Annotated in this window: 49 protein-coding genes (2 of these 49 cut by a window edge); 26 read left to right on the top strand and 23 right to left on the bottom strand. The window is 70.9% G+C overall.

What is annotated here, in order from left to right; all coding sequences use genetic code 11:
* The 3 genes from DY262_RS16160 to DY262_RS16150 form a co-directional block, all read right to left on the bottom strand.
* A protein-coding gene (locus tag DY262_RS16160; RefSeq protein ID WP_116960121.1) for an aminopeptidase P N-terminal domain-containing protein crosses the window boundary here: on the bottom strand, positions 1-1,229 show its 5' portion. The gene continues 169 nt to the left of window position 1, outside the view; only the first 1,229 of its 1,398 coding nucleotides appear in the window; the start codon lies at positions 1,227-1,229; the stop codon falls past the left edge of the window.
* Positions 1,230-1,300: 71 nt separating this feature from the next.
* Complete coding sequence (locus DY262_RS16155; protein WP_116960120.1) at positions 1,301-2,089, bottom strand: nucleotidyltransferase family protein; 789 nt, start codon at positions 2,087-2,089, stop codon at positions 1,301-1,303.
* A 42-nt stretch (positions 2,090-2,131) separates the two neighbouring features.
* Positions 2,132-3,142: a sodium:calcium antiporter gene (locus DY262_RS16150; RefSeq protein WP_116960119.1), complete on the bottom strand. Its 1,011-nt coding sequence runs from the start codon at positions 3,140-3,142 to the stop codon at positions 2,132-2,134.
* Between the two features lie 169 nt (positions 3,143-3,311).
* Between DY262_RS16150 and tkt the strand changes: the two genes are divergently transcribed.
* Both tkt and gap read left to right on the top strand, forming a co-directional pair.
* Complete coding sequence (gene tkt, locus DY262_RS16145; protein WP_181936536.1) at positions 3,312-5,360, top strand: transketolase; 2,049 nt, start codon at positions 3,312-3,314, stop codon at positions 5,358-5,360.
* Between the two features lie 42 nt (positions 5,361-5,402).
* A complete protein-coding gene (gap, locus tag DY262_RS16140) occupies positions 5,403-6,401 on the top strand; it encodes a type I glyceraldehyde-3-phosphate dehydrogenase (protein ID WP_116960117.1) in 999 nt (332 codons plus the stop codon).
* 63 nt (positions 6,402-6,464) lie between these two features.
* On the opposite strand, the gene DY262_RS16135 is transcribed toward gap, so the two are convergent.
* Positions 6,465-6,803: an SMR family transporter gene (locus DY262_RS16135; protein ID WP_116960151.1), complete on the bottom strand. Its 339-nt coding sequence runs from the start codon at positions 6,801-6,803 to the stop codon at positions 6,465-6,467.
* Between the two features lie 147 nt (positions 6,804-6,950).
* Between DY262_RS16135 and DY262_RS16130 the strand changes: the two genes are divergently transcribed.
* The 3 genes from DY262_RS16130 to DY262_RS16120 all read left to right on the top strand — a co-directional run bounded on the left by DY262_RS16130 (position 6,951) and on the right by DY262_RS16120 (position 10,466).
* A complete protein-coding gene (locus DY262_RS16130) occupies positions 6,951-7,565 on the top strand; it encodes a TetR/AcrR family transcriptional regulator (RefSeq protein WP_245981049.1) in 615 nt (204 codons plus the stop codon).
* Positions 7,562-8,467, top strand: a complete 906-nt coding sequence (locus DY262_RS16125; protein WP_116960115.1) for an alpha/beta hydrolase family protein — start codon at positions 7,562-7,564, stop codon at positions 8,465-8,467. Before DY262_RS16130 ends, DY262_RS16125 begins: the two co-directional genes overlap by 4 nt.
* Positions 8,468-8,561: 94 nt before the next feature.
* Positions 8,562-10,466, top strand: coding sequence for a S8 family peptidase (locus DY262_RS16120; RefSeq protein WP_147326251.1), 1,905 nt, complete (start codon positions 8,562-8,564; stop codon positions 10,464-10,466).
* 34 nt (positions 10,467-10,500) lie between these two features.
* On the opposite strand, the gene DY262_RS16115 is transcribed toward DY262_RS16120, so the two are convergent.
* Genes DY262_RS16115 through DY262_RS16105 form a run of 3 tightly spaced genes read right to left on the bottom strand, consistent with a single transcriptional unit; the run spans position 10,501 to position 12,612 of the window.
* Entirely contained in the window at positions 10,501-11,289 is a 789-nt protein-coding gene (locus DY262_RS16115; protein WP_116960113.1) for an SPOR domain-containing protein, read from the bottom strand.
* Entirely contained in the window at positions 11,283-12,080 is a 798-nt protein-coding gene (locus tag DY262_RS16110; protein WP_116960112.1) for a biotin--[acetyl-CoA-carboxylase] ligase, read from the bottom strand. The genes DY262_RS16115 and DY262_RS16110 overlap by 7 nt, the downstream gene beginning before the upstream one ends.
* Before the next feature lie 4 nt (positions 12,081-12,084).
* Positions 12,085-12,612 carry an SET domain-containing protein gene (locus tag DY262_RS16105; RefSeq protein WP_181936535.1) on the bottom strand — a complete coding sequence of 176 codons (528 nt, stop codon included), beginning with the start codon at positions 12,610-12,612 and terminating at the stop codon, positions 12,085-12,087.
* 111 nt (positions 12,613-12,723) lie between these two features.
* Here DY262_RS16105 and DY262_RS16100 point away from each other — a divergent pair, with 111 nt between their 5' ends.
* Positions 12,724-15,681 carry a DNA topoisomerase III gene (locus DY262_RS16100; RefSeq protein WP_116960111.1) on the top strand — a complete coding sequence of 986 codons (2,958 nt, stop codon included), beginning with the start codon at positions 12,724-12,726 and terminating at the stop codon, positions 15,679-15,681.
* A gap of 31 nt (positions 15,682-15,712) precedes the next feature.
* Positions 15,713-16,357 (top strand): glutathione S-transferase family protein, encoded by a 645-nt coding sequence (locus DY262_RS16095; RefSeq protein WP_116960110.1) that lies wholly within the window; start codon positions 15,713-15,715, stop codon positions 16,355-16,357.
* 21 nt (positions 16,358-16,378) lie between these two features.
* Here the strand turns inward: DY262_RS16095 and DY262_RS16090 are convergent, their stop codons facing one another.
* The 3 genes from DY262_RS16090 to DY262_RS16080 form a co-directional block, all read right to left on the bottom strand.
* On the bottom strand, positions 16,379-17,752 hold the full coding sequence (locus DY262_RS16090; protein ID WP_416187026.1) for a sensor histidine kinase: 1,374 nt from the start codon (positions 17,750-17,752) through the stop codon (positions 16,379-16,381).
* Between the two features lie 110 nt (positions 17,753-17,862).
* Entirely contained in the window at positions 17,863-18,531 is a 669-nt protein-coding gene (locus DY262_RS16085) for a response regulator (protein ID WP_116960108.1), read from the bottom strand.
* Between the two features lie 59 nt (positions 18,532-18,590).
* Positions 18,591-19,064, bottom strand: coding sequence for a helix-turn-helix domain-containing protein (locus tag DY262_RS16080; protein WP_083293229.1), 474 nt, complete (start codon positions 19,062-19,064; stop codon positions 18,591-18,593).
* Between the two features lie 139 nt (positions 19,065-19,203).
* Between DY262_RS16080 and recA the strand changes: the two genes are divergently transcribed.
* Both recA and recX read left to right on the top strand, forming a co-directional pair.
* Complete coding sequence (recA, locus tag DY262_RS16075) at positions 19,204-20,328, top strand: recombinase RecA (protein WP_116960107.1); 1,125 nt, start codon at positions 19,204-19,206, stop codon at positions 20,326-20,328.
* Between the two features lie 5 nt (positions 20,329-20,333).
* Complete coding sequence (recX, locus tag DY262_RS16070; RefSeq protein ID WP_116960106.1) at positions 20,334-20,792, top strand: recombination regulator RecX; 459 nt, start codon at positions 20,334-20,336, stop codon at positions 20,790-20,792.
* 54 nt (positions 20,793-20,846) lie between these two features.
* On the opposite strand, the gene argC is transcribed toward recX, so the two are convergent.
* Positions 20,847-21,773: an N-acetyl-gamma-glutamyl-phosphate reductase gene (argC, locus tag DY262_RS16065; RefSeq protein ID WP_116960105.1), complete on the bottom strand. Its 927-nt coding sequence runs from the start codon at positions 21,771-21,773 to the stop codon at positions 20,847-20,849.
* Between the two features lie 168 nt (positions 21,774-21,941).
* Here argC and sucC point away from each other — a divergent pair, with 168 nt between their 5' ends.
* The 7 genes from sucC (at position 21,942) to DY262_RS16030 (ending at position 29,194) form a co-directional block, all read left to right on the top strand.
* Positions 21,942-23,105, top strand: coding sequence for an ADP-forming succinate--CoA ligase subunit beta (gene sucC, locus DY262_RS16060; RefSeq protein WP_116960104.1), 1,164 nt, complete (start codon positions 21,942-21,944; stop codon positions 23,103-23,105).
* A 14-nt stretch (positions 23,106-23,119) separates the two neighbouring features.
* Positions 23,120-24,013: a succinate--CoA ligase subunit alpha gene (gene sucD, locus DY262_RS16055; protein WP_116960103.1), complete on the top strand. Its 894-nt coding sequence runs from the start codon at positions 23,120-23,122 to the stop codon at positions 24,011-24,013.
* A 228-nt stretch (positions 24,014-24,241) separates the two neighbouring features.
* A complete protein-coding gene (locus DY262_RS16050) occupies positions 24,242-25,027 on the top strand; it encodes a Stp1/IreP family PP2C-type Ser/Thr phosphatase (RefSeq protein WP_070399746.1) in 786 nt (261 codons plus the stop codon).
* A 50-nt stretch (positions 25,028-25,077) separates the two neighbouring features.
* Positions 25,078-25,704, top strand: coding sequence for an FHA domain-containing protein (locus DY262_RS16045; RefSeq protein WP_116960102.1), 627 nt, complete (start codon positions 25,078-25,080; stop codon positions 25,702-25,704).
* 137 nt (positions 25,705-25,841) lie between these two features.
* On the top strand, positions 25,842-26,633 hold the full coding sequence (locus DY262_RS16040; protein ID WP_116960101.1) for an MBL fold metallo-hydrolase: 792 nt from the start codon (positions 25,842-25,844) through the stop codon (positions 26,631-26,633).
* 188 nt (positions 26,634-26,821) lie between these two features.
* Positions 26,822-27,316 carry a pilin gene (locus DY262_RS16035; RefSeq protein ID WP_116960100.1) on the top strand — a complete coding sequence of 165 codons (495 nt, stop codon included), beginning with the start codon at positions 26,822-26,824 and terminating at the stop codon, positions 27,314-27,316.
* A gap of 57 nt (positions 27,317-27,373) precedes the next feature.
* Positions 27,374-29,194, top strand: coding sequence for a PglL family O-oligosaccharyltransferase (locus tag DY262_RS16030; RefSeq protein WP_147326250.1), 1,821 nt, complete (start codon positions 27,374-27,376; stop codon positions 29,192-29,194).
* Between the two features lie 24 nt (positions 29,195-29,218).
* Here the strand turns inward: DY262_RS16030 and moaC are convergent, their stop codons facing one another.
* Positions 29,219-29,746: a cyclic pyranopterin monophosphate synthase MoaC gene (gene moaC / locus DY262_RS16025; RefSeq protein WP_281272929.1), complete on the bottom strand. Its 528-nt coding sequence runs from the start codon at positions 29,744-29,746 to the stop codon at positions 29,219-29,221.
* 85 nt (positions 29,747-29,831) lie between these two features.
* Between moaC and DY262_RS16020 the strand changes: the two genes are divergently transcribed.
* A complete protein-coding gene (locus tag DY262_RS16020; protein ID WP_116960098.1) occupies positions 29,832-31,433 on the top strand; it encodes a M48 family metalloprotease in 1,602 nt (533 codons plus the stop codon).
* A 28-nt stretch (positions 31,434-31,461) separates the two neighbouring features.
* Here DY262_RS16020 and DY262_RS16015 read toward each other — a convergent pair whose 3' ends face one another.
* Together DY262_RS16015 and DY262_RS16010 are read right to left on the bottom strand one after the other, a co-directional pair.
* Entirely contained in the window at positions 31,462-31,812 is a 351-nt protein-coding gene (locus tag DY262_RS16015) for a phage holin family protein (RefSeq protein WP_070399749.1), read from the bottom strand.
* 7 nt (positions 31,813-31,819) lie between these two features.
* Complete coding sequence (locus DY262_RS16010; protein ID WP_116960097.1) at positions 31,820-32,530, bottom strand: TerC family protein; 711 nt, start codon at positions 32,528-32,530, stop codon at positions 31,820-31,822.
* A gap of 342 nt (positions 32,531-32,872) precedes the next feature.
* Here DY262_RS16010 and DY262_RS16005 point away from each other — a divergent pair, with 342 nt between their 5' ends.
* Both DY262_RS16005 and DY262_RS16000 read left to right on the top strand, forming a co-directional pair.
* Positions 32,873-33,553 (top strand): TerC family protein, encoded by a 681-nt coding sequence (locus DY262_RS16005; protein ID WP_116960096.1) that lies wholly within the window; start codon positions 32,873-32,875, stop codon positions 33,551-33,553.
* 66 nt (positions 33,554-33,619) lie between these two features.
* Entirely contained in the window at positions 33,620-34,033 is a 414-nt protein-coding gene (locus tag DY262_RS16000) for a DUF3717 domain-containing protein (protein WP_116960148.1), read from the top strand.
* Between the two features lie 36 nt (positions 34,034-34,069).
* Here the strand turns inward: DY262_RS16000 and purB are convergent, their stop codons facing one another.
* On the bottom strand, positions 34,070-35,485 hold the full coding sequence (purB, locus tag DY262_RS15995; protein WP_116960095.1) for an adenylosuccinate lyase: 1,416 nt from the start codon (positions 35,483-35,485) through the stop codon (positions 34,070-34,072).
* A 111-nt stretch (positions 35,486-35,596) separates the two neighbouring features.
* Here purB and DY262_RS15990 point away from each other — a divergent pair, with 111 nt between their 5' ends.
* On the top strand, positions 35,597-36,211 hold the full coding sequence (locus tag DY262_RS15990) for a glutathione S-transferase C-terminal domain-containing protein (protein ID WP_070399754.1): 615 nt from the start codon (positions 35,597-35,599) through the stop codon (positions 36,209-36,211).
* A gap of 13 nt (positions 36,212-36,224) precedes the next feature.
* On the opposite strand, the gene DY262_RS15985 is transcribed toward DY262_RS15990, so the two are convergent.
* Positions 36,225-37,574, bottom strand: a complete 1,350-nt coding sequence (locus tag DY262_RS15985) for an NAD(P)/FAD-dependent oxidoreductase (RefSeq protein ID WP_116960094.1) — start codon at positions 37,572-37,574, stop codon at positions 36,225-36,227.
* Between the two features lie 356 nt (positions 37,575-37,930).
* Here DY262_RS15985 and DY262_RS15980 point away from each other — a divergent pair, with 356 nt between their 5' ends.
* Entirely contained in the window at positions 37,931-38,770 is an 840-nt protein-coding gene (locus DY262_RS15980) for a ferritin family protein (RefSeq protein ID WP_116960147.1), read from the top strand.
* Positions 38,771-38,777: 7 nt separating this feature from the next.
* Here DY262_RS15980 and DY262_RS15975 read toward each other — a convergent pair whose 3' ends face one another.
* Both DY262_RS15975 and glnE read right to left on the bottom strand, forming a co-directional pair.
* Positions 38,778-39,377, bottom strand: coding sequence for a rhomboid family intramembrane serine protease (locus DY262_RS15975; RefSeq protein ID WP_116960093.1), 600 nt, complete (start codon positions 39,375-39,377; stop codon positions 38,778-38,780).
* Between the two features lie 7 nt (positions 39,378-39,384).
* Positions 39,385-42,180 (bottom strand): bifunctional [glutamate--ammonia ligase]-adenylyl-L-tyrosine phosphorylase/[glutamate--ammonia-ligase] adenylyltransferase, encoded by a 2,796-nt coding sequence (glnE, locus tag DY262_RS15970; protein WP_425459301.1) that lies wholly within the window; start codon positions 42,178-42,180, stop codon positions 39,385-39,387.
* A gap of 14 nt (positions 42,181-42,194) precedes the next feature.
* Here glnE and DY262_RS15965 point away from each other — a divergent pair, with 14 nt between their 5' ends.
* From DY262_RS15965 to DY262_RS15950, 4 genes are all read left to right on the top strand, one after another.
* Entirely contained in the window at positions 42,195-46,337 is a 4,143-nt protein-coding gene (locus tag DY262_RS15965) for a YhdP family protein (RefSeq protein ID WP_147326249.1), read from the top strand.
* 61 nt (positions 46,338-46,398) lie between these two features.
* Complete coding sequence (locus tag DY262_RS15960) at positions 46,399-47,208, top strand: carbon-nitrogen hydrolase family protein (RefSeq protein ID WP_116960090.1); 810 nt, start codon at positions 46,399-46,401, stop codon at positions 47,206-47,208.
* A gap of 16 nt (positions 47,209-47,224) precedes the next feature.
* On the top strand, positions 47,225-49,285 hold the full coding sequence (locus DY262_RS15955; protein ID WP_116960089.1) for a two-component system sensor histidine kinase NtrB: 2,061 nt from the start codon (positions 47,225-47,227) through the stop codon (positions 49,283-49,285).
* A 34-nt stretch (positions 49,286-49,319) separates the two neighbouring features.
* A complete protein-coding gene (locus DY262_RS15950) occupies positions 49,320-49,949 on the top strand; it encodes a response regulator transcription factor (RefSeq protein WP_116960088.1) in 630 nt (209 codons plus the stop codon).
* Positions 49,950-49,973: 24 nt separating this feature from the next.
* Here the strand turns inward: DY262_RS15950 and DY262_RS22225 are convergent, their stop codons facing one another.
* Positions 49,974-50,186, bottom strand: coding sequence for a hypothetical protein (locus DY262_RS22225; protein ID WP_416186981.1), 213 nt, complete (start codon positions 50,184-50,186; stop codon positions 49,974-49,976).
* Here DY262_RS22225 and mltA point away from each other — a divergent pair.
* Positions 50,149-51,294 (top strand): murein transglycosylase A, encoded by a 1,146-nt coding sequence (gene mltA, locus DY262_RS15945; protein ID WP_425459300.1) that lies wholly within the window; start codon positions 50,149-50,151, stop codon positions 51,292-51,294. The two genes, DY262_RS22225 and mltA, sit on opposite strands and share 38 nt — an antisense overlap.
* Here the strand turns inward: mltA and DY262_RS15940 are convergent.
* The 4 genes in view from DY262_RS15940 to DY262_RS15925 are tightly spaced (at most 34 nt apart) and all read right to left on the bottom strand, a layout consistent with a single transcriptional unit that may run on beyond the window.
* Entirely contained in the window at positions 51,291-51,815 is a 525-nt protein-coding gene (locus DY262_RS15940; RefSeq protein ID WP_116960087.1) for a J domain-containing protein, read from the bottom strand. The two genes, mltA and DY262_RS15940, sit on opposite strands and share 4 nt — an antisense overlap.
* A 10-nt stretch (positions 51,816-51,825) precedes the next feature.
* Positions 51,826-54,225 (bottom strand): GumC family protein, encoded by a 2,400-nt coding sequence (locus DY262_RS15935; RefSeq protein ID WP_116960086.1) that lies wholly within the window; start codon positions 54,223-54,225, stop codon positions 51,826-51,828.
* Positions 54,226-54,238: 13 nt separating this feature from the next.
* Positions 54,239-55,009: a polysaccharide biosynthesis/export family protein gene (locus DY262_RS15930; RefSeq protein ID WP_116960085.1), complete on the bottom strand. Its 771-nt coding sequence runs from the start codon at positions 55,007-55,009 to the stop codon at positions 54,239-54,241.
* 34 nt (positions 55,010-55,043) lie between these two features.
* Positions 55,044-55,380 carry the 3' end of a glycosyltransferase WbuB gene (locus DY262_RS15925; RefSeq protein ID WP_116960084.1) on the bottom strand. The gene runs 926 nt beyond the window's last position, so only the last 337 of its 1,263 coding nucleotides appear in the window; its start codon lies off the right edge, out of view; the stop codon is at positions 55,044-55,046.

The raw sequence follows: 55,380 nt of genomic DNA, 5'->3' as shown, positions 1-55,380 counted from the left end.
GTGAGCACCATGCCCGGGCGCAGGATGCGGCTGGGGCGGTCCTTGATGGTCTCGCCGGACAGCGGGTCCTGGCGCTCACTGACCTGGCCGACCTCGGACGGCTCGACGTAGCTGCCGCAATCGTGCACATCCATGCCCAGCCAGTGGCCGGTGCGGTGCATGTAGAACGGGAAATACGCGCGCTGGGCGATCACGTCGTCCACCGTGCCGACTTTGTTCCTGTCGAGCAGGCCCAGGTCGAGCAGGCCTTGGGCGAGCACCTTGACGGTGGCCTCGTGCGGGCCGACGAAACGCGCGCCGGACCGGGTGGCGGCGACGGCGGCGTCCTGGCTGGCCAGCACCAGTTCATAGACCGCGCGCTGCGGACCGGTGAAGCGGCCATTGGCGGGGAAGGTGCGCGTGATGTCGCTGGCGTAGCCGTCGAGCTCGCAGCCGGCGTCGATCAGCACCAGCTCGCCGTCGCGGATGGGCGCGGCGTCGGCGCGGTAGTGGAGGATGCAGGCGTTGGCGCCGGCCGCCACGATGCTGCCGTAGGCCGGGTACTGCGAGCCGCCCTGGCGGAACTCGTGCAGCAGCTCGGCGTCGAGGTGGTACTCGCGCACGTCCTGGCCGGCGCGCAGCATGGCGGCGCTGCGCTGCATGGCGCGGATGTGACCGCGCGCGCTGATGCGCGAGGCGCGGCGCATGATGTCCAGCTCGTGCGCGTCCTTCACCAGGCGCATCTCGTCGAGCGGGGTGCACAGGTCGCGCTGGCTTTCGGGGCACAGGGCACCGTAGCGCACGCGCGCGCGCACCTTCTGCAGCCAGCCATCGATGCGGCCTTCCAGCCCCGCGTGGGTGGCGAAGGGATACCAGACCACCGCGCGGTTCTCCAGCAGCCGTGGCAGGCGCTGGTCGAGTTCGGCGACGGAGAAGGCCTCGTCCACGCCCAGCGCGGCCGGCGCGGCCTCGGGGCCCAGGCGGATGCCATCCCAGATCTCGCGCTCCAGGTCCTTGGGTTGGCAAAACAGCGTGGTGCGGCCCTCGGCGGTGATCAACAGCCAGGCCTGCGGCTCGGCGAAGCCGCTCAGGTAGTAGAAGTAGCTGTCGTGCCGGTAGATGAAGTCGGTGTCTCGGTTGCGCGGACGTTCCAGCGCGGTGGGCACGATGGCGATGCCACCGGGGCCGAGTTGCGAGGCCAGGCGCGCGCGGCGCTCGGCGTAGAGGCGGAAGTGGGTCGAGGCGTCCATCGCGCCATTGTGGCGGCAAGCGCCGGGGCGCGGGTCCAGAGGCGATCCGGCGCCGCCCGCCCGCCGCCGGATCAGCGCCCTTGGGGGGGCGCGGCCCGCGCCGCCGGGGGGTGTGGGGGGTGCTGCCGGTTCAACTCGGCCAGGCGCTGGGGCGTCCCCACATCCGTCCAGGGCCCCGGGTACAGCTCGGCGCTCACGCGGCCGGCGTCCATGGCCCGGCGCAGCAGCGGCGCCAGCGGCTCGGCGCGGCCCTGCGGGTTGCCGGGCGGAATGTCGAACCACGGGGTCTCGAACAGCGCGCGCCGGTACAGGCCGATGGTGCTGTAGGTGTGGCGCGGGGCGTCGGCGCCTGCCCCGAGGTTGAGTGCCAGGCCCTCGGGGCTCAGGCCGAAGTCGCCGCGGGGGTTGTGTTCGGGGTTGGACACCAGCCACAGGTGGGCCAGGCGGTCGCCCCGCGCGAAGCGCTCCAGCGCGTCGGGGGCGAAGGGGAAGCCGGGCGCAAAGACATCGCCCGCGACGACCCAGAACACCTCGTCCAGCAGCGGCAGCGCGCGCGCGATGCCGCCAGCGGTCTCCAGCGCGTAGCCGAAGTCCTCGCCTTCGGCGGAGTAGGCAATGTCCAGCGCCAGGCCTTCGCTGCTGCGCGGGTACGGGCCGAAATGCGCGGGGATCTGCTCGCCGAGCCAGGCGGTGTTGATCACCAGGTCGGCGCAGCCGGCTTCGGCCAGGGCGTCCACATGCCATTGCAGCAGCGGCTTGCCATGCACGACCAGCAGCGGCTTGGGCAACTGGTCGGTCAGCGGCCGCATGCGGTTGCCGCGGCCGGCGGCCAGGAGGATGGCGTGGGCAGGGTGGGCCATGGTGAAGGGGCTAGGCCTCGACTGTAGCCGCCCCGCGGCGGCTCAGCGGCCGGCCAGGGCGAACAGGCCGGCCATGCCCGCCGCATAGACCAACAGCAGCGCCCAACTGTCCGGTCCCATGCCCAGGCGCTTGCGGCGCGGGCGCCACAGCAGGCCGGCCGCCACCACGCCGGTCATCAGCAGGCCCAGGGCGGTGACGTACAGCGTTTCGGCGCTGGCGCCAGGCATCACGGCCTGGCCGGCCAGCGCCGTGGCCAGCACCAGCAGCACGGGCAGCAGGGCGTTGCCGCCCAGGATGTCGCTCACCGCCAGCGCGGGCTCGTGGCGCCGCATCGCGGCCAGACCGGAGGCGATTTCGGGCAGGGCGGTGGACGCGGCGAGCGCGGTGGCGCCGAACAGCACGCCGTCGATGCCCCAGCGCCGGGCCAGGGCGTCGCCGCTGCGCTCCAGCAGGACGCCGCCGATGAGCGTGAGCGCGGCACCGGCGGTGAACAGCAGGACCGCGCCGCGCAGGCCGTCCGACGGGCGGCGGCGGGGGCGGCGGGGCGCGGCCGAGGGGTGTTGGCTGAGCCGGCGCACCAGCAGCAGGCCTCCCAGCCAGGCGAGCACGGTCAGCGCGCCGTCCGGCGTGACGCCGAAACGGATGGCGCCGGCCGGCAGCCAGTGGCCCAGCAGCACCAGGGCCAGCAGCGCCATCACCATCAGCGCCTCGGCCAGTGCCTGGGGCGAGGCCACGCGGGTGGACAGCGGCACCGCGCCGCGGTGGCCCACGGCGTCGAACAGCGCCAGCAGCAGGGTCTGGATGGCCACGCCGCCCAGCAGGTTGGCCACGGCCACCTCGACGCGCCCGCCCAGCGCGGCGCTGGCGGTGATAGCGATCTCGGGCAGGTTGGTCACCAGCGCCAGCAGCACCAGCCCGCCCATCTCTTCGCCCCAGCCGAAGGCCTGGTCCAGCCGGTCGGTGGCCTGGGTGAGCCGCACGCCGGCCCACCACACGACCAGCGCCGCGCTGGCGAAGATCGCCAGCAGCGCGGGGGAGGGCAGATCGGTCATGGGCACGGGTGGGCGGCCATCGTACGGCGGGCCGCGCGCCCCGCCGCCAGGGGCGATACCCCCCGCGCAAGCGGCCGGCACGGACCCAGTCGCTAAAATCCGGGGTTTTCCCCAGGCTGGGCGGCGCGCGACGCGCCCACGCCGCGCCCCCACCCCACCCGAGGTCTTCATGAGCGACTCCGCCGTCGTCACCGTCTCTCCCCTGGTCATGGCCAACGCCATCCGCGCTCTGGCGATGGACGCCGTGCAGGCCGCCAACTCAGGCCACCCCGGCGCGCCCATGGGCATGGCCGACATGGCCGTCGCGCTGTGGGGCCGCCACCTCAAGCACAACCCGGTGAACCCGCACTGGGCCGACCGCGACCGCTTCGTGCTGTCCAACGGGCACGGCTCCATGCTCATCTACTCGCTGCTGCACCTCACGGGCTACGCGCTGCCCATGCAGGAGCTGAAGCACTTCCGCCAGCTGCACAGCAAGACGGCAGGCCACCCCGAGGTGGGCATCACCCCCGGCGTGGAAACCACCACCGGCCCGCTGGGCCAGGGCATCACCAACGCCGTGGGCATGGCCCTGGCGGAGAAGCTGCTGGCCGCCGAGTTCAACCGCCCCGGCCACACCGTCGTCGACCACCACACCTACGTGTTCCTGGGCGACGGTTGCCTCATGGAGGGCATCAGCCACGAGGCCGTGGCCCTGGCCGGCGCCTGGAAGCTCAACAAGCTCATCGCGCTGTACGACGACAACGGCATCTCCATCGACGGCAAGGTCACGCCCTGGTTCATCGACAACACCGCCCTGCGCTTCGTGGCCTGCGGCTGGAACGTCATCGGCCCCATCGACGGCCACGACGCGGACGCGGTGGACCAGGCCATCGCCCAGGCGCGCCGCCACCCCGAGCAGCCCACGCTGATCGTCTGCAAGACGCACATCGGCAAGGGCAGCCCGAACCGCGCCAACACCGCCAAGGCGCACGGCGAGCCGCTGGGCGCCGACGAGATCCAGCTCACGCGCGAGGCCCTGGGCTGGCCGCACGCGCCCTTCGTGGTGCCCGACGAGGTCTACGCCGCCTGGGACGCGAAAGCCGCCGGCGCCGAGGCCGAGGCCGACTGGACCGCGCGTTTTCGCGCCTACCGCGCCGCCCACCCCGAACTGGCCGCCGAGTTCGAGCGCCGCATGAAGGGCGAGCTGCCGAAGGACTTCGCCGCGCTGGCCGCCGCCGCGGCCCGCCAGGCCCACGCCAAGGCCGAGACCGTGGCCAGCCGCAAGGCCAGCCAGCTTGCGCTGGAGCACTTCACCGCCGCGCTGCCCGAACTGCTGGGCGGCAGCGCCGACCTCACCGGCTCCAACCTCACCAACACCCAGTCCACGCCGCCGCTGCGACTGGACATCGCTGGCAATGTGGTGCGCGACGAGGCCGGCCGCCTGGGCCGCCACATCAACTACGGCGTGCGCGAGTTCGGCATGGCCGCCATCATGAACGGCGTGGCCCTGCACGGTGGCTACATCCCCTACGGCGGCACCTTCCTCACCTTCAGCGACTATTCGCGCAACGCCATCCGCATGGCCGCGCTGATGAAGCAGCGCGTGGTCCACGTCTTCACGCACGACTCCATCGGCCTGGGCGAGGACGGCCCCACGCACCAGTCGATCGAGCACGCCGCCAGCCTGCGCCTGATCCCGGGCCTGGACGTCTGGCGCCCCGCCGACACCGCGGAAACCGCCGTCGCCTGGACCGTGGCGCTCGAGAACCGCGACCGGCCCACGGCGCTGCTGCTGTCGCGCCAGAACCTGCCCTACCTGCCCAAGGACGGCCTGGGCGACATCGCCAAGGGCGCCTACGTGCTGGCCGAGCCCGCCGGCAAGAAGAAGGCCCAGGCGGTGATCATCGCCACCGGTTCCGAGGTGCAGCTCGCGCTCAAGGCGCAGGCGCTGCTGGCCAAGGAGCACGGCATCGCGGTGCGCGTGGTGTCCATGCCCAGCACCACCCGCTTCGACCGCCAGGCCGCCGCCTACAAGAAGGCGGTGCTGCCCGCCGGCCTGCCGCGCATCGCGGTCGAGATGGGCGTCACCGATTTCTGGTGGAAGTACGGCGTGTGCGCCGTGGTCGGCATCGACACCTACGGCGAGTCGGCGCCCGCGCCGGTGCTGTTCAAGCACTTCGGCTTCACCGAGCAGAACGTGGCGGACACGGTGCGCGCCGTGCTCGCTGGGCAGTGATCCTTTTCCGGTTTTTCCGAATCAACCCCTGGAGATGACAGCATGACGATCAAGGTCGGTATCAACGGTTTCGGGCGCATCGGGCGCATGGTGTTCCGCGCGGCGGTCGCCAACTTCAAGGACATCGAGGTGGTCGCCATCAACGACCTGCTCGAGCCCGACTACCTGGCCTACATGCTCAAGTACGACAGCGTGCACGGCCGCTTCGACGGCGACGTGAAAGTCGAGGGCTCGAACCTCATCGTGAATGGCAAGAAGATCCGCCTGACCGCGGTGAAAGACCCGGCCGAGCTCAAGTGGGGCGAGGTCGGCGCCGACGTGGTGATCGAGTCCACCGGCATCTTCCTGGACAAGGCCGGCGCCGAGAAGCACCTGGCCGCGGGCGCCAAGAAGGTCATCATGTCCGCCCCCTCCAAGGACGACACCCCCATGTTCGTCTACGGCGTGAACCACGAGACCTACGCCGGCCAGGCCATCATCAGCAACGCCAGCTGCACCACCAACTGCCTGGCCCCCGTGGCCAAGGTGCTCAACGACAAGTGGGGCATCAAGCGCGGCCTGATGACCACCGTGCACGCCGCCACCGCCACCCAGAAGACCGTGGACGGCCCCAGCAACAAGGACTGGCGCGGCGGCCGCGGCATCCTGGAGAACATCATCCCCAGCAGCACCGGCGCGGCCAAGGCGGTGGGCGTGGTGATCCCCGAGCTCAACAAAAAGCTCACCGGCATGTCCTTCCGCGTGCCGACCAGCGACGTGTCCGTGGTCGACCTGACGGTGGAGCTCAACAGCGCGGCCACCTACGCCGAGATCTGCGCCGAGATGAAGGCGCAGAGCGAAGGCAAGCTCAAGGGCGTGCTGGGCTACACCGAGGACAAGGTCGTGGCCACCGACTTCCGCGGCGATGCCCGCACCTCGATTTTCGACGCCGACGCCGGCATCGCGCTCGACGGCACCTTCATCAAGGTGGTGAGCTGGTACGACAACGAATGGGGCTACTCCAACAAGTGCCTGGAAATGGCGCGCGTGGTGGCCAAGTAAGGCCCGCGTGCCCTCCGCTGCAAAGGCGCCTTCGGGCGCCTTTTCATTGGGGCGCGACCGGCCTCAATGCGGGGCGCTCTTGGAGAACAGGTTGATCACCAGCACCCCCGCCATGACCAGCCCCATGCCCAGCAGCGCGGGCAGGTCCAGCGTCTGCCGGTGGACCAGCCAGCCCAGCAGCGAGATCAGCACGATGCCAACGCCCGACCAGATGGCATAGGCGATGCCCGTGGGCAAGGTTTTCAGGGTCAGCGCCAGAAAGTAGAAGGCCACGGCATAACCGACCACCACGGCCACGCTGGGCCAGAGCCGGCTGAAACCCGCCGAGGATTTGAGCGCGGTGGTGGCGGCGACCTCGGCCACGATGGCGATGCCGAGGTAGAGGTAAGCGGTGGAGTTCATGGCGGCGGTTTTGGCGGTGCGGGCAAGCGGCGCGCCCAAGCCGGCATTGTCCCCGCCGCCTCCCTCCCTCTCCCAGGGTCGCCCAGACGACCACTCGGGCCCGCCGCGTCATTGACGCTAGACCGATCGGTCTAGACAATGCCCGGCATGCCCGCCCCACCGCCTGTCGAGCCCGCCCGCGAGCGCCTCATCGCCGCCATGACCGACGCCCTGCGCCGGCGCGGCCTGCACGGCATCGGCCTGACCGAGCTGCTGCGGGCGGCCCAGGCGCCCAAGGGCGTGCTCTACCACCATTTCCCGGGCGGCAAGACCGAGCTGGCCGTGGCCGCCATCGACCAGGTGGTGGGGCGCATGACCACCGGCCTGGACAAGCTGCTCGCCGGCACGCCCGACCCGCTGCTGGCCATGCGCCGCTGGATCGCGGGCGCCACCGCCCGCCTGCAGGAGACCGGCTTCGAGGCCGGCTGTCCACTCGCCACGGTGGCGCTGGAATCCGGACCCGAGGACCGCGCCCTGCGCGAGGCCCTGGCGCGCGCCTTCGGGCGCGTGCGCGAGCGCATCGCCCAGGGCCTGGCCGGTGCCGGCCTGCCCGCCGAGCGCGCCCAGGGCCTGGCCGCGCTCATCGTCGCCGCCTACGAAGGCGGTCTGCTGCAGTCGCGCGTGGCGCACAGCATCGAGCCCATGCAGCGCGCCGCCGACACCCTGCTGGCCTTGCTGTCGGCCAGTCCGTTCTGCGACCCACTTCAGGAGCCACCGCCATGAACCCCGCCCACCAGGACCGCGCGACCGCCGATGCCGTGCGCATCGAGTCCCTGACCCTGCACGCCGCCGACGGCTACCCGCTGGCGGCCCATCGTTACCGTGGTCCGACGCCGCCGCGCGCGCACCTCGTGGTGGGCGGCGCCACGGCGGTGCCCCAGGGCTTCTACAAGCGCTTCGCGCAGCACGTGGCCGCGCAGGGCGTCGATGTGCTCACGCTCGACTACCGCGGCATCGGCCGCTCGGCGCCCAACAGCCTCAAGGGCTTTCGCATGGACTACCTCGACTGGGGCCGGCTTGACCTGGCCGCCGCCGTGGCCGCCATGCGCGCGCCCGGCGTGCCGCTGTGGCTGGTGGGCCATTCCTACGGCGGCCACGCCCTGGGCCTGCTGCCGCACCCGGAGCACGTGGACGCGGCCTACACCTTCGCCACCGGCGCCGGCTGGCACGGCTGGATGCCGCCGCTTGAGCGCCTGCGCGTGCAGATCATGTGGAACCTCATCGGTCCCGTGGCCACGCGCCTGGCCGGCTACCTGCCCTGGAGCAAGCTCGGCATGGGCGAGGACCTGCCGATCGACGTCTACCGCCAGTGGCGCCACTGGTGCCGCTTCCCGCGCTACTTCTTCGACGACCCGCAGATGCGCGAGGTGACCGCGCGCTTCGACGCCGTGCGCTTTCCGATCGTGGCGGTCAATGCGCTCGACGATGCCTGGGCGCCACCGGTCTCGCGAGACGCCTTCATGGCCGGGTACCGCAACGCGCCCGTGAAGGCCGTGACCCTGGACTCGCGCCGCGACGGCCTGGGTCCCATCGGGCACATGGGCTACTTCCGCCCGCGCGCCCAGCCCTTGTGGAACGAGGCCCTGGCCTGGTTCGACGGCCAAAGGATGGCGTCGGCCATGTGATGAAAAGGATTTGCAAATTCCTTCTGGGGTAACTCCGCATGGGCCCGGTCGGAAGCGCCGTGGATTTGGCGGGCCCGCGTGCTACAACCCCGCCATGGTTTCAAAGCTGTTGCGCGGATATGTCCTGGCCCTGGTCGCTCTGGCCTTGGGCAACGCCTTGGCCGCGCAGCCGGCGGCCCCTGGCGATGCCCCGGCCTTTGGCCTCATCGTCGGCTACCGCGACGGCGCCAATCCGCTGAGCCGCGAGGAAACCGACCGCGGCCCCTGGGCCGACCGCGAGGCCCGGCTGGCCGGCGCCTGGCAACGGGCGACCCAGCGTTCGCGCGAACAAACCGAGCGGCTGGCGCGCGACACCGGCGTGCGCGCCGCCTCCGTCGGCGAGGCGGGTCGTGCGGCGCTGCTGCGCTTTGACCGCCCGATGCAGGGCCGCGCGCTGGCCGACGCCCTGCGCCGCGTGCGCCTGCACCCGGACGTGGCCTGGGTCGAGCCCAATGTGCTCGTGCGCCCGCAGTTGGTGCCCAACGACGCGAACTACGGCTTGCAGTGGCACCTGCGCGGCCCGGGCGACGGCGAACCGGCGGGGCTCAACCTGCCGCCCGCGTGGGATCTCGGCACCGGACTCAGTTCCACGGTCGTGGCCGTGGTGGACAGCGGCGTGCGCTTTGGCCACCCCGACCTGGCCGGCAAGCTGCTCGCGGGGTACGACTTCGTGAGCGAATTGCAGGTGGCCAACGACGGCAACGGCCGGGACGCCGATGCGAGCGACCCCGGCGACTGGATCTACCCCAGCGACCTCAACAACCCGCTGTTCTCGGGCTGCGAGCTGGGCTTCAGTTCCTGGCACGGCACCTTCATCGCCGGCCAGATCGCCGCGGCGACCGACAACGGCATCGGGGTGGCGGGCCTGAACTGGCAGGCGCGCATCCTGCCCGTGCGGGTGTCGGGCAAGTGCGGCGCCCTGGTGTCCGACCTGCTCGATGGCGTGCGCTGGGCCGCCGGCCTGCCGGTGGCCGGGGTGCCGGCCAATCCCACGCCGGCGCGCGTGATCAACCTGAGTTTCAGTGGCAGCTCGGCCTGCAGCCCGGCGTACCAAACCACCGTGGACGACGTGCGGGCGGCGGGCGCCTTGCTGGTGGTGGCCGCGGGCAACGAATCGGGCCCGCTCACGCGCCCGGCCGACTGCGAGGGGGTGATGGCCGTGGCTTCGGTGCAGCGCGACGGCGCCAAGGCGGACTATTCCAACTTCGGGGCCAACGTGGCCTTGGCCGCGCCGGGCGGCTCGGGCACCACGCCCCTGGACCCGGACAACCTCTACTCGACCACGAACTCCGGTCTGAGCGCGCCCGCGCCGGGCGGCGACACCTACGGCTACAAAAAGGGCACCAGCTTCGCCGCGCCCCAGGCCGCCGGCGTGGCCAGCCTCATGCTCGCCCTCAACCCCCACCTCACCCCGCAAGCGCTGATGGAGCGCATGCAGGCCGGCGTGCGGTCACACACCCCGGCGGGCGGGCTGGCCTGCGGCCCGGCCAACAGTGGGGTATGCCAGTGCACCGCCACCACCTGCGGCGCCGGCCTGCTCGACGCGGACCGGTCCCTGCAACTGGCCACGGGCCCTGCCGCCGTGATCCAGGCGGTGAATGTCGTGGCTCCGGGTGCCTTTGTCACGCTCGATGGCCAGGCCAGCGTGGCGCTCGCGCCGGCGACCCTCACGGGCTACCAATGGACCCAGGACAGCGGCTCCACCGCCGTCGCCATCCCCAACAACACCCAGTCCGTGACCGGCGTGCAATTGCCCGCCGTGGAGGGCCGTTGGGTGTTCCGGCTCAAGGTCACCGACAGCAATGGCGACACCGGCAGCGACGCCGTCATCGTGCGTGCGGTGGCCCCACCCGCGCCGCCGGTCACGGGTGGCGGGGGCGGTGCCTTGGGGGCCTGGTGGGGCCTGGGGCTGGCGCTGTGGGGCCTGGGCGTGGCGCGGGCATCGCGCCGCCGCCGCTGAACACCACCGGGTTCCACACGCCGGATCGGAGGCGTCAGTTGCAGCGTTGCAGGCTGCGGCCCGCCATGGCCGGGCCCAGTGCCTCGATGCGCGCGCGAACGGTCTCGCCGATGGCCGGCAGGCGCAGCGAATAGCTCAGGCTCTCGGCGCGTTCCTGCACCACGCGGGCCGTGCGCACGTTGCGCCGCTCGGCCAGCTGCAGCCCTTCGCGCGCCGCTTCCTCGCTGGAGAACGTGCCCAGCGCGATGCCGGGCGCCAGGCCGTTGGTGTTGACGTCGCGGAATTCCACGCCCATGGCGCGCAGCTCGGCCTTCTTGCGGCTGGCCTGTTCGGCGCTGTCGTAGCGCCCCATGTAGACGATCCAGCGCCCGGGACTGCGGGTTTCGGTGAGCTGCCAGTCGCCACCGCCCAGGCTGAGCAGGCGCAGCTCGGCGCGCAGCAGCTCGGCCTGCTCGGGGCTGAATCCGCTGGCTTGCCAGCAGGCGCGCGGCTCATTGGCCGCGGCCGGTGTGGCGGCGGCCGGCGTGGCCGCGAGCGCCGCCGGGGCCGTGGGGGGCGGCGCCTCCACGGCCGCCGGCGCTGCGGCCACCGGGGGGTGGGCCGGGACGGCGGACTCGGGCGCGGGCGCCGGCGCGGTAGGCGGCTCGGCGCCGCGCGGCCCATTGAGCAGGCGCACGTTCTCGGGCGCGATCTGCTGCGTCAGGCGCTGCGGTTCGCGCGGCTCGCTGGTCGGCGGGAAACCGATGGCGGCGAGATGGCCCTGCGTCCAGGCGAAATACAGGCTGTTGGCCGCCAGCAGCACGGCGATCGTCCACCTCAACATGGGCGCACGCTCACTTCCGCACTGTCCACGCGGCGCAGCTGGCCGTTCACGCGCACCAGCAGCGCGCCGTCCTCGGCCACGCCGCAGGCGCTGCCGGTGCTGCCATCGCTCAGGCGCAGCTCGCGGTCCTTCAGCGCGTCGCGCGCCGCGTAGCGCGCGGCGAACGGTGCAAAACCTTCGCTGGCGAACCTCAGCACCTCGCGCACCAGCGGCGGCACCAGCCGGGGCAGCAGCTCGGCGGGGGTCACGCCCACCTCCACCTCGGCCAGCCCGGCCGGCGGCACGCCGCCCATGGGGCTGGCGGGTGCGCCGGCGAGCGCCGACTCGGCCGGTCGCGCGACGTTGATGCCCGCGCCGATCACCACCGAGCGCGGCCCTTCGCGGTCGTCGGCCTGGCCCGCCGTTTCGACCAGGATGCCGCCGAGCTTGCGGCCCATGAGCCAGAGGTCGTTCGGCCACTTGATGCGCACGTCCGGGTGCAGTTGCTCGGCCAGCACCAGGCCCACCGCGAGCGACAGGCCCGACCAGCTGCGCGGCGCCAGCGACAGGCCGAGCGAAAACGTGAGCGACTGGCCGGGCCGGCTGTGCCAGCCACGTCCCAGCCGGCCGCGCCCGGCGGTCTGGCGCTCGGCCACCAGCAGCACCGGGTCCAGCGGCGCGGTGCGCGCGCGGCGCATGAGCTCGGTGTTGGTGGAGTCGATCTCTTCCAGCACCTCGACCGTGAAGCCGGGCAGGTCGGGCACCACCGCCTGCCAGATGGCTTCGGCGCCGCCCGCGAGCGAGGCGCTCATGGCCTTACCCCAGCTTGGTGGCGCGCCCGCCGCGCTTGGGCGCCAGCAGCGTGCCGCGGCACTTCTTGGCGCCGCACCAGCAGGGGTACTGGGCCTTGAGCTTGGGCGTGAACGGCTCGTCGATGACGAGGCCGTAGTCGTAGAACAGCTCCTCGCCGGCCTCGATGGCGCGCAGGCTGCGGATGAACACGCGGCCATCCTCGATGTCGGCCTCGCAGTTGGGCTTGCAGCTGTGGTTGATCCAGCGCGCCGAGTTGCCGCCGTACTTCGCATCGATCACGTGTTCTTCGTCGATGTGGAAGTAGAAGGTGTGGTTCGGGTCGCTCGGGTCGTGCGGGTGGCGGTCCAGCGCTTCTGCCCAGGTGATGACCTCGCCCGTGTACTCGATCAGCGTTTCGCCCGGCGCGATGTCCACCAGCGCGAAGACGCCTTTGCCGTGCACCCCGGAGCGGCGCGTCTGGATGCGGCGCGCGTCGCTGGACTTGGCCGGGGATGCGGAGCGTGCCGAGGGCTTGCGCGGGGTTTTCGTCACGTCGGATTTCTTTGGTAAGGTTGTTTCATGCGAGTGCGCGCGTGGGTGCGCGCACGACAAGCGCGCGCACGTGTGTGCATGCGCGAGCGCGCGTGGGAGCGGATTGTAGAGATGAAAACCGAAGGTTCTGCCAAAACACTGGTCATTGCCGAGAAGCCATCCGTGGCGCAGGACATCGTGCGCGCGCTCACGCCGGTGGCGGGCAAGTTCGACAAGCACGACGAGCACTTCGAGAACGAGCGCTATGTCGTGACCTCCGCCGTGGGCCACCTGGTGGAGATCGCCGCGCCCGAGCAGTTCGACGTCAAGCGCGGCAAGTGGAGCTTCGCCCACCTGCCGGTGCTGCCGCCGTACTTCGAGCTCAAGCCGATCGACAAGGCGAAGTCGCGACTCAACGCGGTGGTCAAGCTGGCGCGGCGCAAGGACGTGGGCGAACTCATCAACGCCTGCGACGCGGGCCGTGAGGGCGAGCTGATCTTCCGCCTGATCGAGCAGTACGCCGGTGGCCAGAAGGGTGGCCAGTACCAGGGCCTGGGCAAGCCGGTGCGCCGGCTGTGGCTGCAGTCCATGACGCCGGCCGCGATCCGCGAGGGTTTCGACAAGCTGCGCAGCGACGCGCAGATGCGCGGCCTGGCCGATGCGGCGCGCAGCCGCTCCGAGGCCGACTGGCTGGTGGGCATCAACGGCACGCGCGCCATGACCGCCTTCAACTCGCGCGATGGCGGCTTCTTCCTCACCACGGTGGGCCGGGTGCAGACGCCTACCCTGTCCATCGTCGTGGAGCGCGAGGAAAAGATCCGCGCGCACCGCCCGCGCGACTACTGGGAGGTCCACGCCAGCTTCCTGGCCGAGGCCGGCGAGTACCCCGGCAAGTGGTTCAACCCCGACTTCAAGAAGCCCACGGGCGAGGACGCCGACGCCGATCTGCGCGCCGACCGCGTCTGGAGCCTGCAGGAGGCGCAGGCCATCGTGGATGCGGTGCGCGGCAAGGCCGCCAGCGTGAAGGAAGAGAGCAAGCCCACCACCCAGGCCTGCGGCCAGCTCTACGACCTGACCAGCCTGCAGCGCGAGGCCAACGGCCGCTTCGGCTTCTCGGCCAAGACCACGCTGCAGCTCGCGCAAAGCCTGTACGAACGCCACAAGGCCCTGACCTACCCGCGAACCGATTCGCGCGCCCTGCCCGAGGACTACCTGGGCACGGTCAAGGACACTTTCGAGATGCTGGCCGGCAGCGGCATGGTGCACCTGGCACCGCACGCCCGGACCGCGCTGACCAAGGGCTACATCCGCCCGAGCAAGCGCATCTTCGACAACAGCAAGGTCTCGGACCACTTCGCCATCATTCCCACGCTGCAGGCACCCAGTGGCCTGTCCGAGGCCGAGCAGAAGCTCTACGACCTGGTGGTGCGCCGCTTCATCGCGGTGTTCTTCCCCAGCGCAGAGTTCACCGTGACCACGCGCATCAGCAGCGTGCTCAACCACCACTTCAAGACCGAAGGCAAGGTGCTGGTCAACCCGGGCTGGATGGCGGTCTACGGCAAGGAAGCCGCCGACGAGGTGGAAGGCGCCAAGCCCGGGGAGAAGGGCCAGAACCTGGTGCCGGTGCGCGAAGGCGAGACTGTGCGGACCGAGTCGGTGGAGCACAAGGGCCTGCAGACCCGCCCGCCCGCGCGCTACAGCGAAGCCACGCTGCTGGCCGCCATGGAGGGCGCCGGCAAACTCATCGACGACGAGGAGCTGCGCGAGGCCATGCACGAAAAAGGCCTGGGCACGCCGGCCACGCGCGCGGCCATCATCGAAGGCCTGCTGGCCGAGAAGTACATGCTGCGCGAAGGCCGCGAGCTCATCCCCACCGCCAAGGCCTTCCAGCTCATGACGCTGCTGCGCGGCCTGGAGGTGGAGGAGCTGTCCAAGCCCGAGCTCACCGGCGAGTGGGAGTACAAGCTCGCGCAGATGGAGCACGGCAAGCTGTCGCGCGACGCCTTCATGGCCGAGATCGCGTCCATGACCGAGCGCCTGGTGAAGAAGGCCAAGGAGTACGACCGCGACACCGTGCCGGGCGACTACGCCACGCTGTCCACGCCCTGCCCCAACTGCGGCGGCGTGGTGAAGGAGAACTACCGCCGCTTCGCCTGCACCGGCGCCGACGGCGCCGGCGAGGGCTGCGGCTTCTCGTTCACCAAGTCGCCCGCCGGGCGCACCTTCGAAACGGCCGAGGCCGATGCCTTCCTGCGCGACAAGCGCATCGGCCCGCTCGAGGGCTTTCGCTCCAAGGCGGGCTGGCCCTTCGTGGCCGAGCTCGTGCTCAAGCACAGCGAGGAAGACCGCAACTGGAAGCTCGAATTCGACTTCGGCGACGACCGCAAGGACGAGGAGACCGGTGAACTGGTCGACTTCTCCGGCAGCGAATCGCTGGGCGCCTGCCCCAAGTGCGGCGGCGCGGTGCACGAGCACGGCGCCAACTACGTGTGCGAGCGCGCCGTGCCCACGGCGCAGCAGCCCACGCCGAGCTGCGACTTCAAGAGCGGCAAGGTCATCCTGCAGCAGCCGGTGGCGCGCGAGCAGATGAGCAAGCTGCTGACCACCGGCAAGACCGACCTGCTCGACAAGTTCGTCTCCATGCGCACGCGCCGCTCGTTCAAGGCCTTCCTGGCCTGGGACGCCGAGGCCGGCAAGGTGAACTTCGAATTCGAGCCGCGCGACAGCAAGTACCCGCCGCGCAAGGCGGGCGCGCGCCCGGCCGCCAAGGCCGCCGCGCCGGCAAAGAAGGCCGCCGCGAAGAAGGCGCCAGCCGCCAAGAAGGCGCCGGCCGAGAAGAAAGCCCCGCGCAAGGCCACCGCCGCCACCGGCAAGCAGCCCAGCGCGGCGCTGGCCGCCGTCATCGGCGAAGGGCCGGTGTCGCGGCCCGAGGTGGTCAAGAAGCTGTGGGACTACATCAAGGCCAATGGCCTGCAGGACCCGGCGGACAAGCGCCGCATCAAGGCCGACGCCAAGCTGCGCCCGGTCTTCGGCAAAGACGCCGTCACCATGTTCGAGATCGCCGGCCTGGTCGGCGATCACCTGAGCTGAATTCCTTCAACACTTCCAGGAGACCGATCCCATGGGCCTCAAGCTCTACTACGCGTCCGGCGCGTGTTCCTTCGTTCCGCACAGCTCGCTCGAGCTCGCTGGCGCCAGCTTCGAGCCGTCGATGGTCAAGCTGCACAAAGGCGAGCAGCGCGCGCCCGAGTACCTGGCCATCAACCCGCGCGGCCAGGTGCCGGTGCTGGTGGATGGCGACGAGGTCATCACCCAGATCCCGGCCATCGTGCTCTACCTGGACGCCCAGTTCCCCGAGGCCGGCCTGCTGCCCGCCTCGGGCGTGGCGCGCACGCGCGCGCTGCAGACCCTGGCCTGGATGAACAACACCGTGCACCCCACCTTCACGCACGTGTTCATGCCCCAGAAGTTCACCGCCGACGAGGCCGCGCAGAAGGCCGTGAAGGCGCACGCGGTGGAGGTCTACCGCGGCCTGCTCGGCGAGCTCGAGGCGCTGGCCCAGAAGGCCAGCCCCTGGCTCGGCGGCGACAAGCCCGGCGCGCTCGACGCCTACGCGCTCACCCTGCTGCGTTGGGGCGGCTTCGCGGGCATCGACCCCAACAGCCTGCCCGCCACCTGGGCGCTGGTGCAGCGCTTCGCGGCGCTGCCGGCGGTGGCGCGCGCCATGGAGCGCGAGCGCCTGGAGCTCAACGTCTACAAAGGCTGAAGCGGCGGCGGGCGGCGGGTTTCACTCGCTCGCCTGCTTCGCCACGAAGCGAACCGACACTCGCAGACCCGGGCGGCCGCGCTCCGGGTGCGCGTCTTCCATGTGCACGGTGGCGCCGTGCTGCTGGGCGATCTCCTGCACGATGGCCAGGCCCAGACCCGAGCCGTCCACGTCCGTGCCCAGCGCGCGGTAGAAGGGCTGCATCACCAGTGCCCGTTCGCTCACCGGGATGCCCGGGCCGTTGTCCTCCACCTGCACCAGCTGCACACCGCTGAAGCGGTCCACCAGCACGCGCGCGGTCACCACGCCCTTGGGCCCGCTGTAGGCCATGGCGTTGTCCACGAGGTTGCGCACCATTTCCTGCAGCAGGGTGGGGTTGCCGGTGAGCTGCAGCTCCTCGGGCACCTCGTGGTCGCCTTCCACGCCCAGGTCCACGCCCAGCTCCAGCGCGCGCGGCACGGTGTCGCGCACCACGGCGGCGACCAGCCGCGCCAGATCGACGCGCGCGCTCGGCAGGGTGCGGCCGGTGGTCTCGGCGCGTGCCAGCGCCAGCAGCTGGTTCACGGTGTGCGTGGCGCGGGCGCTGGCGCGCGCGATCTGCTGCAGCGAGCCCCGCAGGCCGGCCGGGTCGGACTCACGCTGCGCCAGCTCGGCCTGCATGCGCAGGCCGGCCAGCGGCGTCTTGAGCTGGTGCGCGGCGTCGGCCAGGAAGCGGCGCTGCGTGGTCAGCGAGGCCTTCAGCCGCGCCAGCAGGTCGTTGATCGAGGCCACCAGGGGCGCCACCTCCTGTGGGATGTCGGCCTCCTCGATCGGGCTGAGGTCGTCCGGGCGGCGCGCGCGGATGCGCTGCTCCAGGTCGGACAGCGGGCGGATGCCGCGCACCAGCGCCAGCCAGACCAGCAACACCGCCAGCGGCAGGATGACGAACTGCGGGACCATCACGCCCTTGATGATCTCGTTGGCCAGCGTGGAGCGCCGGCCCGTGGTTTCGGCCACCTGCAGCAGCACCGGGTGCCGCGGGTCGGGCCGCGCGAGCCAGGTGTAGGCCACGCGCACCGCATCGCCGCGCAACACGTCGTCGCGCTGGCGCACGCGGCCGGCCTCGGGCACCTCGTCGGGGGGCGGTCCGGGCAACTCGACCTCGCCGCTGACGAACTGGCCGTGCCCGTCGACGAGCTGGAAGTACACCAGGTCGGAGTCGTCGGCGCGCAGCAGGTCGCGCGTCTGCGGGTCGAGCGCGAAGCGCAGCGCGCCATTCTCCACCACCACCAGCTGCGCCAGCGCCTGCAGGTTGTATTCGAGCGCGCGGTCGAAGGGCTTGTTGGCGATGCCCTGCGCCACCACCCAGGTGAGCGCGAGCGACAGCGGCCACAGCAGCAGCAGCGGCGTGAGCATCCAGTCCAGGATCTCGCCGAACAGGCTGCGCTGCTCGCGCTGGAACAGGCCGAAGGAGATGGTGGTGGGGGTGGTCTGGCGCGCCGTGCCGTCGTCCGGCGCGGGCTGGCTCACACCTTCTCCAGGCAGTAGCCGAGGCCGCGCACGGTGGCGATGCGGATCGGGCCTTTCTCGATCTTCTTGCGCAGGCGGTGGATGTAGACCTCGATCGCGTTGGTGCTGACTTCCTCGCCCCATTCGCACAGGCGCTCGACCAGTTGGTCTTTGCTGACCAGGCGGCCCGCGCGCTGTAGCAGCACCTCCAGCAGGCCCAGCTCGCGCGCCGACAGCTCGATCAGCTTGCCGTCGATGGTGGCCACTCGGCCGGCCTGGTCGTACTCCAGCGGGCCGTGGCGGATGAAGTTGGTGCTGCCGCCCATGCCGCGGCGCGTGAGGGCGCGCACGCGCGCTTCCAGCTCCTGCAGCGAGAAGGGCTTGGCCATGTAGTCGTCGGCGCCGAAATCCAGGCCCTTGACGCGCTCCTCCACGCTGTCGGCCGCGGTGAGGATCAGCACCGGCATGGCCGAGCCGCGCGAGCGCAGCCGCTTGAGCACTTCCAGGCCGTGCAAGCGCGGCAGGCCCAGGTCGAGGATGAGCAGGTCGAACTCGTTGTTGGTCATCAGGGCCGCATCGGCCTCGGTGCCGCTGGCCACGTGATCGACCGCCGCGCCGGCCGCGCGCAGGCTGCGCAGCAGGCCGTCGGCCAGGACGTGGTCATCCTCCGCGATCAGGATGCGCATGGCTTGTCTCCTCAGGTCGTCGGGCATTGTAGGGATGGCGCCGCGCCCCGAGTGGCGCTTCAGGCCTGCGCATAGGCTTCCAGGCCGATGGCCACCACCGTGGCGACCTCCTGGCCCACCTGGGCGGCGAACTCGGCCTCGGCCTGGGCGACGGCGCGGCGGAAGGCGTCCAGCCAGAGCAGGCCGTCGGGCGTGAAGACGATGCGGCGCGCGCGCGCGTCCCGCGGGTCGCTTTCGCGCCGCACCAGACCCCAGGCCTCGCACTGCGCGACCAGGTCGCCCATGGCCTGCTTGCTCATGCCGGCCGCCTGCGCCAGCTCGGTGAGGCGCGAGCCGCGCAGCGACAGGTGGCGCGTGATGTGCACGTGCGCCGCGCCCACCTGCTGGCGCGCCGCCAGGTTGGACAGGGCCAGCGGCACCTCGGCGTCGTGCGCCATCAGATGCAGCACGCGAGCGTCGAAGCGGCGCAGGGCCTCGCCCAACAGGCGGCCCAGGTGGCCGCCGCGCCAGCGGTCGTCGGGCAAGGAAACCATGGTCTGATTGTCAGGCAAACTGACCAAAAATTGGCTTGTTGGCGAGAAATACGCGGCTAAACTGCTGGCCATGCATCCAGTACTGGATGCGATCACAGTCAGCCTAAGTCAACACCCACTCACCGCTCAGGAGCCACCGATGGATGCACCCGTGAAAAACGCCGCCCTCAACAGCGAAAAGGCCAAGGCCCTGCAGGCCGCGCTGGCCCAGATCGAAAAGCAGTTCGGCAAGGGCACGATCATGAAGCTCGGCGAGGGTGAGCAGATCGAGGACATCCAGGTCGTCTCCACCGGCTCGCTGGGCCTGGACATCGCCCTGGGCGTCGGCGGCCTGCCGCGTGGCCGCGTGATCGAAATCTACGGCCCGGAATCGTCCGGCAAGACCACGCTCACCCTGCAGGTCATCGCCGAGATGCAGCGCCTGAACGGCACCTGCGCCTTCGTCGACGCCGAGCACGCCCTGGACGTGCAGTACGCGCAAAAACTCGGCGTGAACCTGCCCGAGCTGCTGATCAGCCAGCCCGACACCGGCGAACAGGCGCTGGAGATCGTCGACTCGCTGGTGCGTTCGGGTGCGGTGGACCTGGTCGTCATCGACTCGGTGGCCGCGCTCACGCCCAAGGCCGAGATCGAGGGCGAGATGGGCGACCAGCTGCCCGGCCTGCAGGCGCGGCTCATGAGCCAGGCCCTGCGCAAGCTCACGGCGACCATCAAGAAGACCAACTGCACGGTCATCTTCATCAACCAGATCCGCATGAAGATCGGCGTGATGTTCGGCAGCCCCGAGACCACCACCGGCGGCAACGCGCTCAAGTTCTACGCCTCGGTGCGCCTGGACATCCGCCGCACCGGCACCATCAAGAAGGGCGACGAGGCCATCGGCAACGAGACCAAGGTCAAGGTGGTGAAGAACAAGGTTTCGCCGCCGTTCAAGACGGCCGAGTTCGACATCCTGTTCGGCGAAGGCATCAGCCGCGAGGGTGAGATCCTCGACCTGGGCGTGGTGCACCGCGTGGTCGAGAAGTCCGGTGCCTGGTACGCCTACAACGGCGAGAAGATCGGCCAGGGCCGCGACAACGCGCGCGAGTTCCTCAAGGAAAACGTCGAGTTGCGCGTCGAGATCGAGAACAAGGTGCGCGAGGCCCTGGGCGTGCCGCAGCTGCCGCTGGATGGCGCTTCGGGCGAGGAAGAGGCCGCGCCCGCCAAGGCGCGCAAATCCAAGGCCAAAGCCGATGCCGCCGACGCCGAGGCGGCCGACGCCTGAGCGCCATGGGCTTCGACAAGCCCTCTCTCAAAGGCCGCGCGCTGCGCCTGCTGGCGCAGCGCGAGCACTCGCGCGCGGAGTTGCAGCGCAAGCTGGCCTCGCACGAGGAAACACCCGGTGAACTGGCGCAGGCGCTCGACGAGCTGCAGGCCAGGGGCTTCATCGACGAGCAGCGGGTCATCGAGTCGGTGATCCACCGCCGCGCCGCCCGCCTGGGGGCCTCGCGCGTGCGACAGGAACTGCAGGCCAAAGGCCTGCCGGCCGAGGCGGTGGCCCAGGCCGTGGACGGCCTGCGCGGCAGCGAACTGGAGCGGGCGCGCGAGGTCTGGCGCAAGAAATTCGGCCGCGCCCCGACCGACCCGGCCGACTGGGCGCGCCAGGCGCGCTTTCTGGTGGCGCGAGGTTTCGACGCCGGGGTGGCGCGGCGCATCATCGGCGACGCGGGGCGCGGCGATATGTCCTGAGGGGGCGCTGGCCACTCGGCGGGGATATTCGGCCGGTTCTTGACCGGCCTTCGCTCACAGCCCGAGCATCAGCTTGAGGTTCTGCACCGCCGCCCCGCTGGCGCCCTTGCCCAGGTTGTCCAGGCGCGCGATCAGCACCGCGTGGCGGTGCGCTTCGTTGGCGAACACGCGCAGCTCGATCAGGTTGGTGTCGTTGAGCGCGGTGGCGTCGAGCTTGCCGTCGTCCGTGGGGGGCAGCACCTTCACGAAACCGCCGGCGGCCGCGCTCGCGGCGTAGTGCTTCCGCAGTGCCTCGTGCAGGTCGGCGGCCTGGGGCTGGCCCGGCAGCGCGTCCAGGTGCAGCGGCAACTGCACCAGCATGCCCTGGCGGAAGTTGCCCACGGCCGGGATGAAGATGGGGCGGCGCTGCAGGCCCGTGAGCGCCATGATCTCAGGCAGGTGCTTGTGCGACAGGCCCAGCGCATAGGCCTCGAACAGCGGTGCGGTGCCGGCCTCGTAGGCCTCGATCATGGAGCGGCCGCCGCCCGAGTAGCCGCTGACTGAGGGCAGCGAGAGCGGGAAGTCGGCGGGAATCAGGCCGGCATCGACCAGGGGGCGGATCAACGCAATGGCGCCGGTGGCGTAGCAGCCGGGGTTGGCCACGCGGTTGGCCCGCTGCACGGCCTGCGCCTGCGTGGCGGTGAGTTCGGGAAAGCCGTAGACCCAGCCCGCCGCGGTGCGGTGCGCGGTGGAGGCGTCGATGATGCGCGGCTTGTGCCCGGGCAGGGCGTCGACCATCGCGACCGATTCGCGCGCCGCGTCGTCGTGCAGGCACAGCACCACCAGGTCGGCCTGCGCCATGAGTTCGCGCTTGGCCTCGGGGTCCTTGCGGCGTTCGGGCGCGATGCTGAGCAACTGCACGCCCGGCTCCTTCACGAGCCGCTCGCGGATCTGCAGGCCGGTGGTGCCGGCTTCGCCGTCGATGAAAATCTGGTGGGCCATGCGCGGTTCCTGTGGCGGGGCGGGCCGACGAACGCCTGGGGCGGGCGCCGCCGCGACCCGGATTGGTGCGATGCACCATGATACATTCCCTGGTTGCTCCGTCCGAGAGCCCGTCTACCGGCCGCCGCTGCCGCGCCGGACACACGATCCATCCCTGAGAGAGACCTCATGAAGATTCACGAATACCAAGGCAAGGAAATCCTGCGCCAATTTGGTGTGCCCGTGCCGCGCGGCATTCCCGCGTTCACGGTGCAAGAGGCGGTGGAAGCCGCGCAGAAGCTCGGCGGGCCCGTGTGGGTCGTCAAGGCGCAGATCCACGCGGGTGGACGCGGCAAGGGCGGTGGCGTGAAGGTCGCCAAGACCATCGACCAGGTGAAAGAACTGGCCGGCCAGATCCTGGGCATGCAGCTCAAGACCCACCAGACCGGCCCCGAAGGCCAGAAGGTGCGCCGCCTGTACATCGAAGACGGCGCCGACATCCAGAAGGAGTACTACCTCTCCGTCGTGACCGACCGCGGCACGCAGAAGGTGGCCTTCATCGCCTCCAGCGAAGGCGGCATGGACATCGAGGAGGTGGCGCACGCCACGCCCGAGAAGATCATCAAGGTCTTCGTCGACCCGCTCGTCGGTCTGACCGACGCGCAGGCCAAGGAGCTCGCCAAGGGCATCAGCCTGCCGGCCGACTCCGAGGCGCAGTTCGCCGATGTCTGCAAGAAGCTCTACAAGTGCTACATGGAGACGGACGCCTCGCTGGTCGAGATCAACCCGCTCAACCGCGACGGCAAGGGCAACATCATCGCCCTGGACGCCAAGTTCAACTTCGACTCGAACGCCCTGTTCCGCCACCCCGAAATCGTGGCGCTGCGCGACCTGGACGAAGAGGACCCGGCCGAGATCGAAGCCTCCAAATTCGACCTGGCCTACATCAGCCTGGACGGCAACATCGGCTGCCTGGTGAACGGCGCTGGCCTGGCCATGGCCACCATGGACACCATCAAGCTGTTCGGCGCCGAGCCGGCCAACTTCCTTGACGTGGGCGGCGGCGCCACCCCCGAGAAGGTGACCGAGGCTTTCAAGATCATGCTCAAAAACCCCAAGGTGAAGGCCATCCTGGTCAACATCTTCGGCGGCATCATGAAGTGCGACACCATCGCCACGGGCGTCATCACCGCGAGCAAGGCGGTGGACCTGAAGGTGCCGCTGGTGGTGCGCATGAAGGGCACCAACGAAGAACTGGGCAAGAAGATGCTGGCCGAATCGGGCCTGCCCATCATCAGCGCCGACTCCATGGCCGAAGCGGCCCAGAAGGTCGTCGCCGCCGTCAAAGCCTGAGCCGAGGAACAAGCATGTCGATCTACATCAACAAAGACACCAAGGTCATTACCCAAGGCATCACGGGCAAGACGGGTCAGTTCCACACCGAGAAATGCCAGGAATACGCGAACGGCAAGAACTGCTTCGTCGCGGGCGTGAACCCCAAGAAGGCCGGCGAGTCGATCTTCAACATCCCGATCTACGCCTCGGTGAAGGAAGCCGCGAAGCAGACCGGCGCCACCGTCTCCGTGATCTACGTGCCGCCCGCGGGCGCGGCGGCCGCCATCTGGGAAGCCGTCGAGGCCGACCTGGACCTGGCGATCTGCATCACCGAAGGCATCCCCGTGCGCGACATGCTGGAAGTGCGCAACAAGATGAAGGCCAAGGAGGCCGCCGGCGGCAAGAAGACCCTGCTGCTGGGCCCCAACTGCCCGGGCCTGATCACGCCCGACGAGATCAAGATCGGCATCATGCCCGGTCACATCCACCGCAAGGGCCGCATCGGCGTCGTGTCCCGCTCGGGCACGCTGACCTATGAAGCCGTGGCGCAGCTCACCGAAATCGGCCTGGGCCAGTCCAGTGCCGTGGGCATCGGCGGCGACCCCATCAACGGCCTCAAGCACATCGACGTGATGAAGGCCTTCAACGACGACCCGGACACCGACGCCGTGATCATGATCGGCGAGATCGGTGGCCCCGACGAAGCCGAGGCCGCGATGTGGTGCAAGGCGAACATGAAGAAGCCCGTGGTGGGCTTCATCGCCGGTGTCACCGCGCCCCCCGGCAAGCGCATGGGCCACGCCGGCGCGCTGATCAGCGGCGGCGCCGACACGGCCGATGCCAAGCTGGCCATCATGGAAGAGTGCGGCTTCAAGGTCACGCGCAACCCGTCCGAGATGGCCAAGCTGCTCAAGTCCCTGATCTGATCGCCCGGTAGGGTGTGCAAAAGGCAACGCGCGCGTTGCCTTTTTTTTCGCCTGTTGCGCGCAACGTGACGCTTGTCACCGATACAGCTTGTCGCGGCGCGGGCGGCTGCAACAAAATGCAACACCTTTCGGGCCGCGTCGGTCGGCCCTGCCTTCGGCGCCCCCAGCCCCAGCGGTCGTCCGCCGACGAACGCGCCTCGATTCCCCCATCGGTATAACGCCACCCTCATGAATTTCGAGTTTCACGCCCTGACCGATCCAGGACTCGTCAGGGACAACAACGAGGACTCGGTGGCGCTCGACCCCGACAACCGCCTGGCCATCCTCGCCGATGGCATGGGCGGCTACAACGCGGGCGAGGTGGCCAGCGCCATGGCCACCACCTTCATCAAGACGGAGCTCGGGCGGTGGATCGCCGACGGTGGCTTCGAATCCAGCGCGCGCGAGCTCAAGCGGGCGATGGAAATCTGCATCGACAACGCCAACCGCTCCATCTTCAACGCCGCCAACGCCAACGCGCAGTACGCGGGCATGGGTACGACCTTGGTGATGGGCGTGTTCCTCGACGGCCGCGTGATGATCGGCCACGTCGGCGACTCCCGCTGCTACCGCCTGCGCCGCGGCGAGTTCGTGCAGATGACGCGCGACCATTCCCTGCTGCAGGAGCAGATCGACGCCGGCCTGATCTCGATGGAGCAGGCGCAGTTCGCCACGCACCGCAATCTGGTCACGCGCGCGCTCGGCGTGGAAGACACCGTGCTGCTCGAAGTCAACGAATACCGCGTCGAGGACGGCGACCTCTACCTCTTCTGCTCCGACGGCCTGAACGACATGCTCAGCGACGAACGCATTGCCGCGCTGCTGGTCACCGCCGGCACATTGGAGGAAAAGGCAACGGCCCTGGTGGAGGCCGCCAATGGCGCGGGCGGGCGCGACAATATTTCTGTGATACTGGCGTTTGCTCGCGCCCGACCCACCCGCCGCGGCCTGCTGTCGCGCATGCTGGGTCAATAATCCGCTCTGATCCCACACCAAGTCCTACAGGAATCCCAGAGGAGTCGGCCATGCCGAAAATGATCGTTTCCATTGACGGCGTCGTCATCAAGGAGGTCCAGCTCACCAAGGACCGCACCACCCTGGGCCGCCGTCCTTACAACGACATCGTCATCGACAACCTGGCCGTCAGCGGCGAGCACGCCGTGCTGCAAATGTCGGGCGCCGACGTCTTCCTGGAAGACCTCAACAGCACCAACGGCACCTACGTCAACGGCAAGGCGATCAAGAAGCAGCAGCTGCAGGGCGGCGACACGGTCGAAATTGGCAAGTACAAGATCAAGTTCGTCAATGACGGAGCCGAGTCCCAGGAGAAGACCACGGTGATCAACGCCGGCACGGTGGTGTCTGGCGCGGAATCCGCCAGCGCGACCCTGGGCCCGGCGGCCATCAAGGTGGTCAGCGGCTCGGCCGCTGGTCGCGAGGTGGCGCTGACCAAGGTGGTCACCACCATCGGCAAGCCAGGCGTGGCGGTGGCCGCCATCACCCGCCGCCCGCATGGTTACGTCGTGGCCATGGTGGAAGGCACGGTCAAGCCCACGGTCAATGGCAAACCGCTGGGCACCGATGGGATCGACCTGCACAACGGTGACCTGCTGGAGCTGGCCGGCACGCAGATGCAGTTCGTCCAGCCCTGAGCCCAAGGGGCGCTTCGCGCCCATCCCGGCGCGGCCGCCGAAACGCCACGCGCGGGCGCGTGCCGAGGAATAAGTCACATCCCGTGCGGGCGGTGGGGGGTACCCTCGGGGCCCTCCATGTTTTCCACCCGATGCCGATGAGGGTTCGCGTACTCGGGTGTTCCGGTGCCATCGCCCAGGGATGCCGGACCACCGCCTTTCTGATCGACGACGACACGCTCATCGACGCGGGCACGGGCGTGGGTGACCTGCGCATCGATGAGATGCTGCGCATCGACCATGTGCTGCTCACGCACGCGCACCTCGATCACGTGGCCTCGCTGCCGCTCATGCTGGACGCGGTGGCGTCGCGCCGTCTGGCCTGCGGCCGGCCGGCCCTGCAGGTGCATGCGCTGCCCGGCACCATCGCGGCGCTGAGGGCGCACATTTTCAATGACCTCATCTGGCCGGATTTCTCGCGCATTCCATCGGAGGGGGCGCCGCTGATGCGTTTCACCTCCTTCGACGTGGGCGATGTGGTGAAGGTCAATGGCAAGTGCTTCGAAGCCCTGCCGGCGGTGCACACGGTGCCGGCGGTGGGCTTCGCCGTGGCGCGGGACAGTGGCGGCCCGCACTGGGTGTTCAGCGGCGATACCGGCCGCAACCCGGCGTTCTGGCGCCGGATCAACCAGCTCGACGTGGCGCAACTGGTCATCGAGACTGCTTTCAGCGACCGCGAAGCGGAACTGGCGCGCCGCAGCCAGCACCTGGCCCCCGTGTGGCTGGCCGAAGAGCTGGGTCAGATCGCGCCCGGCCGGCACTACCCGATCCACATCACCCATACCAAGCCGGCGGAAACCGAATTGATCGCGGACGAGATCCGTCGCCTGGGTGCCGGCGTGCCGCAGGATATCCGCTGGCTCAGCGCAGGCCAGGTCTTCGAGGTCTGACAAATCCTGTCGATCGTCCGCCGGGGCGACGAAATTTGTCCGACAAAAACTAAGCCAAAAGGATGAATCAGGTCGCCCATTGGCCGGTCGTCCTTGTAGCCGGTACGCTCGTCCGGTTCGCGAAGCTGGCACGCCATCTGCAGAAGAGGAGGGGTCTCAACCCAACCCCCCTTCTGGAGGAGTTCTCAATGAAGCGTACGATTCAAAAAGGTTTCACCCTGATCGAATTGATGATCGTGGTGGCCATCATCGGCATTCTGGCGGCCGTGGCGCTGCCGGCTTATCAGGACTACACGGTGCGTGCCCGCGTGTCGGAAGTCGTGCTGGCGGCGTCGGCGTGCCGCACGGCCATCACCGAGACCGTTCAATCCGCGACGCCCGGGACGGACGCTTCGACGGCCATCCAGAACTCGTGCAACGTTCAGCCCACCCGCATGGTGACGTCGGGCGCCGCCGACGGTAACGGCGTGATCACCATCGTGGGCAACGCGACCAACCTCGGCGGCGACACCAGCGCCACGGCCAACTCCATCCAGCTCGCGCCGTTCGTGTCGGCGAACGGTGCTATCACCGCTCTCGTCGGTGCCAACCACGCCGGTTTCGTGATCCAGGAATGGCGCTGCGGCCCTGCGACTGCCAACGCGATGCCCGCACGTTATCTGCCTGGCTCTTGCCGCAACTAAGGCTCTCCTGACCAAAATAGGCCGCTTTGCGGCCTATTTTTTTGGCGCGCATACGCTATGAATTCACCGCCACCCTACTCGACACACCACACGATCGAAAACGCCCTGGGTGCGGCGCTGCTGTCACTGGTGTGGCTGGTGCCCGATCACCCCCTGCCGTGGGTGGCGTTTCAGCACGAGTTGGCGATGGCGGTTGTGCTGGGGGTATGCGCCATCGTATTGGCGTGGCAAACACGTTGGCGCGTGCCGCTGTCGGTGTTTGGGGGCGTGCTGTTGCTCATGATGGCCGTGCCCTGGGCGCAGTGGCTGGGTGGCTTGATACCCAAAACGGGCACTGCGGCGGTCTCTTGTGCCTACGTCGGTGCCGTGGCGGTGGCGTTTTTTGTGGGGCACGCGGCCCGTGTGAACCAGCATCGCCGCTTGATCGACATTGTTTTTGCGGCGCTGGTGATGGCGGCCGCCCTGAATGTGCCTGTGCAATGGATCCAGTGGCTGCGATGGTTCTCCTGGAACCCCGATTCGTGGACCATGTTGCTGGTCACGCCCATTCATTCCAGTTCGCGTCCCGGCGGCATGATCCTACAGCCCAACCAACTCGCCACGCTCCAGGTGTGGGGGCTGATCGGATTGTCTTGGTTTCGCTACCACCGAATGCTCTCGGCCTCGCTGTTCGTGTTGCTCTTCGCATGGATCGGTGTCGGTATCGGCTTGACGGAATCCAGAACGGGCTTGTTGGAGATGGGGCTCGTGGCGGGATTGCTGTTCTTTTCGCTCAAGGACAAGCCAGGCCGGGACATCTTTGCCACCTGGGTCGTTGCCACGGGGCTCATCATCGTCGGGCTCTGGTTCATGCCCGAGCTGACCTTTTCGATCGGGGTGCAGCCGAGCGGACCGTCGCGATTGACAGCGATCGAGGGCTCGCGCATCGACGCTTGGCGCGCCTTTGGCGCGGGCATTCTGGAGCGGCCCTGGTTTGGCTATGGCCTGACCGACGGGGCGGAGGCCTACCTCGCCGCAGCGCACACCCGACCGGACTTCTACATCGGACAACGGTTTGTGCATGCGCACAACGCCATCATCGATGTCGTGATCTGGTTCGGTGTGCCGCTGGGCATATCTCTTCTGGTGGCCTTGGGCGCCTGGGCCGCCAAGCGCCTGATCGAGCTGCCCCGGCGGCCGGAGAGCGTGTTTCCGCTGGCGGTGCTCGGAGCGCTTGGCCTGCACGCCATGCTGGAGTTGCCCCACCAGTTTCTGTTCTTCATGGCGCCCGCCGGGCTGTTTGCCGGTTGGCTGATGCCACCCCCGGCGTCTGGCGCGCGCGTGTATTCACTGCCCAGATCGGCCTGGGCCGTTGCCGGCGTCACGACGCTGGCCGTCGCAGCCGGGATCTCGGCAGACTATTTTCCCTACCGTGAACGCTACACCGAGTGGCGCTACGAAAACAGCCGCGTGGGCAAGCGGCCCGATACCCCGGTGAATCCACCGCGCATCCTCAACCAGATTTACGACGAACTCGTGCTGTACCGTCTGCCTTTGCGCCAAGGCATGAGTGCGGGAGAACTGGCCTGGGTGTCGGACACGGCCCACAGCGTGAATACGCCACCCGCGCTCTACGCGGCGGCGAAGGCCTACGCCCTGGCCGGCGATTCAGAAACGGCGCGCATGTGGATGCAGCGCTACAACGCCATCACGGGTACGGAAGGTGTTCGTGTGATCCATTGGATATGGCGCCGCGATCAAGCGGCTTACCCCGCGCTGGCGGCGGTGGCGTGGCCCGATTTCGGTGGGCACGACAGCCTGTCCAGATCTGCGCCCGAGGCACAACCGAACATCGGCCCCATGCCCTTGCCTGCGAGCTCCCCAGCCTCGGCAGAGTGACTCAGCCGGGTCTGTCTGTCCGCATCATGTCGCATCATGTGCCCTGGGGGCCAGGAAGTCACCACTCTTCCCCCCCCGCTTCTCCCTCAATCTAACGCCCCCCATCACCATCCCCCGATCCACCGCCTTGCACATGTCGTAGATCGTGAGCAAGGCCACCGAGGCGGCGGTGAGGGCCTCCATCTCCACCCCCGTCTGCCCCGTGCATTCGGCGGTGGCGGTGCACAGCACGCTGTGGCTGGCCGGGTCCACCGCGAACTCCACCGCCACCCGCGTCAGCGCGATCGGGTGGCACAGGGGGATGAGGTCGCTGGTCTTCTTGGCGGCCATGATGCCGGCCAGGCGAGCCACCCCCAGCACATCGCCCTTCTTCGCCGTGCCCGATTCGATCAGGGCCAGCGTCGCGGGCTGCATGGTGATCCGCCCTTCGGCGACCGCCACGCGGTGGGTGCTCGCTTTCGCGCCGACGTCGACCATGTGGGCCTGGCCCTGGGCGTCGAAATGGGTCAGCGGGCTGTCGGTGGGGGCGGATGGGGCGGGGGGCTGGGGCACGTTCGTGACGCTTGGTAACGCCGCTTCATGGCGGCTTTGCGCGGGGGCGCGGTGAACCGGAGGGGGTTGGCGGCATCATACGGCCATGTTTTCGACCCCTGCGGCCCCCCGGCGGCCTCCGCGACTGGCCCTGTCCCTCCTCGCGCTGGCCCTGGCCTGGCCCATGACGGGCGTCCAGGCGCAGACCGGCGGCACCGCGCGCGCGCCGGCCCAGAACCCCAGCCCGAGCGCCAATCTCGCCCTGCCCAGCCTGGGGGACGGCGAAGGCCTCACCGTGTCCGCCGAGCGCCGATTGGGCGACCGCATCGCGCGCAGCATCTACCGGGACCCGGATTACCTCGACGACCCCATGCTGGTCGACTACCTGCAGCTGCTGTGGCAGCCTCTGCTGGCCGCCGCCAAGCAGCGCGGCGAGGTGGCGCCCGAGCTGGCCGAGCGCCTGGCCTGGGAGCTGATGATCTCGCGCGACCGCAGCGTCAACGCCTTTGCATTGCCCGGCGGCTACCTGGGCGTCAATCTGGGTCTGCTCGCGGTGACGGAACGGCCGGAGGAATTGGCCTCTGTGCTGGCGCATGAACTCAGCCACGTCTCGCAGCGCCACATCGCGCGGATGATGTCCAACGAGCAGCGCATGGCGCCCTGGATGATCGCCGCCATGGTCCTGGGCGCGCTGGCGGCCGGCTCCAACCCGCAGGCCGCGGGCGCCGCCGTCGCCGGCGGCACGGCCGTGGCCGCGCAGCAGTCGCTCAAGTTCTCCCGCGACATGGAGCGCGAGGCCGACCGGGTGGGCTTCGGCGTGCTCACCGGCGCGGGCTTCGATGGCCAGGGCTTCGTGAGCATGTTCGACAAGCTGCAGCAGGCCTCGCGCCTGAACGACGACGGCGCCTTTCCGTACCTGCGCAGCCACCCGCTCACGGGCGAGCGCATCGCCGACATGCAGTCGCGCCTGCCCTCGGCCGCCGCCGGCGTCGGGCCGCGCGCGGACGCGCCGGTGCGCCCCATGGGGCTGCCGTCGGCCGCGATGCACGCACTGGCCTCGGCGCGCGCGCGCGTGCTGGCCGAGCGCAACAGCGCGCGCTGGTCGGCCTGGGTGCAGACCGCGCTCGCGCCCACGGCGCGGCCCGGCGAGCTGTATGCGGGCGCGCTGTCCGCGCAGCGGCTGGGGCAGCGCGAGCGCGCTCTGGAACTGGCCCAGCGCTTGCGCGCGGCCGTGGCCGGCGACGCGCGCGGCATGGCCGATGCCCTGATGTTGGAGCTGCTGTTGTCGCCGGGCATGCCTGCCAACCCGGCGCTGCTGGCCGAGCTGCGCGACGGCGCGCTGGCGTCCGGTTCGCGCGGGCCCTTGCTGCTGGGCGCGCAGGCGGCCATCGCCAGCGGTGAGGCCGGGCGCGCCGCGTCGCGCCTGCAGGCTTGGGTGGTGGACCACCCGCGCGATGCGCAGGCCTGGCAGATCCTTGCGCGCGCGCAGCAGGCCCTGGGCCACACCCTGCGGGCGGTGCGCGCCGAGGCCGAGGCGCGGGCCGCGCAGTTCGACTGGGACGGCGCGCTGGAGCGCCTGAGGGCCGCTCAGGCCCTGCCGCCCGCACTGCGCAACGCGGATCCCATCGAGCTGGCCATCGTGGACAGCCGCCGCCGCGACGTGGAAGAGCGTCTGCGCGAAGCGATGCGCGAGGAAGACAAGCGCTGAGCGCGCTGCGCTCAGGCGGCGGCGCGGCTCAACCCAGGCGCAGGCTGCGCAGGGCGGCGTCCACGACCAGCATGATCACCGAGTAGATGAGCGAGCCCAGCAGGGCCGCCCAGAAGCCGGCCACATAGAAGCCGTCGAGCACGCTGGCCGCCGCCCAGAACAGCAGGGCGTTGATGACGAACAGGAACAACCCGAAGGTCACCAGCGTCACCGGCAGCGTCAGGATGACCAGCACCGGGCGCAGCAGCAGGTAGAACAGACCGATCACCGCGGCAGCGATGAGCGCCGACGGGAAGCTGCGCACCTCCACGCCGTCGTACAGCCAGGCCACCAGCAGCAGCGCGCAGGCCGCCAGCATCCAGCGCAGGATCAGCCTCATGTTCGCCTCAGGCCTTGTCGGCGGCCGCGGCGCGCTGCGCGACGCGGCGGTTGTGCAGGTAGCCCAGCGTGAGCACCACCGCGATGGTGAGCGCCACGAAGCCCCAGTAGGCCGCCTGGTGCATGGGCTCGCCGCCCTTGAACCAGGGCGCCAGCATCTTCTCGTTCACCACCATCTTGCCCGCGGTGAAGGCCAGCACGCCCGCGCCGATGTACATGATGGCCGGGTACTTCTCGACCAGCTTGAGGATCAGCGTGCTGCCGAACACCACGATGGGGATGCTGATGAGCAGGCCGATGACCACCAGGTCGAAGGCGCCCTGGGCCGCGCCGGCCACGCCCAGCACGTTGTCGATGCCCATCACCGCGTCCGCGATGATGATGGTCTTCATGGCGCCCCAGAAGGTGGTGGCGGCCGGGCCGTGCTCGTCGCCATCGCCCTCGTCCTCGGCGATCAGCTTGTAGGCGATCCACATCAGCGCGATGCCGCCGATGGCCATCAGGCCCGGAATGCGCAGCAGCCACACCACCACCAGCGTCATGGCCGAGCGCACGACGATGGCTCCGACCGTGCCCCAGACGATGGCCTTTCTCTGGTGCTGCTTGGGCAGGTTGCGCGCGGCCAGGGCGATGACGATCGCGTTGTCGCCGGCGAGCACGAGGTCGATGAGGATGATGGCCAGCAGGGCGGACCACCAGGCAGCGGACATGAATTCCATGGTGAAAAGGGGCTCCAGAGGGGACGATGTCTGAAGGTCTTGCCCGGCGCCACGTGTCCGTGGGCCCAACGCGCCGGGTGCCGCGCAGCGGACACCGTACTGACGACGCGTTGACCGGCGCGGCAAGGCGCCAGAAGGAGCCGCCGCCGCGCCCGGGAGCTACTCCCCTTCCGCGAAACCCCGGATTGTATGCGGCGGCACCGCAGGTCCGCCAGCCGTCCCCTCGGTGCAGGTGCGTACGCGGTAACCCTCACGGGCGGCGGCGGTGAGCATGCCTACACTGTCGGGGTGGCGCCCCGGGCGCCGTCTTTTTGGCCGCTGCCGGCCGTCGAAAGCCACACCATGGAATTGCTGTCGAGCCCCCAGTTCTGGCTGGGCCTGGGCCAGATCATCTGGATCAACATCATTCTCTCGGGCGACAACGCGGTGGTGATCGCGCTGGCGGCGCGCGGGCTCGGGCCGCGCCAGCAGAAGCAGGCCATTTTCTGGGGCACTGCCGCCGCCGTGGTGCTGCGTGTGGTGCTGACCGTCGTGGCGGTCAAGCTCATGCAACTGCCCTGGCTGCAGGTGGTGGGTGGCCTGCTGCTGCTGTGGATCGGCGTGCAGCTGCTCAACGGCGGCGACGACGAACAATCCGAGGGCAAGTCCGATGGCGGCCTGCTCGCCGCCATCCGCACCATCCTGGTGGCCGACCTGGTGATGAGCCTGGACAACGTGATCGGCGTCGCCGCCGCGGCCAATGGCAACGTGCCGCTGCTGATCGCCGGCCTGGCCATCGCCATTCCCATCGTGATCTTCGGCAGCACGCTGATGCTCAAGATCATGGGGCGCTTCCCCGTCATCGTGACCCTGGGCGCGGCGCTGATCGGCTGGGTGGGCGCCGAGACCCTGGTCTCCGACAAGGTGATCGAGCCCTGGGTGCCGCACAACTCCCTGGGCTTCTACGCCGCGGCCGCCCTGGGCGCGCTGCTGGTGGTGGCCACGGGCAAGTACCTGCAGTACCGCAACAACAAGGCGGCCTGATCGCCCCGGCGGCGCGTGGGGGCGCCGCCCGGCGCGCGGCGGGGGCGCCGTATGATCGCGCTCCCCATGGCCGGCATCCACATCACCGACATCGAGGCGGCCATCAACTGGTGGCGCGAACGCTCACCCTCGCCCGACAACGTCTCGCTGCCCGCGCCCACGCGCGCGCTGGCCGAGGTCTACGCCCTGATGGTCTTCTTCCGCGAAACCGAGGCCGACGAGCACACCCTGCCGCCCCCGGCGCGCGAGGCCTGGCTGGCCTGGTACGCCACCACGCCGGACACACCCTGCATCGCCATCTGCTCCACCAGCCAGGGCGACGAGGTCTGCAAGGGCTGCGGCCGCCTGTTCGAGGAAGTGCAGCGCTGGACGGAGATGAGTCCCGGCCAGAAGCGCGCCACCTGGCGGCGCATCACCATCGAGGGCGACGCCTGGCGCTTCAACCGCTACCGCGAGCGGGCGCTGGACGCGACCACCTGAGGCCGGCCCGCCCGGCGGCGGGTGCCGGCGAGGCGTTCAGGACCGGCGGGCCAGTTCGGCTGCCTTGCCGGTGTAGCTGGCCGGCGTCATGGCCAGCAGCCGTTCCTTCTCGGCCTCGGGAATCTCCAGGCTGCGGATCAGCGCGTGCAGGGCCTCGGCGGTGACGGTTTTGCCGCGCGTCACTTCCTTGAGCTTTTCGTAGGCGCCGGGCACGCCGAATCGGCGCATCACCGTCTGGATGGGCTCGGCCAGCACCTCCCAGGAGGCGTCGAGGTCGGCGGCCAGCGCCTCCTCGTTCAGCTCGAGCTTGTTCAGGCCCACGCCCAGCGCGTGGTAGGCCAGCACGGCATAGCCCAGGGCCACGCCCATGTTGCGCAGCACGGTGGAGTCGGTCAGGTCGCGCTGCCAGCGGCTGATGGGCAGCTTTTCGCTCAGGTGGCGCAGCAGCGCATTGGCCAGGCCCAGGTTGCCCTCGGCGTTCTCGAAGTCGATCGGGTTGACCTTGTGCGGCATGGTCGAGGAACCGATCTCGCCGGCCTTGAGCTTCTGCTTGAAGTAGCCCACGCTGACGTAGCCCCAGATGTCGCGCGCGAGGTCGACCAGGATGGTGTTGGCGCGCGCCACCGCGTCGAACAGCTCGGCCATGTAGTCGTGCGGCTCGATCTGGATGCTGTAGGGCTGGAAGGTGAGGCCCAGGCCGAGCGGCTCGGGCGTCTCCACCACCTTGCGGCTGAAGGCCTCCCAGTCGAAATCGGGCCAGGCCGAGAGGTGGGCGTTGTAGTTGCCCACCGCGCCGTTCATCTTGCCCAGCAACTTGACCGAGGCGATGCGCTCGCGCGCGCCCGCCAGGCGCACCACCACGTTGGCGAGTTCCTTGCCCACGGTGGTGGGGCTGGCGGTCTGGCCATGGGTGCGGCTGAGCATGGGCACGGCGGCGAAGGCATGCGCCATCTCGCGCAGCTTGTCGATCACCGCGTCCAGCGCGGGCAGCAGCACCAGCTCGCGCGCCCCCTTGAGCTGCAGCGCGTGGCTGGTGTTGTTGATGTCCTCGCTGGTGCAGGCGAAGTGCACGAACTCGGCCGCGCGCTCCAGTTCGGGCCGGGCCTCGAACTTCGACTTGATCCAGTACTCGACGGCTTTGACGTCGTGGTTGGTGGTCTTTTCGATGGCCTTGATGGCCTCGCCATCGGCCTCGCCGAAGTTCTTCACCAGGCCCAGCAAGTAAGTGCGCGCACCCGGCGACAGCGGCTTGAACTCGGCAAAGCCGGCGTCGGACAGGGCGATGAACCAGGCGATCTCGACCTGCACGCGCCGGTGCATGTAGCCCAGCTCGCTCATGAAGGGGCGCAGCGGCGCGAGGCGTCCCGCGTAGCGGCCGTCCAGCGGCGACAGCGCGGTGATGGGAGAGAGTTCGGTGCCCGTGGGCGCGGCGGAGGCAGGTGTCTGGCGCATCCCGGAATTGTAGGAGTGCGCCCGCCGCGGGCCGCCCGGGCGCCGGGCGTGTCAGGCGAAAGGCCCAGGGTGCTGGCTAAAATCGCCGACCGTTCCCGAACCCCACAGACCATGAAACTCATCGGAGCCATCACCAGCCCCTACGTGCGCAAAGTGCGCATCGTCATGGCTGAGAAGAAACTGGACTACCAGTTCGTGCTGGAAGACGTGTGGTCGGACGCCACCACCATCGGCGCGTCCAACCCCCTCCACAAGGTGCCCTGTCTGGTCATGGAAGGTGGCGAGGCGGTGTTCGATTCGCGCGTGATCGTCGAATACCTCGACGGCCTGTCGCCGGTGGGCAAGCTCATTCCGCCCTCGGGCCGCGAGCGCGCCGAGGTCAAGACCTGGGAGGCACTGGCCGACGGCGTGCTCGACGCGGCCGTGCTCGCGCGGCTGGAGTCCACCTGGCCGCACCGCACGGCCGAGCAGCGCAGCCCGGCCTGGATCGAGCGCCAGATGGTGAAGATTCACGCCGCGCTCAAGTCCATGAGCCAGGGCCTGGGCGACAAGCCGTTCTGCTCGGGCATCCATTTCAGCCTGTCCGACGTGGCCGTGGGCTGCGCCCTGGGCTACCTCGATTTCCGTTTCCCGGCCATCGACTGGCGCGGCGACTTTCCCAACCTGGCCAAGCTGAACGACAAGCTCGTGCAGCGCCAGAGCTTCATCGACTCCCAGCCCGTCTGAGCGGCGGCGGCCCTCAGGCCAGAACGCCCGGCAGCGCCTGGCGCAGCGCGCCGCGTTCGCTCAGGCGCGGCACCAGCGCGAAGCGGTCGATCAGCGCGCGCGCCGCGTGCAGGCCCGCTTTCAGGCCGTCCTCAAGCAGGCCGTTGCCGCACCAGGCGCCCGCGTACCAGGTGTGCCCCTGGCCTTGCAGGGCCGGCAGCCGGGCCTGGGCGCGCAGCGCCGCCAGGTCGAACACCGGCCGTTCGAGCGCCCATTGGCCCAGCACGCGTTCGCTGGCGATCGGCGCGCCGGGGTTGCGAGAGAGCAGCACCGGCTGCTCCACCGGCAGCGGCTGCACGCGGTTGAGCCAGACGTGCAGGCTGGCCGGTGCGGGGCCTGCGGCGGGCGCGACGTTCCACGCCGCCCATTCGCCGCGCGCGGCGGGCAGCACGCCGTGGTCGGTGTGCAGCACCACGGGCTCGGGCTCGAAACGGAAGGCGCCCAGCACGGCGCGCTCCTCCTCGCTGGCCACGGCGCCCAGCAAGCGCAGCGCCTGATCGGCGTGGCAGGCCAGCACCACGGCGTCGAAACGCTCGACCTGGGTGTCGGTGACCAGGCGCAGGCCCTGTCCGTCGCGCGCGAGCTGACGCACCGGCGTGGACGGGCGCACGTCGGCCAGTTCGGCCAGCAAGGCTTGCACAACCCGGCGCGTGCCGCCCGCCACGCCGCGCCAGGGCGCGGCCCCGCCCAGCGTGGGCAGGCCGTGGTGGTGCCAGAGCCGCAGCGCGGCGGCGGCGGGCGCCCGCAGCAGCGCGTGCGCGGGGCGGCCGCTGAAACCGCTGCACAGCGGCAGCAGGTAGGCGTCGCGGAACTCGGCCGAGAAATGCCGCGCGCGCAGGAAGTCGTCCAGCGGGGTCAGCAGGGCCTCGTCGGGGCCGTCCAAGGCGTGGGCCAGGGCCGCGCACAGGCGCTGCCAGCGTGGGAGGTCGGCCAGCAGGCGCCAAAAGCGCGGGCTCATGAGCTGGCGGCGCGGCGAGAGCGCGCGGCCGAGGTCGGGGCCCCCCCAGGTCAGCGGGCCGCCCCGCACGAAGAAGGAGGCGTCCGCCTCGGTCGGTGCCAGGTCCTGCCGGGCCATCAGCGCCAGCAGGTTGGGGCTGGTGCGTTCGTTGAACACCAGCACGCCGGTGTCCACGGTGAAGGCCACGGGCGCGCCGCCGGCCCCGGGCAGCGCGACGTCCAGGGTGTGGGCGTCGCCGCCGAAGCGCCCGGCGGCTTCGAACAGGCTGACTTCGGCGAGTCCTTGCAGCGTGTGGGCGGCGGCCAGCCCGGCCATGCCGCCGCCGACGACGGCCACACGGATCTGAGGCCTGCGGTGGAGGTTCATGGCGCGCGGGCTCCAGTCAGGCGAGGGGCCCGGGCCAGCATCGCCGGCCGCGGCCGGCGATGGGGTGGACAAGAAGCTGCGAAGCGCCCCGGCGCGAACGAGGGAGGGAGGGAGGAGGAGGAGAAGCGCCCCGGGATTGCATCCGGCCCCGGTGGGGCTGGAAGGCTTCGCAGCGGAAAACGGTGGTCGGTGGATGTCTCCCTCCCCGACACGGCGGGTTGGAGCGGGCGGCGGCGGGGGAAGTTCCGCGGGGAATAGGAAACCGTTTCTGTGCGAGGCATAGGGCAATCCGGGTGCCCGTTATACCCCCCGCCTACAATGTCGCGCGTTTTTTGCCAAGACCCAGAGAGATGACCATGCTGTATCCCGAACTGTTCAAACAACTGGAATCCGTCCGCTGGGACATGGACAAGGACATCCCCTGGGCGCAGTTCGATGCCAGCCGGCTCAGCGACGAGCAGGCCCAGACGATCAAGATGAACGCCATCACCGAGTGGGCGGCGCTGCCGGCCACCGAGATGTTCCTGCGCGACAACCGCGACGACTCCGACTTCTCGGCCTTCATGTCGATCTGGTTCTTCGAGGAACAGAAACACTCGCTGGTGCTGATGGAGTACCTGCGCCGCTTCCGCCCCGATCTGGTGCCCACCGAGCAAGAGCTGCACGACATCCGCTTCGAGTTCGACCCCGCGCCCGCGCTGGAGACGCTCATGCTGCACTTCTGCGGCGAGATCCGCCTGAACCACTGGTACCGCCGCGCGGCCGAGTGGCACAGCGAGCCGGTCATCAAACACATCTACACCACGCTGAGCCAGGACGAGGCGCGCCACGGCGGCGCCTACCTGCGCTACATGAAGCGCGCCATCGGCAAGTTCGGCAACGAGGCCCGGGCCGCCTTCGCCAAGGTGGGCGTGCTGATGGCCAGCGCGCGGCGCACCGCGCAGGCCCTGCACCCCACCAACCTGCACGTGAACAAGGCGCTGTTCCCGAACGACACCATCCAGAGCCGCCTGCCCAACCCCGAGTGGCTGGAGCACTGGCTGGACCAGCAGATCAACTTCGACGCCGTCTGGGAAAGCAAGGTGGTCGATCGCATCCTGCACAACCTGAGCCTGCTCATGGACGGCAGCTTCAAGACCGTGCAGGAGCTCAACCGCTTCCGCAAATCGCTGGGCACCGCGCCGGCCGCGGCCTGAGCGCGGTTCAGCCGCCGGTGCGGCGCGCGCGCCAGCGGCCCCAGCCCACGCCCAGCGCGCCGAGCAGCGCGCCCCAGGCGGCGCCGCCCAGGTGGGCGGCGCGCACCACCGACATCTGACCACCCGGGTCCCACACCACCGGAGCGGACCAGCCCCGCTCCAGCCAGAGCTTGAACAGCAGGCCGCTGGCCAGCAGCAGGCCCCAGGGGCGCAAGGCCTTCGGACCGTCCAGCAGCAGGCACACGGCCAGCACCGCCACGCCGGCGTGCAGCACGCCCGACAGCCCCACCGCGTAGCCGATCAAGGGCCACAGCAGCAGGCTCAGCTGCAGCAGCGGCCAGCTCAGCGCCCAGGCCAGCGTCGCCGCGCGCGAGGGCCGCAGCCGCCAGCCGATGGCGGCCAGCACGCCCAGTGCGAGCAGGTTGCCCACCAGGTGGGGCGCGTTCAGGTGCACCCAGGCACTGGTCCACGGTGTCCAGGGCCGCTGCGCCCAGTCGGCCGAGCGCCACACCAGCGCCTGCGCCAGCGCCGCCGGCGAGGCCCACAGCACCAGGCTGGCCACGCCGTGCAGGGTGCACAGCGCGAGCCAGCTGCGCGAGCCCTTCATGGGCGGTTCAGGCGGCAGGGCCCAGCACCTGCCGCCACAGCGCGCGCACGGCTTCGGCCTCGGCCGCCAGCTCGGCCGGGTCGACCTGGGTGGAGGTTTCGTCCAGCCGCGCGCGGTGTTGCACCTGGCGCAGCCGGCGGTAGGCCAGCGCGGCGGCCTGGCCCATGCCGGCGGGCAGCAGGCCCGCCGCCTCGGCGCGCTGCAGCAGGTTGATGTTGCCGGTGTTGGCGCGCAGCTCGGGGTGTGCGTTCGAGTGCAGCAGCACCAGGTACTGCACCACGAACTCCACGTCGACCATGCCGCCGGCGCTGTGCTTGACGTCGAAGCGGCCCGCGCGCACCGCGTGCGCGGCGCGCAGCTTGTCGCGCATGGCCACGATCTCGGTCCGCAGCGCGGCCTCGTCGCGCGGCGCGGTGATGACGGCCTCTCGCACGGCGTCGAAACGGTCCGCCAGGCCGGCGCTGCCGAGCACGAAGCGCGCGCGCGTCATGGCCTGGTGCTCCCAGGTCCAGGCGGTGTTGCTGCCGCGCCGGGTCTGGTAGTTCTCGTAGGCCTCGAAGCGGGTGACCAGCAGGCCCGAGTTGCCGTTGGGCCGCAGCGCGGTGTCGATCTCGAACAGGTCGCCCTCGCCGGTCTTCACCTGCAGCCAGTTGATCATCTTGCGCACGAAGGCGGCGTAGATCTCGGCCGCGTTCTCGTGCTCGTCCTCATAGACGAAGACGATGTCGAGGTCGCTGCCGTAGCCCAGCTCCTTGCCGCCCAACTTGCCGTAGCCAATGATGGCGAAAGCGGGCACCTCGCGGTGGCGGGTCTTCAGACGCGCCCAGCACCAGCGCGCCGTCAGGCGCAGCACGGCGTCGGCCAGGGCCGAGAGGTCGTCGGCCACCTGCTCCACGGTCAGCACCCCTTCCACGTCGCGCGCCAGGGTGCGGAAAGTTTCGGCGTGGTGGGCGCGGCGCAGCAGGTTGAGCAGGGTTTCTTCGTCGTCCTCGCCGGTCACGCGCAGCGAGGCCAGGCGCGCCTCGCACTCGGCCTCGAAGGCCTCGGCGTCGAAGCGCTCGGCCAGCAACTGCCGGCTCGCCAGCTCGTCGATCACCCCGGGGTGCTGGATGAGGTAGCGCGCCGGCCACTTGGCCGCGCCCAGCAGGCGCAGCAGGCGCTCGTGCACCGAGGGCCGCTCCTGCAGCAGGGCGAGGTAGCTCTCACGGCGCAGCAGCGACTCGATCCAATCGATCATGCGCAGCGCGGCGGTTTCGCCCACGCGGCCTTCCTCGATCCAGGAGCCGGTGCGCTGCACCAGGCGCACCAGTCGTGCGCGCGTGTCCTCGCGCAGGGCCAGCACGCGCGGGTGTTCGGCCCAGCGCTGCACGCGCTCGGCCAGCGCGGGGGGCAGCTGCGGCAAGGTGGCCGACAGGTCGTCGTCGGCGGGGCGCGGGGCGCCGCCGTTGCAGCCCTTGCCCTTGCAGGTGCCCTGGCCGCTGCCGCCGAGCAGGGTGTCGAATTCCTCGGCCACCAGCTCGCGGTGCGCGTCCAGCGCGTGCAGGAAGGCGCAGGTGTTGGCGAAACCCAGGGTTGCGGCGATCCAGGCCAGGTCGTCGTCGCGCTCGGGCAGCACATGGGTCTGCTGGTCGTCCAGGTACTGGATGCGGTGCTCCACCTGGCGCAGGAAGACATAGGCCTCGGCCAGCGCCTGCGCCTTCTCGGGCGGCATCAGGCCGGCCTTGGCCACGCGCTGCAGCGCGCCCAGCGTGGGGCGCGTGCGCAGCTCGGGGAACTGGCCGCCGCGCACCACCTGCAGCAGCTGCACGGTGAACTCGATCTCGCGGATGCCACCGCGCGAGAGCTTGACGTCGTTGGCGCGGCCGGGGTTGCCGGCGGCGCGGCGCGCCGCGTGCTCGCGGATCTGGCGGTGCAGCACGCGCAGCGACTCGAACACGCCGTAGTCGAGGTAGCGGCGGAACACGAAGGGCAGCACGGTGCCGCGCAGCGCGGCCATGCCGGCGGCATCGGTCAGGGCCGTGGCCGGCGCGATCACGCGGCTCTTGAGCCAGGCGAAGCGCTCCCATTCGCGACCTTGCACCAGGAAGTACTCCTCCAGCGCGCCCAGTGAAACGGCGCTGGGGCCGGAGTTGCCGTTCGGCCGCAGCGCCAGATCGACGCGGAACACGTTGCCGTGCTCGGTGGTCTCGCCCACGGTGCTGTACAGGTGCTTGACCGCCTTGGCGAAGTACTCGTGATGGCTGATGCGGTTGCGCCCGTCGGCGTTGCCCGCGGTCTCGCCGTCCTGGTCGTAGACGTAGATCAGATCGATGTCGCTGGACACGTTGAGCTCGCGCGCGCCGAGCTTGCCCATGCCGATGACCCAGAGCTGGGCGCGCGCGCCGCTGGCGCACAGCGGCGCGCCGTGCAGGGCGTCGAGTTCCTGGAAAGCCAGGGCGCAGGCCTGGTCGAGCGCGAACTCGGCCAGCCAGGTGACCGGGCCGGTGACCGCCTCCAGCGAGGCGCCGGCCTCGCAGTCCATCACCACCAGGCGCTCCAGCACCAGCTGGCGCAGCACGCGCAGGGCCGCGGGCAGGGCCAGGCCGCGGGCCATGAGGGCGTCCAGGCAGGCGCGCATGGCGGCCTTGTCGGGTGCGCCGGGCGGCAGGCAGGCCAGCTCGGCGGCGTAGCGGCGGCGCACGCGCTGGACGAATCGGGAGTGGTCGGCCTGGCGGGTGGCCGGGGTCTGGGCGTCGACGGTGTTCACAATCGTTGACAAGCGGTGTTCAACGCAGCTGGAACCTGCCCAGAGGCGCGCCCTCATAATTTGCGGTGGACATGAACCGATCTCTTGACGCCAGCGCTTCGCGCGCCAAAGGCGATGCCCCGGCCGGCCGGGGGCTGCGGCTGTGGGCGCGCGCGATGCGCGTGCTGTTGTGGCTGCTGGCGGGCCTGTGGGGGGTGTTCATCCTGTCCTGGCTCGTTTTGCAGGCGTGGATTGTGCCAAGGATCGAAACCTGGCGCCCCGACCTGGAACGCTGGGCCACACAGGCGGTCGGGATACCCGTGAGCATCGGCGCCATCCGCGCCGTCGAGGCCCCGAAGCTGGCCGGGGTGCTGCCGCCGCTGGTGCCCTCCTTCGAACTGCTCGACGTGCGCCTGCACGACGCCAGCGGCCGCAGCGCCCTGGAGCTGCCACTGGTGCGCGGGGCGGTGTCGGTGCGCTCGCTCTGGAACGGCGGCTTCGAGCAGTTGCTCATCACCCAGCCCAGCCTGGACGTGCGCCGGCGCGCCGATGGCCGCCTCGAGATCGCGGGCATCGACGTCTCGGGCCAGGGCGGCGGCGACCACGCCGCCGCCGACTGGTTCTTCGCGCAGGCCGAATTCGTGGTGCGGGGCGGCACCGTGCGCTGGATCGACGAGCAACGCCAGCAGCCACCGGTGCTGCTGCGCGACCTCGACTTCGTGGCGCGCAACGGCACGCGCACCCACGAGCTGCGCCTGGACGCCACGCCCGAGCCCGAATGGGGCGAACGCTTCAGCCTGCGCGCGCGCCTGCGCGAGCCCCTGCTGCGTCTGCCGCTGGAGCGGCCGGCCGGCCAGGCGCCCTGGGACGACTGGAGCGGCGAGCTCTACGCGGAGTTCGCGCGCGCCGACATCTCGCGCCTGCGCGCCCACGCCGACCTGAGCGACTGGGGCGTGACCGTGCGCAGCGGCGAGGGCGCGCTGCGCGCCTGGGCGCGCGTGCAGCAGGGCCAGGTGCAGGGCCTGACGCTGGACCTGGCGCTCGACGGCCTGGACCTGCAGCTCGCGCCCGATCTGCCCGGCCTGGCGCTGTCGCAGGCGCGCGGCCGCCTGGAGGCGCAGTGGTCCGAGCGCGGCATGGCCCTGGGCTTCGACGACCTGGCCTTCATCACGCGCGAGGGCCTGGTCTGGAGCGGCGCCCGCGTGCGCCTGGAGCACACGCTGGCGCGCGAACGCCAGGGCGCGCGCACCGCCGTGCAGGCGCAGGCCGTGGACCTGCAGACCGTGGCGGCCATCGCCGAGCGGCTGCCGCTGCCGGCGGACGCGCGCGGCTGGCTCGCGCGCCTGCAGCCGCGCGGGCGGGTCGACACCCTGGACCTGGTCTGGCAGGCGCGCGGCAGCGGCCCCATGGCCGAGCACGTGGTGGCCCGCGCCAAGGGCCGCGTGAGCGCGCTCGCCCTGGCCGGCGAGCCCAGTGGCCGCCGCTCGCGCAATGGCCGCTTTCCCCTGCCGGGGCGGCCCGGCGTGGAGGGCGCCGACATCGACTTCGACCTCGACCAGAACGGCGGCCAGGCCACGGTGGCCGTGCGCCAGGGGGCCTTCCTGCTGCCCGACGTGTTCGAGGACCCGCGGGTCGCGCTCGACCGCTTCGACGGCCGCGTGCGCTGGCAGGTCAAGGGGGACAGCCTCAACGTCGAGCTCGACCAGGCCTCGCTGGCCAATGCGCACGCCGAAGGCACGGTGCGCGCGCGCTGGCACACCGGCGACCCGGCGGCCCAGCCCGCGCAGCCTCGCCTGCCCGGCGTGCTCGACCTGAGCGCCCAGCTCACGCGCGCCGATGGCACCGCCGTGCACCGCTACCTGCCGCTGTCCGTGCCCGAGGACGCGCGCCGCTATGTGCGCGAGGCGGCGCTGGCCGGTGGCGCGCGCCAGGTGAGCTTCCGCATCCAGGGCCTGGTGGACGACATCCCCTTCGACGAGGCCCGGCACAGCCCAGGCAGCTTCCGCATCGAGGCGGCGCTGGAGGGCGTGGACTTCGATTACCTGCCGGCCGCCCTGCAGCCACAGGGCGAGGCGCGCTGGCCCGGCGTGCGCCAGGCCAGCGCGCGCTTCGTGCTGGACCGCGGCAACATCCACATCAGCGAGATCCGCGGCCGCCTGGACGGCGCGCCGGGCGTCGCGCTGGACCAGGGTGGCGTGGACATCGAGGACATGGCGCACGACACGCGGGTGCGCGTGCGCGCCCATGGCCAGGGCCCGGCCGCCGAGCTGCTGGGCTTCGCGCAGCGCTCTCCGGTGAACGCGCTCACCGAGGGGGCGCTGGCCACGGCCAGTGCCAGCGGGCCGGGCGAGGCGACGGTGCAGATCGAGCTGCCGCTCAGGCACCTGAAAGACAGCACGGTCAGCGGCAGTGTCAAGCTCGACGGCACCGATCTGCGCCTGGCGCCCGGCGCGCCGCTGCTGGCCCGCACGCGCGGCACGCTCAGTTTCACGCACCAGGGGTTCGCCTTCAGCGGCGCGCGCAGCCAGGTGCTGGGCGGCGAACTCAGCTTCGACGGCAGCCTGCGCCCCGACGCCCAGGGCCGCGCCGTGGCGCAGTTCCGCGGCAGCGGCAGCGCCAGCGCGGCCGGCTTGCGCGAGGGCGGGCTGGGCCCGCTGTCGGCCCTGGCCGCGCACGCCAGCGGCAGCGCGCGCTACACCGCCACGCTGGCCTTTCGCGGCGGCGCGCCCGAACTGCGCCTCGACAGCAACCTGCAGGGCCTGGCGCTGAACCTGCCGGCGCCGCTGGCCAAACCCGCCGAGGCGGTCTGGCCGCTGCGCGTGGAGACCAGCGTGCTGGCCCAGCACAACGACCAGGCCAGCAGCGACCGCCTCAGCCTGCAACTCGGCCCGGCGGCGCAGCCGCTGGTGGACCTGCTCGCCGAGCGCGAGCTGCGCGGCGACGGCGCGCGCCTGTTGCGCGGCACCCTGGCCGTGGGCCTGCCGGCTGGCGAGCGCATGGCCCTGCCGCCGCAGGGCCTGCACGCCCAGGTGCGCGTGGGCGAACTCGACCTGGACGCCTGGCAGGCCCTGCTGCGCGGCAGCGGCGCCGACGCCCTGGCCAGCGCGGGCGAGGCCGTGCCGCAGGCCGTCTCGTTGCGCGCCGACGCGGTGCTCACCGGCGGGCGGCGCTTTCACCGCGTGGTGGTCGGCGCCTCGCGCGAGGGCGCGGTCTGGCGCGCCAACGTCGACGCGAACGAGCTCAACGGCTACGTGGAATTCCGACCCGCGGGCCCGGCCGGCGCCGGCAGCCTCTATGCGCGCCTGGCGCGCCTCACGCTCTCGCCCGCCGCGCCGAGCGAGGCCGATGCCCTGCTGCAGCAGCCCAGCAGCGTGCCCGCGCTGGACGTGGCGGTGGACGACCTGCAGTGGGGCGGGCGCTCGCTCGGCCGCGTGGAGATCGAGGCCGTCAACCGCGGCGGGCCCACGCGCGTGGGCGAATGGCGGCTCAACGCGCTGCGCGCCACGCTGCCCGAAGCGCGCCTGAGCGCTTCCGGCAACTGGGCGCCGCTGGGCGGCGGCGAAGGCGGCGCGCGCCGCACCGCGCTGCAGTTCCGCCTGGACGTGGACGACAGCGGCGCGCTGCTGCGCCGCTTCGGCAAGGAGGGCCTGGTGCGCGGCGGCAAGGGCCGGCTGGAGGGGCGCGTCGGCTGGATCGGCACGCCCTTCGACCTCGACCTCGGCACGCTGGCGGGCACGCTGCGCCTGGACGTGGAGCGCGGCCAGTTCCTCAAGGCCGACCCGGGCGCGGGCCGCCTGCTCGGCGTGCTCAGCCTGCAGGCCCTGCCGCGCCGCCTGGTGCTGGACTTCCGCGACGTCTTCTCCGAGGGCTTCGCCTTCGACTTCGTGCGCGGCGACGCGCGCATCGACCAGGGCGTCATCCACACCAACAACCTGCAGATGAAGGGCGTGAACGCGGCGGTGCTGATGGAAGGCTCGGCCGACCTCGCGCGCGAGACGCAGGACCTGAAGGTGGTGGTGGTGCCCGAGCTCAACGCCGGCACGGCCTCGCTCATCGCCACCGCCATCAACCCGGCGGTGGGCCTGGGCAGCTTCCTCGCGCAGTTCCTGCTGCGCCAGCCGCTGCAGAGCGCGGCCACGCAGGAATTCCGCGTGAGCGGCGGCTGGGCCGACCCGCAGGTGGAGAAGCTGGCCCGCCCGACCCCAGCGCCCACGCCCGGCCCCACGCTGCAGTAAGCTCGCCGGCTTCCCCCCACCAGGGCGCTGGCACGCCCCTTTCCGCCGGAGGATTGACCGCATGAAAGTCGCCGCCATCCAGATGGTGTCGGGCATCAGCCTGGACGCCAACCTCAGCGAAGCCCTTCGCCTGCTGCGCCAGGCCGCCGCCTGCGGGGCCGAGCTCGCGGTGCTGCCCGAGTACTTCTGCTTCATGGGCGCCAAGGACGAGGACAAGCTGCTCATCGCCGAGAACGAGGGCCTGGGCCGCGTGCAGGACTTCCTGGCCGACGCCGCGCGCGACCTCGGGATGTGCATCGTCGGCGGCACCCTGCCCATGGCCACCAGCGACCCCTCGCACGCCGCCAACGCCTCGCTCAGCTTCGACGCCAAGGGGCACCGCCTGAGCCGCTACGACAAGATCCACCTGTTCCGCTACGACAACGGGCGCGAGCGCTACGACGAGGCGGCGGTGCTGCAGGCCGGCGACACGCCCACCCACTTCGAGCTGCGCGCGCGCGACGGCGAGAACTGGCGCATCGGCCAGAGCGTGTGTTACGACCTGCGCTTCGCCGAGCTGTACCGCCTGCTGGCGGCCGAGGTGCTGCTGGTGCCGGCCGCCTTCACCTACACCACCGGCTCGGCCCACTGGGAGGTGCTGCTGCGCGCCCGCGCGATCGAGAACCAGGCCTTCGTGATCGCCAGCGCGCAAGGCGGCGTGCACGAGAACGGCCGCCGCACCTGGGGCCACAGCATGGTGATCGACCCCTGGGGCCAGGTGATGGCCCTGCACGCCGAGGGCCCGGGGCTGGCGCTGGCCGACATCGACATGGCCCGCATCCGCCAGGTGCGCGAGCAGCTGCCCTGCCTGGAACACCGCGTGCTCTGCTGAGCGCCGAGCCGCGCCCGTGAGCCGCGCCCTGAAGTCGCCCCGCTGGCCGCTGTGGGGCGCCTTGCTCCTGCTGGTGGCCGCGCTGCTCGCGGTGCTGGTGTTCCTGGCGGCGGAGTACGAGGTGGGGCGCGACCAGGCCGCGCTCGACCAGGACGCCACCACCGTGGTCGGGGAGATCCGCAGCGCGCTGCTGCGCAACGTGCAGACCCTGCAGTCGCTCAACGCCTTCTCGCCCACGCCCACGGGCTGGGACGCGCCCGCCGCTGAGCTGCTGGCGCAGCGGCGCGAGCTCGTGCGGCTGGAGTGGCGCGACCCGGCCATGCAGGTGCTGGCGCAGCGCCTGTCGCCCTACCGGCCCGACGTGTTCGACCTGCTGCCGCGCAGCCAGGCCCTGCCTGAGGTGCGCCAGGCCTGCGACGCGGCCCTGCGCCTGTCGGGGCCCGCCTATTCCGCCAGCTACTTCTGGCCCAAGCGCGACGGCCGTGGCCTGGAGGTGATGGAGCTGTGCCTGCCCCTGAGCGAGGCCGGCGAGTCGCGCGGCTTTCTCATCGCCACCTATTCGCTGCCCGCCATGCTGGCCGAGCTGACCGACGCGGCCACGCTGCGCGGGCGCGGCCTGAGCTTCGTGGAGAGCGACGGCGCGCGGCTGGCCGTGCACAGCGTGGTGCCGTTGCAGCGGCGCACCCTCAGCGCGCACGCCCTGCTCGACCTGCCCGGCCACACCCTGCTGCTGCAGCTGGAGAGTCCGCGCCGCGCGCTCGGCCTGTTCCCCAACGTGCTCACCGGCGTGGTGGGCGCGCTGTCGCTGGCGCTGCTGGCCGTGCTGGCCCTGCTGGCGCGCGACATGCGCCGGCGCCAGCGCGCCGAGCAGCGCGCGGCCGACGCCCTGGCCTTTCGCAAGGCCATGGAGGACTCGCTGGTCACCGGCCTGCGCGCGCGCGACATGAGCGGGCGCATCACCTACGTGAACCCGGCCTTCTGCCAGATGGTGGGCCTGAGCGCCGAGCAACTCGTGGGCAGCGGCCTGCCCGCGCCCTGGTGGCCGCCCGAGCTGGTGGACGAGTACCAGCAGCGCCAGGCCGTGCGCCTGGCCGGGCAGACCCTGCCGCGCGAAGGCTACGAATCGGTGTTCCGCCGCAGCGACGGCACGCGCTTTCCGGTCCTCATCATCGAGGCCCCGCTGATCGACGCGCAGGGCGTGCAGACCGGCTACATGAGCGCCATCATCGACCTCACCGAGCAGCGCCGCATCGAGGAGCTCAACCGCGCCTCGCAGGACAAGCTGCAGGCCACGGCGCGCCTGGCCACGGTGGGCGAGATGGCCTCGCTCATCAGCCACGAACTCAACCAGCCGCTGGCCGCCATCGCCAGCTACGCCAGCGGCACGCTCAACCTGCTGCAGCAGGGGCCGCAACGGGGCGAGGACCCGGTGGGCGACGACATCGAGCGCGCCATCCGGCGCATCGCCGAGCAGGCCGAGCGCGCGGGCCGCGTGATCCGCGGCGTGGCCGACTTCGTGCGCCGCCGCGACCAGGTGCGCGAGGCGGTGGAGCCGCATCTGCTGATCGAGGGCATCTCCACGCTGCTGACGCTGCAGGCCAAGAAACGCGGCATCCGGCTGCAGGTGGAGATCGCGCCCGGCACGCCGCGCGTGTGGTGCGACCGCACCATGGTCGAACAGGTGCTGCTCAACCTCGCGCGCAACGGCATGCAGGCCATGCCGCTGGGCGACCCGGGCACGGCCAGCGGCCTGCGCGTGCTGCGCATCGCCATCGCGCCGGTGATGGGCGAAGCCCACGAGCCGGGCGCGGGGCGCTGCGCGCGCTGGGTGCGCGTGGACGTGATCGACCACGGCCAGGGCCTGCCGCCCGAGGTGGCCCAGCGCCTGTTCACGCCCTTCTTCACCACCAAGGCCGAGGGCATGGGCCTGGGCCTGAGCCTGTGCCGCACCGTGGTGGAGCAGCACGGCGGCGCCCTGCACTTCGAGCCGGCCTTGCCGCGCGGCACGCGCTTTTCCTTCACGCTGCCCGTGGCCGAGGCGCACGCGGCGCAGCCGCTGGAGGCCCACGCCGCCTGAAGGGCCGGGCGGGCCGCGCTCCTATCATCCGCCCATGACCGAATTCCCCGACGCGAAGATCTACCTGGTGGACGACGACGCCGGCGTGCGCGAGGCGCTGGCCTGGCTGCTGCGCACGCGCCGCCTGATCAGCGACGGCTTCGACAGCGCCGAGGACTTCCTGGCCGGCGCCGCCATTGCGCGCCAGGCGCCCGACGTGCCCTGCTGCGTGCTGCTGGACGTGCGCATGCCCGGCATGAGCGGCCTGGCCCTGTTCGAGAAGCTGCGCCTGCTGCCCTGGCAGGCGGCCATGCCCATCATCTTCCTGTCGGGCCACGCCGACGTCGCCACCGCGGTGGCGGCGGTCAAGCGGGGCGCCTTCGATTTCTGCGAAAAGCCGTTTTCCGACAACGCCCTGGTCGACCGGGTCGAGCAGGCGCTGCGCCAGTCGGCCGCGCAGCTGGCCGAGCGCGCCGTGCGGCACGAACTGCAGCAGCGCCTGGACAGCCTGACCGAGCGCGAGCGCGACGTCATGAACCTCGTGGTGGCCGGCCTGCCGAACAAGCTGGTGGCCGATCAGCTGCAGATCAGCGTGCGGACGGTGGAGGTGCACCGCTCGCGCGTGTTCGACAAGATGGGCGTGAAGTCGGCGGTGGAACTGGCCAACCGCCTGCGCGATGCATGAGCAGGCGCCCGAACGCGGGAACGATCAGCGCCCGGGCGGGTCCTGTTCCCGGGCGGCCGGCTTGTCGCGCTCGCCGTCCTCGGGCAGTTCGCCCTTGCGGCGACCGGAGAACATGGTCCACCACACGATGAACACCAACAGGAGCAGCGCGCCCAGCGCTTCGAGCAACAACAAGGTCATGGCGGACGGAATCGAAGGAATGAACAGGCTGGCGCGGTGGGCCGTGGCGGCGGGCATTGTAGGCAGCCTCGCGGCCTGCGCCGTGGGCCCACGGGTGGTGCCCGAACCGCAGCCGGAAGTTCCCGCGCCGGAAGCGGCGATGGGCCCGGCGGCCAAGCAGCACAGCAAGAGCCGCTGGGTGCCGGTGGCCTGGAGCGCCCTGCCCGGCTGGGGCCAGGACGGCCTGCACGAGGCCTGGAACGCCCTGCTTCAGGGCTGCGAACGGCCCGCGCCGGGCTTCGAGGCGGTGTGCGCCGAGGCGCGGCCGCTGGCCTTCGCCGACGCCGCGCGCCAGCAGGCCTGGATGCAGGAGCGCCTGCAGCCCTACCGCGTGCTCGAGGCCGACGGCCGCGAGCCGGACGGCCTGCTCACGGGCTACTACGAGCCCATCATGGACGCCACGCGCGAGCCCACGGCGACCCACCGCGTGCCGCTGTATGGCGTGCCCGCCGGTCTGCCCGCCACCGCCAGCGGCCAGCGCTGGTACACGCGCCAGCAGATCGACACCCTGCCCGAGGCGCAGGCGGCGCTGCGCGGGCGCGCCATCGCCTGGCTGGCCGACCCGATCGACGCGCTGATCCTGCAGATCCAGGGCACGGGCCGCGTCAACCTGACCGAGCCCGACGGCCGGGTGCGCCAGGTGCGCCTGGCCTTCGCGGCGCACAACGGCCACACCTACCAGAGCGTGGGGCGCTGGCTGCTCGACCAGGGGGCGATCCGCGAGGCCTCGTGGGAATCCATCAAGGCCTGGGCGCGGCAGAACCCCGAGCGGCTCAACGAGATGCTGTGGAGCAACCCGCGCACGGTGTTCTTCAAGGAAGATCCGCTGAGCCCGCTGGACGCGCGCTTCGGCCCGCGCGGCGCCCAGGGCGTGCCGCTGACGCCGGGGCGTTCGATCGCGGTGGACCCGCAGAGCATTCCCTACGGCACGCCGGTGTGGCTGGCCACGCAGGGCCCGGCCTTGGTGGCCAACCGCCTGGTGCTGGCGCAGGACACGGGCGGCGCCATCCTGGGCGCGGTGCGCGCGGACCTGTTCACCGGCTGGGGTGGCTGGAACGACGAGGCCTACCGGCAGGCGGCCACGCTCAAGCAGCCGCTGCGCCTGTGGGTGCTGTGGCCGCGCTAGCGTCCCCCCAGCACCTCCAGCAGGAAGGCGCTGGTGCGCACCGCCGCCCCCCGGCTGGCCGGCAGGCGCAGCGTGGCGGCAAAGTGGGCCCGCTGCTGCGGCGATGAGAGCAGGTCCTTGGCCCGGTTGACCCGCGTCGCGGCGTCGGCGGGCCAGTGGCCGCCCGCGGCGATGAAGTCCGGGTGCGTCAGGCGGATCATCAGGCGGTAGTGCTCGCGCAGCTGCGCCGGCTCGAAGTCCGGGGTCAGGCCGAGCAGGGTGAAGGGGTCGGCGCCCGGGCGCAGCATCACCGTGCGCACGAAGTAGCGCGCCGCGCGGCGCAGCTCGGCCTCGTTCCAGGGTGTCGCGGGCAGGCCCTCGACCGCCCGCCCGCTGGCCAGCAGCATCACGCGGCCGATCCCGTCGAACAGGGGCCGCGGCTCGCGCAGCCGCACCGGGTAGCGCCCGGGCGAGCGCTCGAAATCGAGCAGGGTGGACAGCAGGCGGTTCCAGTCGGGCGCGGGACGGCCGGGCGCGGTCACTGCACGGTCCTCATGCCGAATGCGGGCCCATGGTGGGTTCGATGCGGGGCTGGGCCGTCAGCGGCACCGGGCCGGGGGTTGGCCGGGCGGTGCGCGGCGCGCGCCGCGCGCCCGGGGCATGGCCGTGGCCGTAGTAGTCCGCGTAGGCGCGGTCGATGATGTGCTCGCTGCGCGCGTGCGTGAGCACCACGCCCATCGGGCTCAGCCCGGCGGTGCGCAGGCGGCGCAGCGCGTCCTTCAGGCTTTCCTTGCGCGTCACGCCGGCCCGCACGGCCAGCACGATGTTGTGCACCTGGTTGCCCAGCGCGATCGCGTCCGAAATGCCCAGCAGCGGCGGCCCGTCGATCACGATCTGCTCGTAGCCCAGCGCCCGCGCCTGGTCCAGCAAGAGGCCCAGGCGCGGTCCCATCAGCAGCTCCACCGGATCGGGCGGCACCGGCCCGGCCGTGATCAGGCCCATGTTGTGCACCGGCGTCTCGCGGACCAGCATCGCGCTGTCGAGGTCTTCGCTCAGGAAGCTCGACAGGCCGCTGTCGTTCGGCAGCTTGAGCAGGGTGTGCATGCCGCCCTTGCGCATGTCGGCGTCGATCAGCAGCACCTTCTGGCCCATCTGCGCGAAGTTGATGGCCAGCGCGAGCGCCGTCGTGCTCTTGCCCTCGTTCTTGCCGCAGCTCGTCACCATGAAGCGCTCGGGGGCGCCGTCGGCCGTGCTGAACTGCAGCGCGGTGCGCATGGAGCGGTAGGACTCGGCGAAGGTGCCGCGCGGCTCGTGGTGGGCCAGCAGCGCCACCGCCTCCTTGCGGCCTTTCGGCGGGCGCGTGAAGGGGATCAGGCCCAGCAGCGGCAGGCGGTAGCGCGTTTCGATGTCGTTGGCGTTCTTCACGGAGTCGTCCATCTGCTCGCGCAGCAGGGCCAGCAGCAGGCCCAGGAACAGGCCGGCCATCAGGCCCAGGCCGATGTTGAGCTTGACGTTGGGCGAGGCCGGAAACAGCGGCACCGCCGCCCGGTCGACGATGCTCACGTTGTTGGTCGTGAGCCCCGCCGTCACGCTCACCTCCCGCAGGCGCTGCAGCAGGCTGTCGTACACCTGCCGGTTCGTGTCCAGCTCGCGGCTCAGCAGGTTCATGTCCACGCTGCGGTCCTGCACGCTCAGCACCTCCGCGCGGGTGCTGGCCACCTTGGCGCGCAGCTGGTCCTCGGCCTTCTTGGCGGCCAGGTACTGCCCCTGGATGCTCGACAGGATGTTGTTCACCTCCGTCTTGATGCGACCGTCCAGCTCGGCGATCTGCGCGCGGGCCTGCACCATGCTCGGGTAGTCGGGCTTGAAGACGGAGCGGTTCTTGGCGTAGTCGGCTTCCAGGCGCGCGCGCTGCTCCTTGTAGGCGCGGATGGCCTCGTTGACCACCGCCTGGGGCGCGCTCTCGGGGTCCAGCCGGACCTGGTTGTAGAGCGTCTCGGCCTTGATGCGGTCCTGCTCCGCCTTGGCCAGCGCGGCGGAAAAATCCACGAAGGTCTGGGTGGCGGCGCTGCCCTTGTCGCCCAGGTTCAGGATCTGGTTTTTCTTGGCGTAGGTGTTGATGACCCGCTCGCTCTCTTCCAGCTTGGCCTTGGTCTGGCGGATCTGTTCCTCCAGGAACTGGCGCGCGTAGAGCGAGGACTCCAGCTTGCGCTCGATGTGCGTGGCGAGGAAGGCCCGGGCGGTGGTGTTGGCGATGCCGGCGGCCAGTTGCGGGTCGGCGTTGCGCACGCTGATCTGCACCAGGCGCGAGTTGCGGATGGGCTCCACGGTGAGCGACTGCTGGAACTGCGCCAGCGCGCTGGCGCGGTTGAGCGTGTTCTGCTCGGGTGGCGCGGTGGCCACCAGGCCATGCAGCCGGGCCAGCCAGCCGCTCAGCAGGGCGCTGGCCTGTTCGAGCGGCCCGGCGGGCGCCGCGGCCACCGCATCGCCTTCGCCCGGCGCGGCGGCGGGGGGCGCCGACGCGCCGGGCTTGTACAGGCCCATCTCGTCGATGACGCGCTCGGCCAGGCTGCGGCTCTTGAGCAGCTCCACCTGCGTGCGCAGCTGCAGCTGCTCGGACAGCGGGCCTTCCTCGACCTCGAACTCGGTGTTGAAGCCCACCACCTTCTGCGCCGCGCGGTCGATCTGCAGCATGACCGTGCTCTCGTACTGCGGCGTGATGCGCAGCGTGTACAGGCCGGCCGCCAGGGTGAACAGGGCGGTCACGCCCAGGATGAGCCGCCGGTGCCGCGCCAGGGCGCGCCAGAGGGTCTTGAGGTCGATGCGGTCCTCCGCCGGGGCGCTGGATTCGCTGCGCGCGAGCAGCAGCTCGGACAGGGCGGCTTCGCGCTGCACCGCCAGCGCGTCCCTCGGGTCGGGCGTCGCGGGCAGCGGGTGTCGTTCAATGGCCATGGGTCCCTCCCCGTCAGTTGAATGGGTTGAGCGTGTTCAGGATGTCGCTGAAGAGCGAGTCCCGCAGGGCCGTGCGCCGGGCGTTGCGCTGGACCACGATGACGTCGTCCGAGCGGATGTCGGGGTCCCTTTCCTGGCCCGCGCGCACCTTGTCGAGGTCGTAGGTGAACTGTTCGCGCGCGCCGCCCGCCTGGTTGCGGTAGACGACGATCTTGTTGATGTCCGCATAGGGCGCGAAGCCGCCCGACAAGGCCAGGGCGCGCAGCAGCGTGAGCTGGCCCGCGATCGGGTAGACGCCGGGCCGCAGCACCGCGCCTTCGATGGCCACGCGGCGCGTGGTGAACTCCTTGATGAAGAGCGACACCTGCGGGTCCTGCAGGTACTTCTCCTGGTAGCGGTCGGCGATCAGCCGCGCCGCGGCCTGCGTGGTCAGCCCGGCCACCGGCACCTGGCCGATGAGCGGCAGCGAGACCTCGCCCGTGGCGTTCACGCGCAGGTCGCGTTTCATGTCGGGCACGCCGAACACGTCGAACTCCATCAGATCGTTGGGCGAGATGCGGTAGTTCGGGTCGACGCCGCCGGCCGGGGCCGCGCTCAGCGCGGCGGCGGTGCCAGGGGTGGTGCCCGGCGCCTCGAGCGGCGCGCTGGCCGGCACCGCGTGCGCGGCCCCGGGGCCCGCCTGCGGCGGCGTCTGGGCCCGCAGCGGCAGGGCCGCCGCCACGGCCAGCAGCGCCGCGCCCGCCAGGGCCCATGGCCGGGTGTTCTCGAAGGGGTGGGTGTGCATGATCAACTCCTTTCTGGCCCGGGTGGGGCCTGCTTCAGACGGCGGCCCGGCGGGTGTCGCTCGGGCGCGCCTGCGCCAGGGCCAGCAGCTGCGCCTCGAACCGGCGCAGGACCGCGTCCCGGCTCAGTTCGGCCTCGGCGTAGCGGCGGCCGCGCTCGCCCATCGCGGCGCGGCCGGCGGGGTCGGCCGCCAGCGCGCGCAGCGCCTCGGCCATGGCGGCCGGGTTCTCGGGTGGGACCACCCGGCCGCAAGCGGCGTCGTGGGTCACCACGCGGCACAGCTCGGTGCCGGCCATCGCGGTGGCCAGCACGGCGCGGCCGCTGGCCAGCATGCCGGTGAGCTTGGACGGCATCACCAGGTCGGCCGCGTCG

This window comes from Hydrogenophaga borbori (genome assembly GCF_003417535.1).
Classification (GTDB): domain Bacteria; phylum Pseudomonadota; class Gammaproteobacteria; order Burkholderiales; family Burkholderiaceae_C; genus Hydrogenophaga; species Hydrogenophaga borbori.
This window is presented reverse-complemented; position numbering and strand designations above follow the sequence as displayed.

Bases quoted from the DNA above. Each gene is read 5' to 3' on its own strand.
- argC (WP_116960105.1), bottom strand. From the start codon at position 21,773: ATGGCCCACCAGATTTTCATCGACGGCGAAGCCGGCACCACCGGCCTG.
- DY262_RS16110 (WP_116960112.1), bottom strand. From the start codon at position 12,080: ATGAGCGCCTCGCTCGCGGGCGGCGCCGAAGCCATCTGGCAGGCGGTG.
- DY262_RS15975 (WP_116960093.1), bottom strand. From the start codon at position 39,377: ATGAAGGGCTCGCGCAGCTGGCTCGCGCTGTGCACCCTGCACGGCGTG.
- gap (WP_116960117.1), top strand. From the start codon at position 5,403: ATGACGATCAAGGTCGGTATCAACGGTTTCGGGCGCATCGGGCGCATG.
- sucD (WP_116960103.1), top strand. From the start codon at position 23,120: ATGTCGATCTACATCAACAAAGACACCAAGGTCATTACCCAAGGCATC.
- DY262_RS15980 (WP_116960147.1), top strand. From the start codon at position 37,931: ATGCTGTATCCCGAACTGTTCAAACAACTGGAATCCGTCCGCTGGGAC.
- DY262_RS16010 (WP_116960097.1), bottom strand. From the start codon at position 32,530: ATGGAATTCATGTCCGCTGCCTGGTGGTCCGCCCTGCTGGCCATCATC.
- DY262_RS16130 (WP_245981049.1), top strand. From the start codon at position 6,951: ATGCCCGCCCCACCGCCTGTCGAGCCCGCCCGCGAGCGCCTCATCGCC.
- DY262_RS15930 (WP_116960085.1), bottom strand. From the start codon at position 55,009: ATGCACACCCACCCCTTCGAGAACACCCGGCCATGGGCCCTGGCGGGC.
- DY262_RS16095 (WP_116960110.1), top strand. From the start codon at position 15,713: ATGGGCCTCAAGCTCTACTACGCGTCCGGCGCGTGTTCCTTCGTTCCG.
- DY262_RS16155 (WP_116960120.1), bottom strand. From the start codon at position 2,089: ATGGCCCACCCTGCCCACGCCATCCTCCTGGCCGCCGGCCGCGGCAAC.
- mltA (WP_425459300.1), top strand. From the start codon at position 50,149: ATGAACAGGCTGGCGCGGTGGGCCGTGGCGGCGGGCATTGTAGGCAGC.
- DY262_RS22225 (WP_416186981.1), bottom strand. From the start codon at position 50,186: ATGCCCGCCGCCACGGCCCACCGCGCCAGCCTGTTCATTCCTTCGATT.
- DY262_RS16030 (WP_147326250.1), top strand. From the start codon at position 27,374: ATGAATTCACCGCCACCCTACTCGACACACCACACGATCGAAAACGCC.
- purB (WP_116960095.1), bottom strand. From the start codon at position 35,485: ATGCGCCAGACACCTGCCTCCGCCGCGCCCACGGGCACCGAACTCTCT.
- DY262_RS16100 (WP_116960111.1), top strand. From the start codon at position 12,724: ATGAAAACCGAAGGTTCTGCCAAAACACTGGTCATTGCCGAGAAGCCA.
- DY262_RS15965 (WP_147326249.1), top strand. From the start codon at position 42,195: ATGAACCGATCTCTTGACGCCAGCGCTTCGCGCGCCAAAGGCGATGCC.
- DY262_RS16035 (WP_116960100.1), top strand. From the start codon at position 26,822: ATGAAGCGTACGATTCAAAAAGGTTTCACCCTGATCGAATTGATGATC.
- DY262_RS16090 (WP_416187026.1), bottom strand. From the start codon at position 17,752: ATGCTCACGCCGCTGCTGCTGCTGTGGCCGCTGTCGCTCGCGCTCACC.
- DY262_RS16150 (WP_116960119.1), bottom strand. From the start codon at position 3,142: ATGACCGATCTGCCCTCCCCCGCGCTGCTGGCGATCTTCGCCAGCGCG.
- DY262_RS16115 (WP_116960113.1), bottom strand. From the start codon at position 11,289: ATGTTGAGGTGGACGATCGCCGTGCTGCTGGCGGCCAACAGCCTGTAT.
- tkt (WP_181936536.1), top strand. From the start codon at position 3,312: ATGAGCGACTCCGCCGTCGTCACCGTCTCTCCCCTGGTCATGGCCAAC.
- DY262_RS16000 (WP_116960148.1), top strand. From the start codon at position 33,620: ATGGCCGGCATCCACATCACCGACATCGAGGCGGCCATCAACTGGTGG.
- recA (WP_116960107.1), top strand. From the start codon at position 19,204: ATGGATGCACCCGTGAAAAACGCCGCCCTCAACAGCGAAAAGGCCAAG.
- recX (WP_116960106.1), top strand. From the start codon at position 20,334: ATGGGCTTCGACAAGCCCTCTCTCAAAGGCCGCGCGCTGCGCCTGCTG.
- DY262_RS15935 (WP_116960086.1), bottom strand. From the start codon at position 54,225: ATGGCCATTGAACGACACCCGCTGCCCGCGACGCCCGACCCGAGGGAC.
- DY262_RS15985 (WP_116960094.1), bottom strand. From the start codon at position 37,574: ATGAACCTCCACCGCAGGCCTCAGATCCGTGTGGCCGTCGTCGGCGGC.
- sucC (WP_116960104.1), top strand. From the start codon at position 21,942: ATGAAGATTCACGAATACCAAGGCAAGGAAATCCTGCGCCAATTTGGT.
- DY262_RS15950 (WP_116960088.1), top strand. From the start codon at position 49,320: ATGACCGAATTCCCCGACGCGAAGATCTACCTGGTGGACGACGACGCC.
- DY262_RS15960 (WP_116960090.1), top strand. From the start codon at position 46,399: ATGAAAGTCGCCGCCATCCAGATGGTGTCGGGCATCAGCCTGGACGCC.
- DY262_RS16020 (WP_116960098.1), top strand. From the start codon at position 29,832: ATGTTTTCGACCCCTGCGGCCCCCCGGCGGCCTCCGCGACTGGCCCTG.
- glnE (WP_425459301.1), bottom strand. From the start codon at position 42,180: ATGAGGGCGCGCCTCTGGGCAGGTTCCAGCTGCGTTGAACACCGCTTG.
- DY262_RS16135 (WP_116960151.1), bottom strand. From the start codon at position 6,803: ATGAACTCCACCGCTTACCTCTACCTCGGCATCGCCATCGTGGCCGAG.
- DY262_RS16040 (WP_116960101.1), top strand. From the start codon at position 25,842: ATGAGGGTTCGCGTACTCGGGTGTTCCGGTGCCATCGCCCAGGGATGC.
- DY262_RS16080 (WP_083293229.1), bottom strand. From the start codon at position 19,064: ATGGTTTCCTTGCCCGACGACCGCTGGCGCGGCGGCCACCTGGGCCGC.
- DY262_RS16125 (WP_116960115.1), top strand. From the start codon at position 7,562: ATGAACCCCGCCCACCAGGACCGCGCGACCGCCGATGCCGTGCGCATC.
- DY262_RS16005 (WP_116960096.1), top strand. From the start codon at position 32,873: ATGGAATTGCTGTCGAGCCCCCAGTTCTGGCTGGGCCTGGGCCAGATC.
- DY262_RS16120 (WP_147326251.1), top strand. From the start codon at position 8,562: ATGGTTTCAAAGCTGTTGCGCGGATATGTCCTGGCCCTGGTCGCTCTG.
- DY262_RS16050 (WP_070399746.1), top strand. From the start codon at position 24,242: ATGAATTTCGAGTTTCACGCCCTGACCGATCCAGGACTCGTCAGGGAC.
- DY262_RS16045 (WP_116960102.1), top strand. From the start codon at position 25,078: ATGCCGAAAATGATCGTTTCCATTGACGGCGTCGTCATCAAGGAGGTC.
- DY262_RS16085 (WP_116960108.1), bottom strand. From the start codon at position 18,531: ATGCGCATCCTGATCGCGGAGGATGACCACGTCCTGGCCGACGGCCTG.
- DY262_RS16015 (WP_070399749.1), bottom strand. From the start codon at position 31,812: ATGAGGCTGATCCTGCGCTGGATGCTGGCGGCCTGCGCGCTGCTGCTG.
- DY262_RS15990 (WP_070399754.1), top strand. From the start codon at position 35,597: ATGAAACTCATCGGAGCCATCACCAGCCCCTACGTGCGCAAAGTGCGC.